The sequence below is a fragment of the Klebsiella sp. V115_8 genome (genome assembly GCF_029967715.1).
Taxonomy (GTDB): domain Bacteria; phylum Pseudomonadota; class Gammaproteobacteria; order Enterobacterales; family Enterobacteriaceae; genus Klebsiella; species Klebsiella quasipneumoniae.
In genome coordinates this window covers 1-55995 of sequence record NZ_JASCAR010000037.1, presented here as the reverse complement: position 1 = coordinate 55995, position 55995 = coordinate 1, and the positions used below count along the sequence as shown (strand labels likewise).

The window sequence follows — 55995 nt, the reverse complement described above, 5'->3', positions numbered from 1 at the left end:
ATATTTGTATATCTTCCTTGACGAAGCCCTCATTTTGTCACAAAACTACTGGGTCTTATCTGCTATAACGTCTGCCGAAAAAACTGCATTTACAGGGATCTCTTTATGCGTACTCGCGTGTTATTTAAAGTCGCCGCTCTGGCGGGGATGTTAGCGTTGACGGGCTGTGCGTCCAAACTGGCGCAGCCGAATCAGTATTCGGGCTTTTTAAAAGATTATTCCAACCTGAAAGAAGCCACCACGGCCTCCGGCAAGTCGGAGCTGCGCTGGATCGACCCAAACTACAATCCGGCTAACTACGATAATGTCGTCTACCATCCGGTAACGTACTATCCGGTACCGAAGCCGACGACCCAGGTCGGTGAAAAGGCGCTGCAGGATATTCTTAATTACACCAACAAACAGCTCAAACAGGCCATTTCCGAGCGTAAACCGCTGGCTACCACCGCCGGCAAGCGTAGCCTTATTTTCCGCGGGGCGATCACCGGGGTGGACTCCAGCAAAGAAGGGCTGCAGTTCTATGAAGTGGTTCCGGTCGCGATGATTGTTGCCGGTACTCAGGCCGCCACCGGCCATCGTACGATGGACACCGACCTCTATTTTGAAGCCGAACTGATTGACGCCAGCACCAACAAGCCGGTGATCAAAGTGGTTCGTAAAGGGGAAGGAAAAACTCTGGCCAATGAAAACACGCCGCTGACCATCGAAACCATGAAGCAGGTAATCGATGATATGGCGGTCGACGCCGTCAAATTCGACCCTTCCCAGCGGTAATCTCGCCAGCGCCGTCTGCCGACGGCGCTGTTTTATCTTCCGCCGTTTCAGGCCAGCTTTCGGCGCAGCAGCAGCTGTTCCGGTTTGGCAAACATCACCAGATTACCCAACAGGATCAGCGCCAGTCCGATAACGGCGTTGCTGTGCCATACATAGCCTTCATAGACGGTGGAGATGGACAGGGCGACCAGCGGAAACAGCAGTGTACTGTAGGCGGCTTTGCTGGCGCCGATGCGCCCCACAAGGGTGAAATAGGCGCCGAAGGCGACAACTGAGCCGAACAGCGCCAGGTAAAGCAGGGCGCCAAGATAGCTGACGGTCCACTCCGGCATAAAATTATCCCCGCGGAGGAGTGCGATGGCGCCCATCACCAGCGTGCCGTACAGCATCGCCCAGCTGTTGGTGGTCAGCGTCTCCAGCCCCCGCCGCTGGTGACGAATACTGAACATATTGCCCAGCGAAAAGCCGTAAGTGCCCAGCGCGCTCAGACCGATCCCCCACAGTAGCGAAGCGTTCAGCCCGTTGGCCAGCAGATCATCCCAGAACAGGGTGACGATACCGGCCAGACCGAGCGCGGCGGCAGCCCAGAAGCGTCCCGGCGGCTGCTGACGGAAGAAAAGAAAGCTGTTGATGGCGTTAAACAGCACCGCCATGGAAAAGATCACCGATTCCAGACCGGTGTTGATCCAGGCGGCGGCGGTATAAAAGCACCAGAAATTGAAGCAGAAGACGCAGCAGCCCTGCAGCAGGCAGCAGAGATGGTCCTTCGCGCCCAGCGGCCGCAGACGTCGCGTGACGAGCAGAATCGCCAGCATCGTGACGCTGGCCACGGCGAAACGCCAGAAAATCGATACCGGCGCCGCCACCGGCCCCTGCTGTAAAAAAATCGCAATCCACGTTGTTCCCCAGATAACGACAACGAGTGCATAAAGTAATGCGTTCACCCTGATTCTCCTCTGCCTGTTGAAGGGAGGAGTATGCCGCCTGCCGCAACCTGCGGCTTTCACCCGCTTGTTGTCGGCTTGCAAATTCTTGCGCTTATTTGTCTTTCGCCGGCGGTGAGGACTGGAAACCGCGTCGCAGTCTCCCTAGACTAGAGTTTTTCCAGACAGGACAGATGCGTGAAGGCGATGGGTTACGGGACGTTTGAAACATTACGGCGACAGAACGCGGTGCTGAAGGGCACCGTGGAGCTGAATTCCGGTATTCAACTGGCCGCCTGGTATAACAACTGCGATACCGTAACGGTACGCAGCGATCATCATACCTTAAGCCTGTACGTCGCCGATGGTTATGAAAGCTATCAAAAGACGCCGCACGGCTGGAAGAATGGCGGCGGCCCGGATCGCTTTTGCCTGATGCCGAAAGGCGATGAAAGCGTCTGGGATATCCGCGGCGATCTGTCGTTTGTCCATCTCTATTGTACCGATGCGCATCTGCGCCGCGTCGGGGAGGAGGTGTGGGATCGCAGCCCGGCGAACTTCACCCTGCAGGAGAAAACCTTTGCCAGCGATGACAAAATCACCACCGTGTATCGTCAGTTTTTGCTGGCTAATGACTGGCGACAGCCGGCGAACCAGCTGACCCTTAGCGCCGCCAGCAGTTTATTGCTCACCCATCTGATCCAGCACTATTCCACTGTGCAGTGGCGTTTGCCCTCGGTCACCGGGGGACTGGCGCCGGGGGTGAAGCGTCATGTGCTGGCTTGGATCGACGCTCACCTCGATCAGCCATTGACCCTGGCCGACCTGGCGCAGCAGGCGGGACTGAGTGAATTTCATTTTGCCCGTATGTTCCGCCAGTCGCTGAATATGGCTCCGCATCAATATGTGATGCAGCAGCGAATGGCGAAGGCGCAAAACCTGATCTGCCACAGCGCGCTGCCGCTCACCGAGATCGCTCTGGCCTGCGGTTTCAGCTCCGCCAGCCATTTCAGCCATCGGGTCAAAGCCGCCACCGGCCTGACGCCGTCCCAGCTACGGGCGGCGCAGCGCGGATAGCACGCCGTAGCTCACTCCGCCGAGCACCACGCCCCAGAATGCCGAGCCAATTCCCGCCAGCGTCACGCCGCTGGCGGTGATCAGAAAGGTCAGCACCGCCGCGTCGCGCTCACTGGCCTGATGTACCGCCTGAAACAGACTACCGCCGATGGTGCCGAGCAACGCCAGGCCGGCCAGCATCTGGATCCACGCTGTCGGCAGGGCCGACATCAGCGCGGTGATCGATCCCCCGAACAGACCGGCCAGCAGATAAAAACCGCCTGCGGCCATGGCAGCCAGCCAACGCTTCTGCGGATCCGGGTGCGCCTCCGGGCTCTGGCAGATGGCGGCGGTGATCGCCGCAATACAGATCGAGTAGACCCCAAACGGCGCCAGCAGCAGCGCCAGCCCCCCGCAGACAACGATCAGCGCGGAGACTGGTACGGCATAGCCTGATGCCTGCAGGGTAGCGAATCCGGGCGCGTTCTGTGAGGCCATGGTCACGAGGAATAAGGGCAGGCCGACGCTGAGCAGCAGCGCCGGGGTAAACTGCGGGGCGATCCATTCCGGCGCCACAAACGCCAGCGGCACAGCGGCGCTGGCCACCTCCCCGGAGGCCGCGGCAATCAGCGCCCCGGCAACCAGCGCGGCGACCACGGCGAAGCGGGGCCACAGCGCCTTACACAGAAGCCAGGCGGCGAGCATGCCGCCGCACAGCAGCAGATGATCCTGGAAGCCGGCGAAGGCCTGCAAACCGAAACGCAGCAGAATGCCGGCCAGCATCGCGGCGGCCAGCGAATGGGGAATGATTTTCATCAGCCGGGCAAACAGGCCGGTAACGCCGCAGAGGACGATCAGCGCATTGGCGAAGATAAATACCCCCACCGCCTCAGGGAGGGTCACCCCCTGCAGGCCGCTGACCAGCAGGGCGGCGCCCGGCGTTGACCAGGCGGTGAGCACCGGCACTTTTCGCCAGCCGCTCAGCGCGAGGGTGCTGACGCCCATGGCGAGGCCCAGGGCCGTCATCCAGCCGGCGATCTGCCCGGGCGTGGCGCCGGCGGCAGCGGCAGCCTGCCAGATGATGGCGGCAGAGCTGGCGTAGCCCACCAGCACGGCGACGAAGCCGGCGAACAGGCTGGGAAGCGGAACGGTAAACGAGCGCATAGTTTTCTCTTGTGCGTTATAACGTCCGATTACTCTATCATTGTGCGTTTTAGCGCACAAGGTTCCTGCGTGGTGAGGGCTGCGCACCGAGGCTCTTGTCGCAAACGGCCCGCGATGCCGCTAATCGCCCTGTTGAATCAGGCAAATGGAGGTATACTCTGGGCTGAAAAATCAGGAGGTAGGATGAATATTGCGCAACATCTGGCGGCCACCCTCAAAAATCTGCGTCAGCAGCGCGGCTGGAGCCTGTCGCGTCTGGCGGAAGAGACCGGGGTGTCGAAAGCCATGCTCGGGCAGATTGAGCGGAATGAATCGAGTCCGACGGTCGCGACGCTGTGGAAGATTGCCACCGGGCTGAACGTGCCGTTTTCGGCGTTTATCGTTCCGGATGACGGCGTGGCGCCCTCCGCGTTTGACCCGCAGCAGCAGGCGATGGTGGTGACCCCGGTCTTCCCGTGGGACCCGGAGTTGCGCTTTGATCATTTCTCGATAACCCTTGCTCCCGGGGCGCTGAGCGAATCGACGCCGCATGAGCAAGGGGTGATTGAGCATGTTGTCGTGATTAGCGGTACCCTGGATCTCTGCTTACAGGGGGAGTGGCACTCGCTGCAGGCGGGTGAGGGTCGGCGCTTCGCCGGCGATGCGGCGCATGCCTACCGGAACAGCGGCGCCCAGGCGGCTCATTTCCATTCGCTTATCCACTATCCAAAAGAAAAAACCGCGGGCGAACCCGCGGCCAGACAAGATGACTGATGATAACCACTCACAACGTGACGAGGAAAATCCGGAATACGTGATGACAGTACTCTGTACGGTGATTTGAGGGAAATATCTTTTCCTTCAATACTTTGCTGAAAACTGAAAATTCGTCGTCCCGCGACGGCGGAAAAGGTTTTCGTCTGCGCCCGGTTCTGACTACAATAGCCGCCATTTCGACCCCCTTATACTGGATAACAACACGCGTATGCGCCTGCACAATCATCGTCTTGAACTTCTTAGTCCTGCCCGCGACGCCGGTATCGCTCGCGAAGCGATCCTTCACGGCGCCGACGCCGTTTATATCGGTGGACCTGGCTTTGGCGCCCGCCACAACGCCAGCAACAGCCTGAGCGACATCGCCGGTCTGGTGCCTTTCGCCCATCGCTTTGGCGCCAAGGTCTTTGTGACGCTGAACACCATTCTGCATGACGATGAGCTGGAGCCGGCGCAGCGGCTGATTACCGATCTCTACGACGCGGGCGTCGATGCGCTGATTGTCCAGGATATGGGGATCATGGAGCTGGACCTGCCGCCGATCGAGCTGCACGCCAGCACCCAGTGCGACATCCGCAGCGTGGAGAAAGCAAAGTTTCTCTCAGACGCCGGTTTCAGCCAGATCGTGCTGGCGCGCGAGCTGAACCTCAGTCAAATCAAAGCCATCTACGATAATACTGACGCCACCATCGAATTCTTTATCCATGGCGCGCTGTGCGTGGCCTATTCCGGCCAGTGCTACATTTCCCATGCCCAGACCGGACGCAGCGCCAACCGCGGCGACTGCTCGCAGGCCTGCCGCCTGCCGTATACCCTGAAGGACGATCAGGGGCGAGTGGTGGCCTATGAAAAACATCTCCTGTCGATGAAAGACAACGACCAGACCGCCAACCTGGCGGCGCTGATCGATGCCGGGGTGCGCTCCTTCAAAATCGAAGGCCGTTACAAAGACATGAGCTACGTGAAAAACATCACCGCTCACTACCGCCAGATGCTGGACGCCATCATTGAAGACCGCGGCGATCTCGCGCGCGCCTCGGCAGGGCGCACCGAGCATTTCTTTATCCCGTCCACCGATAAAACCTTCCACCGCGGCAGCACCGATTACTTCGTTAATGCCCGTAAAGGCGATATCGGCGCCTTTGATTCGCCAAAATTTATCGGACTGCCAGTGGGCGAAGTGCTGAAGGTGGGTAAAGACCATCTCGACGTTGAGGTCAGCGAACCGTTAACCAACGGCGATGGCCTTAACGTGATGATTAAGCGTGAAGTGGTGGGCTTCCGCGCCAATACCGTGGAAAAAACCGGCGAAAATCGCTATCGGGTGTGGCCGAACGAGATGCCTGCGGATCTGCACAAAGTGCGCCCGCATCAGGCGCTCAACCGCAACCTTGATCACAACTGGCAGCAGGCGCTGCTGAAGACCTCCAGCGAACGCCGCATCGCCGTAGACGTCACCCTAAGCGGCTGGCAGGAGCAGCTGGTTCTCACCATGACCTGTGAAGATGGCGTCAGCGTGACCCACACCCTTGACGGGGAGTTCGCCGAAGCTAACCAGGCGGAGAAAGCGCTGGCTAACCTGCGTGACGGTGTCACAAAACTGGGGCAAACCATTTACTATGCGCGCGAGGTGCAGGTCAATCTGCCGCCGCTGTTTGTGCCCAACAGCCTGCTCAACCAGCTGCGGCGTGAAACGGCCGAAATGCTGGATGACGCGCGGCTCAACGCCTGGCAGCGCGGTACCCGTAAGCCGGTCTCTGTGCCGCCGCCGGTCTACCCGGAGACCCATCTCTCCTTCCTCGCCAACGTCTATAACCACAAGGCGCGGGCGTTCTACCAGCGCTATGGCGTGCAGCTAATTGACGCTGCCTATGAAGCGCACGAAGAGAAGGGCGATGTGCCGGTGATGATCACTAAACATTGCCTGCGCTTTGCCTTCAATCTCTGTCCGAAACAGGCGAAAGGCTCCATCAAGAGCTGGAAAGCCACGCCGATGCAGCTGATCCATGGCGATGAAGTGCTGACCCTGAAGTTTGACTGCCGTCCGTGCGAAATGCACGTGGTCGGCAAGATCAAAAACCATATCCTCAAAATGCCGCACCCGGGTAGCATCGTGGCCTCCGTCAGCCCGGACGAGCTGATGAAGACCCTGCCGAAGCGCAAAGGGGCCTGATCCGCGGCGACGCTACTGGCTGTGTGATGCCCGCGGTTTGCGGGCGTCCTGCCAGCGGTGATGCTCGCGCAGGTCGGCGGCGTTCTCTTCGCACCGGCTGCGAAGCTCATCGCTATCCGCCTCGTGCAGCAGCTGCTGCTCGAGGCTCTGTACCGGAAAGTAATCGTGCCCCTGACGGTGGGCTAGCAGATGCCCGGAAAAAAGCGCGCACAGCAACAGCAGGGCGCTCATGCTTCTCCTCAACATACCTTTTCTCTGTGAATCAATGGCGTGGGCTTACTATGCCAGGCGCTGTGCAGGTTTTTTTCCCGGTTTATCAAAGAAGGGCAAGGGTTTGTCAATGTCTGCTGAAAGAGGGTGAAAAAAGCCTGGCGTAGAAGGCCAGGCGTGAGGGATTACGCTTTTGGCGGCCGTGGTTTCCCGCTGTGCTCACCGCCTTTTGGCGGCTGCTTACCACCATGCTGCGGTTGTTTGCCGTCTCGTTGCGGCTGCTTGCCATCATGCCGAGGCTGCTTGCCGTTGTGTTGCGCTTGCTTACCGTCGTGCTGGCCGTTTTTCGCCGCCGATTTACCCTGATGCTGCGCGCTTTTTTCTGGCGGCGGCGGCGGGTTGTCGGCAGCGAAAGCCCATGACGATATTCCCAGCGTCATCGCGGCAGACAGTAAAGCTAACTTCTTCATAGCAATATCCTTTCTTCTGATGTGTCCGCGTATTTCAGCAGGTAAAAGTGAAGACAAGATGGAGAACTCCGGATCCCGATTTCTCTGCATCCTGGTTCAAACTTTAAGACCTGCGGCGGTCATCAGCAGGCGAAACAGCAGGCTGATGGCGGCCAGCGTCAGCACGCTGCCTCCCCACAGCGCGATCAGCCACAGCAGACGTTTCGACCAGATGGTTTTCATCAATGATAACCCTCCCCTGGCTGGACTTTGCCGCGGAACACGTAATAGCTCCAGCAGGTATAGCCAAGAATAACCGGAATAATCAGCAGCGCGCCCACCAGCATAAAGCCCTGGCTTTGCGGCGGGGCGGCGGCCTGCCACAAGGTAATCGATGGCGGAATAATATGCGGCCAGATGCTGATCCCCAGGCCGCTAAAGCCGAGAAACACCAGGCCCAGCGTTAGGGTGAAAGGCGAGACATGGCGGTCGTGCAGAGGCAGTGTGCGCCACAGCCAGGCGCTAATCAGGAGCACCAGCAGCGGCACCGGCAGCAGGAAATAGAGATTCGGCAGGCTGAACCAGCGGGCGGCGATCGCCGGGTGCGCCAGCGGCGTCCACAGGCTGATGACGGCAAACACCGCCAGCAGGGCAACCAGCAACTGTCGCGACGCGCTGCGCATCCGCTGCTGCAGCGCGCCTTCGCTCTTCATCACCAGCCAGGTAGCGCCGAGCAGCGCATAGGCCACGCACAGCCCGAGTCCGCAAAACAGGCTGAACGGGGTCAGCCAGTCAAACATGCCGCCGCTGAAGGCGCGACCGCTGACGGTAAATCCGTCGATCACCGCTCCGACCACCACGCCCTGGCTGAAGGTCGCCAGCAGGGAACCGCCAAAGAAGGCGCGGTCCCAGAATGGCCGGTGCGACGGCGTGGCCTGGAAGCGAAATTCAAAGGCCACGCCGCGGAAGATCAGGCCGATCAGCATCAGGGTCAGGGGGATCGACAGGGCGTCGATTATCACCGCGTAGGCGAGGGGAAAGGCGCCAAACAGACCGGCGCCGCCCAGCACCAGCCAGGTCTCATTGCCATCCCATACCGGGGCGACGCTGTTCACCATCACGTCGCGCTCTGTGCTGCCCCGGACCGTGCCGAACAGCATGCCAATGCCCAGATCAAAGCCGTCCATGACGATGTACATCAGCGTGGCAAAGACGATAATCACGAACCAGATCACCGATAATTCGATACCCATTAGCGGGACTCCTTCTGCAGATAACCTTCAGTAGCGGCGGACAGCGGGCGGGCTGGCGTACCGGTTGTCGCGGGTTGCACCTCCTGCGGCCCCTTGCGGATCAGGCGCAGCATGTAGCTGTAGCCGACCCCGAAGACGGCGCTGTAAACCACAATAAAGGTCAACAAACTGACCGACATATGCAGATCGCCGTGGGCGGAAACCGCCTCGGCGGTGCGCTGAACGCCATACACCACCCATGGCTGGCGGCCCACTTCGGTGGTCACCCAGCCGGCGAGAATCGCAATCAGTCCTGAGGGGCCCATCCACAGGGCAAAGCGCAGAAACGGCCGCGAGTGGTACAGCCGGTCGCCGCGGCGTAGCCACAGGGCCAGCGCCCCGAGCAGCAGCATCAGCATGCCGAGACCAGCCATCAGGCGAAATGACCAGAACACCACGGTGGAGTTTGGCCGATCCTCAGGGGCGAACTCCTTCAGCGCCGGCACCTGTTTATCCAGGCTGTGGGTGAGGATCAGACTGCCCAGCGCCGGGATCTCAAGCCCGTAGCGGGTGCGCTCCTGTTCCATATCTGGCCAGCCAAACAATAGTAACGGCGTCGGCTCGCCGGGCGGGTTTTCCCAGTGGCCCTCAATGGCGGCGATTTTTGCCGGCTGGTGTTTCAGGGTGTTCAGGCCATGCATATCGCCGATCAGCGCCTGGACCGGCGCGACCAGCAGCGTCATCCATAGCGCCATGGAGAACATCTTGCGGATCGCTGGCGACTGATTGCCGCGCAGCAGATGCCAGGCCGCCGAGGCGCCGACGAACAGCGCGCTGCTGAGAAATGCCGCCACCGTCATGTGCAGCAAGCGGTAGGGGAACGACGGGTTAAAGATCACCGCCAGCCAGTCGACGGGCACCACCTGGCCATCGACGATCTCAAACCCCTGCGGGGTCTGCATCCAGCTGTTGGAAGCGAGGATCCAGAAGGTCGAGATGATAGTCCCCAGCGCCACCATGCAGGTGGCGAAAAAGTGCAGCCCCGGCCCCACGCGGTTCCAGCCGAAGAGCATGACCCCGAGAAAACCGGCTTCCAGAAAGAACGCCGTCAGGACTTCATAGGTCAGCAGGGGGCCGGTGATGCTGCCCGCGAACTGCGAAAAACCGCTCCAGTTAGTGCCGAACTGATAGGCCATCACCAGCCCGGACACCACTCCCATACCGAAGTTGACGGCGAAGATCTTCGACCAGAAATGGTACAGCGAGCGCCAGGTGGGATTTTTGCTTTTCAGCCACAGGCCTTCGAGAACCGCCAGATAGCTTGCCAGGCCAATGGTGATGGCGGGAAAGATAATATGAAACGAGACCGTAAAGGCGAATTGAATTCGCGCCAGATGGAATGCATCAAGACCGAACATGCAGGACTCCACAACAAAATTGATTCAGCGCAATTTTAGGCAGGATGGCGGCAAGGGGGCAGAGGCAGTCGGTTCATTTTTTATCATAACAGTTGGCGGCTGTTATGATCTTTTTGCCTGTCTCCGGGGACCGCCAACATGGAAATCCCCGGGTGAAAAGCGTCATTTTTAACGCTGAAAGCAAAGCCAGATTGTTGGCCAGGAAAATATTAATAATCTATTTTCACTGTATTATCGTAGCCTTACGGATCAGCTTAGACCTGTAGCTGCGCGGGAAAGCGCGGTCGTTGAATTTTTGTGAGTAATATCCTCTGATTACGACAGATATAGCATTTTATTATCTGTTCTTTATTAATGAATTTAACGTCTGCACACGTTTGTTAGTATGAGAATCAGTAAAAAGTATGAGGCAGTTAATTATGAATTAAATAATTTTAAATTGTCGTGTTTAGCCGCGCTTTGTATTTTATTCTCAGGATATCAATAAAAGGGAATGGTCATGTCAGAAAAAGGATTACATAGCTTATGTATTACCATCGGTATCATGTTCATTTTTTGGTTATGCATCATATCGTTTTTTTGGACAATTTTCTCGTGAACCTTTCCAGCGGGCGTTCTGTGTGACCTGGTTGCGCTGTTTTACATAACAGTTACTTAAAAGTGTTAATTTATAACAACTGATATATGATAAAGGGAGGTTGCAGCAAGGAAAGGGTGACAATGAAAAAGTATCAACAGCTGGCGCAGCAGCTGACCGACCAGATCGCGCTTGGCGTCTGGTTGCCGGGCGATCGGCTCCCCTCGCTGCGCGAGCAGGTGGTCAGCAGCGGCATGAGCTTTATGACCGTCAGCCATGCCTATCAGCTACTGGAAAGCCAGGGGCGCATCGTCGCCCGACCGCAGTCGGGATATTACGTCGCCCCCCAGCCGGTGAAGCTTCGTCAGCCGGCGCCGCCTGCTCAGGTGACCCGCGATGAAGCGGTAGATATCAATACTTACATCTTTGAGGTGCTCCAGGCCAGCCGCCAGGCGTCAATGCTGCCCTTTGCCTCGGCCTTCCCGGACCCGCGTCTCTTTCCACTCCAGCAGCTTAACCGTTCGCTGGCGCAGGTGAGTAAAACCGCCACCGCCATGAGCGTGATTGAGAACCTGCCGCCGGGCAACGCGGAGCTACGGCACGCCATTGCCCGGCGCTATGCCCTGCAGGGGATGAACGTCTCGCCCGACGAGATCGTCATTACCGCCGGAGCGCTGGAGGCGCTAAACCTCAGCCTGCAGGCGGTGACCGAGCCCGGCGACTGGGTGGTGGTGGAAAATCCCTGTTTCTACGGAGCCCTGCAGGCGCTGGAGAGGCTGCGTCTGAAGGCGTTGTCGGTGGCCACCGACGTCAAAGAGGGCATTGACCTGACGGCGCTGGAGGCGGCCCTGCAAAACTATCCGGTCAAGGCCTGCTGGCTGATGACCAACGGCCAGAACCCGCTCGGCTTCACCCTCAGCGCCGAAAAAAAAGCAGCGCTGGTGGCGCTGCTGGCGCGCTATGACGTGATGCTGATTGAAGATGATGTTTACAGCGAGCTCTACTTTGGCCGCGAGAAGCCGTTGCCGGCGAAGTTCTGGGATCAACAGGATATGACGCTGCACTGCAGTTCGTTTTCAAAATGTCTGGTGCCCGGCTTTCGCATCGGCTGGGTGGCGGCCGGGAAACAGGCGCGGCGGATCCAGCAGCTGCAGCTGATGAGTACGCTCTCCACCAGCTCGCCGATGCAGTTAGCCCTGGTGGATTACCTGTCGACCAAACGCTATGACGCCCATCTGCGCCGTCTCCGTCGCCAGCTGGCGGAACGTAAACAGCAGGCCTGGCAGGCGCTGCTGCGCCATCTGCCGCCGGAGGTCACTATCCATCACAGCGACAGCGGCTATTTTCTGTGGATCGAACTACCGGAAGGGGCCGACGCCAGCGTGCTGAGCGCCAGGGCGCTGGCGTCGCACATCAGCATCGCCCCGGGAAAAATGTTCTCCACCTCCGCCAGCTGGACCTCGTTTTTCCGCTTTAATACCGCCTGGGGCTGGGGAGAACGCGAAGAGCAGGGGGTGAAGCGCCTGGGCGAGCTAATTCGTGAGCAGCTTTCCTGATCGCTTTGGCTATTATTCGCCGCGATAAACAATCGCTAAAAATAAACGAAGATGGATTTTTATCGAGGCCGGTCATTATTTTACCGGCACTCACCATAGGAAATACGCATACCCCTCCTTTTTCTCTAACTCGTTGTCTATAATCCATAAAGTCAGTCTTGTGTTGGCGATTTTTGCGTAATGCGTCCCGGGTCACAACCTGAATAAATTCCCCCGAGGGCGTTAATCCGCTGACTACCCTTATTTCAGGAGATATTTTTACGGCACGGCTGCCGCTAATTTCCTTGTGACAGGAGTAACACCTGATGAGCAAAAAATTGGCCCGTTGCAGCCTTTATGTGCTGGGGATGGCCTGCCTGACCGTCCAGGCGGCTGAGCCACTCACCTCGCTGGATAAACCGGAAGGGCGGCTGGATATTATTGCCTGGCCGGGGTATATCGAACGCGGTCAGACCGACAAGCAGTACGACTGGGTCAGCCAGTTTGAAAAGGAGACCGGCTGTCAGGTTAATGTGAAAACTGCCGCCACCTCTGACGAAATGGTTAGCCTGATGGCCAAGGGCGGCTACGATCTGGTGACTGCCTCGGGCGATGCTTCGCTGCGTCTGATCATGGGCAAACGCGTTCAACCGATTAACACAGCGCTGATTGCCGGGTGGCACACTCTCGACCCGCGCATTGCGCAAGGGGCATGGTTTAACGTCGGGGGCAAAGTTTACGGCACGCCGTATCAGTGGGGACCGAATCTGCTGATGTACAACACCCGCGTATTCCCGACGCCGCCGGACAGCTGGAGCGTGGTCTTCGTGAAGCAGGATCTTCCGGATGGCAAAACCAATCAGGGGCGGGTGCAGGCCTATGATGGCCCGATCTATATCGCCGACGCCGCGCTGTTTGTCAAAGCCACCCAACCGCAGCTGGGGATCGAAGATCCCTATCAACTGACCGAAACCCAGTACAACGCGGTGCTGAAGGTGCTGCGTGACCAGCAACCGCTGATCCACCGCTACTGGCATGACGCCACCGTGCAGATGAACGACTTCAAAAACGAAGGGGTGGCCGCCTCCAGCTCGTGGCCCTATCAGGCCAACGGCCTGAAGGCGGAAGGCCAGCCTATCGCTACCGTATTTCCGAAGGAGGGGGTGACCGGCTGGGCGGATACCACCATGTTGCACAGCGAGGCGAAGCACCCGGTCTGCGCTTATAAATGGATGAACTGGTCGCTCACGCCGAAGGTGCAGGGCGATGTAGCGGCCTGGTTCGGCTCGCTGCCGGTGGTGCCTGAGGGCTGTAAAGCCAGCGCGCTGCTCGGAGAGAAGGGCTGTGAGACCAACGGCTATGACCAGTTTGCCCGCATCCACTTCTGGAAAACGCCGGTTGCCGAGGGGGGGAAATACGTTCCCTACAGCCGCTGGACGCAGGACTACATTGCGATAATGGGCGGCCGCTAAGGATCGGAGGCAAACAATGACGTACGCGGTCGAGTTTCAGAATGTATCGCGCCTGTATGGCGATGTGCGGGCGGTGGACGGGGTCAGCATTGGTATCCGCGACGGCGAGTTTTTCTCCATGCTGGGACCTTCGGGCTCGGGGAAAACTACCTGCCTGCGGCTGATTGCCGGTTTTGAGCAGCTCTCCGGCGGCACCATCCGGATCTTCGGTCAGCCGGCCAGCGAGCTGCCGCCCTGGCAGCGGGACGTCAATACCGTGTTCCAGGACTATGCGCTGTTTCCCCATATGTCGATCCTCGACAATGTCGCTTACGGCCTGATGGTCAAAGGCGTGGCGAAGAAAGCGCGCCATGCCCGCGCCCAGGAGGCGCTGGAGAAGGTGGCCCTCGGTTTTGCGCACCATCGCAAGCCCTCCCAGCTCTCTGGCGGTCAGCGGCAGCGGGTCGCCATCGCCCGGGCGCTGGTGAACCAGCCGCGGGTGCTGCTGCTCGACGAGCCGCTGGGCGCCCTGGATTTAAAGCTGCGCGAGCAGATGCAGGTGGAGCTGAAAAAGCTGCAGCAGTCGCTGGGGATCACCTTCATCTTCGTCACCCACGACCAGAGCGAAGCGCTGTCGATGTCCGATCGCGTGGCGGTGTTTAACAACGGGCGCATTGAGCAGGTGGATGCCCCGCAGGATCTTTATCTGCATCCGAAGACTGCCTTTGTCGCCGGTTTTGTCGGCACCGCCAACGTCTTTGAGGCCGAGCCGGCCCGGCGGCTATGCGGCCTGGCGGGCTGCTGGTCGCTGCGCCCGGAACATGTTCGCCTGCAGGGCGGCGGCGAAGTGCAGGTGCAGGGCGTGGTGCAGGCGGTACAGTATCAGGGGGCGGCAACGCGGATCGAGCTCCGGCTGGCGGATGGCGACAAGCTGCTGGTCAGCCAGGCCAATATCGACGGCGCGGCGGCGGCGAGCGTTCCGCGAACCGGGCAAACGGTGCAGGCGTCATGGTCGCGCGCGGCGATGACTCCGCTGGAAAGCGGAGGCTGAGATGACCATGGCGATTGTTCCTGCGCAGGCCGGACGCGTATCGGGGATCTTCTGGCGCCGGCCGGCGCTGGGCCTGTTTTTGCTGCTGCTTGGGCCGTTGATGTGGTTTGGCATCGTCTATCTGGGATCGCTGCTGACCCTGCTGTGGCAGAGTATCTATACTTTTGACGACTTCACCATGTCGGTGACCAGCGACTTCACGCTGGCCAATCTGCAGGCGCTGTTCAACCCTGCCAACTACGACATTATCGTTCGCACCCTGGTCATGGCGCTGTGCGTGACGCTGGCCAGTGCTCTGCTGGCGCTGCCGATGGCCTGGTATATGGCGCGCTACACCAGCGGCAAAATGAAGGCCTTCTTTTATATCGCGGTCATGTTGCCGATGTGGGCCAGCTATATCGTCAAAGCCTACGCGTGGGTGCTGCTGTTAGCCAAAGATGGCGTGGCGCAGTGGTTTCTCGGCCATCTCGGGCTGGAAGGGGCGCTGAACGCTCTGCTGACCGTCCCGGCGGTGGGCGGCAACACCTTATCCACCTCCGGACTCGGACGCTTCCTGGTCTTTGTCTACATCTGGCTGCCTTTTATGATCCTGCCGGTGCAGGCGGCGCTGGAGCGTATCCCTGGCTCTTTGCTGCAGGCCTCGGCCGATCTTGGCGCCGCCCCGCGGCAGACCTTCCGCTACGTGGTCCTGCCGCTGGCTATTCCCGGGATTGCCGCCGGGTCGATCTTCACCTTTTCGCTCACGCTGGGCGATTTTATCGTGCCGCAGCTGGTCGGCCCGCCGGGGTACTTTATCGGCAATATGGTTTACTCGCAGCAGGGGGCGATCGGCAATATGCCGATGGCGGCGGCGTTTACCCTCGTGCCGATCGTGCTGATTGCCCTTTATCTGGCGTTCGTGAAACGTCTGGGAGCCTTCGATGCACTCTGAACGCGCACCCTGGTATCTGAAACTGGCGACATGGGGCGGGGTGGTCTTTCTCCACTTTCCGCTGCTGATCATCGCCATCTATGCTTTTAATACGGAAGATGCCGCCTTCAGTTTTCCGCCGCAGGGGCTGACGCTGCGCTGGTTCAGCGAGGCGGCAGGGCGCAGCGATATTCTGGAGGCAGTGACGTTGTCACTTAAAATTGCCGCCCTGTCGACGGCCATCGCCTTAGTGCTTGGCACGCTTGCTGCAGGAGCCCTGTGGCGGAGCACCTTTTTTGGTAAGAACGCGGTGTCGCTACTGCTGCTGCTGCCCATCGCCCTGCCGGGGATTATTACCGGCCTGGCGCTCCTGACCGCCTTTAAAGCGGTCGGCCTTGAGCCTGGTCTGCTGACCATCGTGGTGGGGCACGCGACCTTCTGCGTGGTGGTGGTGTTTAACAACGTCATCGCCCGCTTCCGCCGGACCTCCTGGAGCCTGGTGGAGGCCTCGATGGATTTGGGGGCGACCAGCTGGCAGACCTTTCGCTACGTGGTGCTGCCCAATCTGGGATCGGCGCTGCTGGCGGGCGGGATGCTGGCATTCGCCCTGTCATTTGATGAAATCATCGTCACGACTTTTACCGCGGGGCATGAGCGAACTTTGCCGCTGTGGTTACTGAATCAGCTGGGGCGGCCGCGAGATGTGCCCGTCACCAACGTTGTCGCGCTGTTGGTGATGCTGGTAACAACGATACCAATCTTAGGGGCCTGGTGGCTCACCCGCGACGGCGAGAACGTCGCCGGAAACGGGAAATAAAACCATGAAACAGGATAATGCTATGCAACACAACCTCTTGATAAACGGTAAGTTAGTGGTAGGTGAAGGCGAGAAGGTGCCGGTATACAACCCTGCGACCGGCGATGTGATCCTGGAGATTGCCGAAGCGACAGCGGCCCAGGTGGATGCCGCCGTTGAGGCGGCGGATCGGGCGTTCGACGCCTGGAGCCAGACGACGCCGAAAACGCGCGCGGAATGTCTGCTGAAGCTGGCGGATGCCATCGCGGCGCAGGCGGAGACCCTGGCGCAGCTGGAGTCGCTGAACTGCGGCAAGCCGCTGCACTGCGTGCTTAACGATGAGATGCCGGCCATTGCGGACGTTTTCCGCTTTTTCGCCGGCGCCGCCCGCTGCCTGCCGGGAATGGCGGCCGGAGAGTATCTGGAAGGGCATACCTCGATGATCCGTCGCGACCCGGTGGGCGTGGTGGCCTCCATCGCGCCGTGGAACTATCCCCTGATGATGGCGGCCTGGAAGCTGGGCCCGGCGCTGGCGGCAGGTAACTGCGTGGTGATAAAACCCTCCGAGATCACCCCGCTGACGGCGCTGAAGCTGGCAGAGCTGGCAAAAGATATTTTCCCGGAAGGGGTGGTCAACGTACTGTTCGGCCGTGGCAAAACGGTGGGCGATCCGCTGACCGCCCACGCGAAAGTGCGAATGGTTTCCCTGACCGGGTCGATTGCCACCGGCGCGCATATCATCGGCCATACTGCCTCGTCGATTAAACGTACCCATATGGAGCTGGGCGGTAAGGCGCCGGTCATCGTCTTTGACGACGCGGATATCGATGCGGTGGTGGATGGCGTTCGGACCTTCGGGTTTTACAACGCCGGCCAGGACTGTACGGCCGCCTGCCGGATCTACGCCCAACAGGGTATTTATGAGCAGCTGGTGGAGAAGCTCGGGGCGGCGGTGGCCAGCCTGAAAATGGGGGCGCCGGAGGATGCCGCCACCGAGCTGGGACCGCTGAGCTCGCTGGCCCATCTTGAGCGCGTTAGCGCCGCGGTGGAAGCCGCAAAGGCGCTACCGCATATTAAAGTGGTGACCGGCGGCAATCGGGCGGACGGCGCGGGCTATTATTTCCAGCCGACGCTGCTCGCCGGCGCCCGGCAGGAAGACGCCATCGTGCAGCGCGAAGTGTTTGGCCCGGTGGTCAGCGTGACGCCTTTCAGCGATGAAGCGCAGGCCCTGAGCTGGGCAAATGACTCCCAGTATGGTCTGGCCTCTTCGGTGTGGACGAAAGATGTTGGCCGCGCCCACCGGCTCAGCGCCAGGCTGCAGTACGGCTGCACCTGGGTCAATACCCACTTTATGCTGGTGAGTGAAATGCCGCATGGCGGTCAGAAGCTGTCGGGCTATGGGAAAGACATGTCGATGTATGGCCTTGAGGATTACACCGTGGTCCGCCATGTGATGGTTAAACATGGCTAACGGATTGACCCATAAGCGGCAACGAATGATTACGCAATGGGTGTGTTAGTTCGCTAATAGTCACGATGGCAAAAATGGTTAAAACTCGCGGCGGGGAATGTGAGATTATTCTGATACCCCTTCAAGAGCTAAGCCATCGTGAGTGCCGGAGATAAGCGCCGGATGGGGTTCGCCAGTCACCCTGGGCGCGTCGCGCCCGGTGGGTGAGGCGGCAACGTCGCGGTTTGCGACCCAATACCGGCCCCTGCCTGATGGCAGGGGCTTTTTTTATGTCTGCACTAAGCCAGGAAGAGGAGTATGCCAGTGATGCTGGCGCAGGAAGGAAATCGCGTTAACCGTGTTCAGCGCTTGGTTTTTTTGCTCGGCAAGCTGGCGCTGCGACGGTCCCGTATATAGGAAATAAGATTATACACCGCCGCGACCAGCAGGATCAGCGCGATGACCAGGGTGATGATTCCGGACATATCCACCTCGAAATAGAAAAGCGCACAGCGCTAAAAACATTACCAATAGTTATGAATGTAAGTATTCTCTGAAGAGAAGGCAAATGATATTTGTTGTCATTTAGCGCTATTGGGGCCCTCGCCAGCGAGGCCTGACATGAAAAGGTTAAGTTACAACGGCTTGTAGCCGCCTTTTATCTTATTAAGATCCAGCGCCTGCGCGGTATATCGCATTTTCGGCCAACGCGCGATAATCTTTTGGTTTGCGATTGGTGAAATATTATCTTTATCAGACGAATCAGATTGCGCTGAACAGAAACTATTTCACGACGATAAATAAGGCTTTTATATTTACGGTTAACGGGTAATATTTATTCGCAATATTTAATAACCGGCGCGTCAATCCGCCATACGCGCCAGCGCGGTGGCGCATGCTCCCGGGTTTGACTTTCCGCCGCCGCTCATGCGATCATTTCACGCATATTCGGTTTTAACGTTGATGTCGCTGTGAAAATTTTTGCTTTTATTCTGCTGGCTGTCGGCACCGTGGCGCTGAGCTATGGTAACGCGCCGGCAAAACGTATTCAGGGCTGTGAGAGCGCGGGAGTGGGGCAGGCCGTTTGCGCCGCCGCCGAATGGGATAGTGAGAAAGTGAATGTTTTGCCTCATTATAACCCTGCGCTAAACAAGGTTATTTTCGCAGGCCACTCAGCCCGTATTGTTTATGACCCTAATATAGGCGCGAGCCTCCGCACGTAAAAAAGCAGCCCAGAGGGCTGCTTTTTTAGGTTTCGTTGCTGAGTAAAATGATTAAAACCAGCCAAATCTCACCGACAGCAGGCTGATAAGCGCGAACGCGGCGCAGACATTAATCATAACGACGGTCTTGCTGGAGACATCCATAACGCCACCTTAATGAGTAAGTCCCTAAAGGTATAGTACGGCGGGCGCGGTTGCGCTATCGGATTAAGACGAATCGGGCTTTGTTCTGAATATTCAGCCCGATTCTGAATTTGTTATACAGGTATCTCTGAATCACGACGTCATGGCAGATAATTATCCCACCATGGAACGCTCCTCAGGGAAGGAAAACGAAGAATGACGTTATATCAAAAAATGTTGGTGTTTTACGCCATTATGGGCGTGATCTGCGCCGTAATTAGCTGGTTTTTAACCAAAGAGAGCCGGGTGATCCGCCTGCTGGCGGCCCTGTTGATCGGCGCCACCTGGCCGTTCAGCTTCCCGATGGCGCTACTCGTCTCGCTGTTTTAACGCTCCGGCGGCGGACGACAGAAAAGGGTGGCGGCAAGGATAAGGTTACTGTATAAAAACACAGTAACCTTATCATGGAGGCAAACAGGTGAACGGTTTCTTTTCGTCCGTCGCAGGCGCCACATTGCGCTGGCTCGATCTTCCGGGAGAGGGGCTTCCGCTGGTGTTTATCCACGGCCTCGGCTGCGCGTCATCTTACGACTACCCCCGCGTCGCCAGCGCCCCCGCGCTCAACGGGCGGCGTAAAATACTTATCGATCTACCGGGCTTCGGCTACAGCGATAAACTGCACGACTTTAGTTACAACATACATAGACAAGCGCAAGGAGTGGAGCAAGTCCTCGACCACCTGCGCCTGCAGCGCTTCGCGCTGTACGGGCATAGCATGGGGGGAAGCATCGCCATCGAAGCGGCAGGGTTGCTGGCGGAGCGGGTGACGACGCTGCTGGTTTCTGAACCCAACCTGGTCGCCGGAGGCGGCGAGTACAGCAGGCGCATAGCGGCGCAGTCAGAGGCGGCCTTTATCGCCGAAGGTTACGCCAGGATGCTGGCGGAAGAGCGCTCGCCCTGGGCCGGCTGTTTGCAAAACAGCGCCCCCTGGGCCGTCTGGCGAGCCGCCAGCAGCCTGATACACGGCAGCGACACCCCCTGGTTTACCCAGCTCTGCCAGCTGCGCTGTCAGAAGATGCTGATCGTCGGCGAGCAGTCGCTCCCTTATGCGGATATCGAACGGGTAGAGGCGCAAGGGATCCCGGTCGGGATTGTGCCCCACGCGGGGCACTCCATGGCGTGGGAAAACCCGGAAGGGCTGGCGCAGCTCATCGCCAGCCACGGCTAAGGGGAAGTCAGCGTCAGAATGGCAGTTCGCGAGGCTGGGTCTGGAGCGTTATCCAGCGCAGCTCGGTAAATTCCGCAATCCCGGCCCGGCCGCCGAACCGGCCATAGCCGGAGGCTTTACAGCCGCCAAACGGCATTTGCGCTTCATCATGAACGGTTGGGCCATTGATATGGCAAATGCCGGTTTGCAGACGTTGCGCCAGGTTCCACGCTCTGGCGCTGTCGCGGCTGTAGACCGCAGCGGAAAGGCCATAGTCGCTGTCGTTGGCTACCGCCAGCGCCTCTTCATCGTTATTAACGCGAATAATCGCTTTTACCGGGCCGAAGGACTCTTCGTTCCACAGCCGCATCTCGCGGGTGACGCCGTCCAGCAAGGTAGGCGCCATGTGGGTATCGCTGGCTTTGCCGCCGGTCAGCAGGCGGGCGCCTCTGGCTATGGCATCGTCGATTAACGCGTTGCAGCGGGTGACGGTGTTCATGTCGACCACCGGGCCGGTCAGGCTGGCGGGGAGAGAAGCGGCGCGCCTGGTCAGCAGAGGGATAAAGCGCTCCGCCACGGCGTTGTCGACAATAATGCGCTCGGTGGACATGCAGATCTGTCCGGCGTTGGCGAAGGCGCCAAAAATGGCGCCCGCCGCCGCCTGCTCAATGTCGGCATCGTCGAGGACCAGCAGCGGCGCTTTGCCACCGAGCTCCAGCACCGCCGGTTTCAGATACTGCCCGCAGGTGCGGGCGATAATCCGCCCCACCGGCGTGGAGCCGGTAAAGTTGACGCGCCGCACCGCCGGATGGGCGATCAGCGACTCCACCAGCGCCGGCGCGTCTTGAGGCGCGCAGGTGAGATAGTTCACCACGCCCGGCGGGAAGCCCGCCGCGTCGAGGGCGTCGATAATCAATCCTTGTGTAGCCGGAGAGAGCTCAGCGCCCTTGAGGATCACCGTGTTGCCGCAGGCCAGCGGCGTCGCCAGCGCCCGGGTGGCAAGGATCAGCGGCGCGTTCCACGGCGCCATGCCCAGCACCACGCCGGCACCCTGGCGGACCCCCATCGCCAGATTGCCCGGCACGTTGGATGGAATGATCTGCCCTTCGATCTGGGTGGTCAGCGCCGCCGCTTCGCGCAGGATATCGGCCGCCAGATGGACGTTAAATCCCGCCCAGTGGGCGGTGGCGCCGGTCTCCGCCGCCATGGCGGCGATAAATTTAGCTTCCCGCAGCAGCATATGCTCCGCCGCGTCGAGCAGTAAGCGTCGCCGTTCCGCCGGGGATGTATCGCGCCACTGCGGGAAGGCGCTGGCCGCGGCCTCGACGCAGCGTTTACCGTCGGCGAGGCTGGCGGCAGCGGCAACCGAGGCGACGTCATCGTGGGCAGGGTGGCGCCGGGTAAAGGTCCGACGGTCTTCGGCATCGTGCCACTGGCCGGCAATGTACAGATTGCAGGTGATTGTCATGGAGGTAACCTCTTATTCTGCGGTTCCTCCAGTGTACCGGTCGCGGCTGGCGGCGAGCGTGAGCGGGGCGGTTATCGCACATTTTTTTGCCGGAATTGTGCGTAGCTCACAACATCCCAACCGTACCTGGCGCAAAAAGCAGCGCGACGCCGATTAAACCAGCAAATTCAGCGCGATTGGCATAAGGTGATAGCCATTGATTATTTGCCGGGGGCCAGGGGCTGTGCTGTTATTACGGTTCTTATAATCAATAATCAGGACTTATAACCATGTCTACAGGGAAAACCACGCTGGCGCTGCTGCTGAGCGCGCTGCTGCCGGCCAGCGCCGCATGGGCCGCGGGCAATGACACGCTGGTCTATTGCTCAGAGGCCTCCCCGGAGTCCTTCAACCCGCAGATCGCCAGCTCCGGCCCGTCGTTCGTCGCCAGCTCGCAGGTGCTGTATAACCGCCTGGTCACCTTTGACCCGGTGAAGAACACGCCGATCCCGTCGCTGGCCACCGAGTGGCACGTCTCTGAAGATGGCAAAACCTGGACCTTCACGCTGCGTCAGGGGGTGAAGTTCAACAGCAATAAATTCTTCAAACCGACCCGCGATTTTAACGCCGACGACGTCCTGTTTTCGGTACTGCGCCAGATGGATCCTCAGCATCCTTATCACAAGGTGTCGCAGGGGAACTATGAGTACTTCCACGACGTGGGCCTCGATAAGCTGATTAAGTCGGTGAAAAAGGTCGATGACTATCACGTCCAGTTTGTGCTCAATCAGCCGAACGCGGCGTTTCTTGCCGACTGGGGAATGGACTTCGCCTCTATTCTGTCGGCGGAATATGGCGAGGCGATGCTGAAGAAAGGAACGCCAGAAAACGTCGATAACTGGCCTGTCGGCACCGGACCCTATGCTCTGCAGCAGTATAAAGTGGATTCGCAAATCCGCTATATCGCCAATCCCCACTACTGGGAAGGCGAGGTGCCGACGAAGCACCTGATCTTCTCCATCACGCCGAACGTCGAGACCCGACTGGCTAAACTGCAGACTAACGAGTGCCAGATTATTCCGGCGCCTTCGCCGGTACAGTTCCCGGTGATCAAGGGCAATAACGATCTGACGCTGCACGCCGTCGAGGCGCTGAACGTCGGCTATCTGGCATTCAACACCGAGAAAAAACCGTTTGATAATGTGCTGGTGCGCCAGGCGTTAAACTACGCCACCGACAAACAGGCCATCGTCAGGGCGGTGTTCCTCGATTCCGGTACGGTGGCGAAGTCGCCGATCCCGTCCACCATGCTCGGGTATAAAAAAGACCTCCCGGACTACGACTACGATCCGCAGAAAGCGAAGGCGCTGCTCAAACAGGCGGGTCTGGAGCAAGGGGCGGAAGTGACCCTGTGGTCGATGCCGGTTCAGCGGCCCTACAACCCGAACTCAAAACGCATTGCTGAAATGATCCAAAACGACTGGGCGAAAGTCGGGGTGAAAGCGAAGATCGTCAGCTATGAGTGGGGCGAATACCTGGCCGGCATGCGTAAAGGCGAACACGACAGCGCGCTGTACGGCTGGATGTCAGACAATGGCGACCCGGACAACTTTGCCGGCACGCTGCTCAGCTGTGATAATATCCAGACCGGCTCTAATGCCGCCCGCTGGTGCGATAAGTCGTATGACGCGCTGGTGAAGAAAGCTCTGCTGGTGAGCGATCCGCAGGCGCGCGCCAAACTCTACGAACAGGCGCAAGAGATCTTTTACCAGCAGGCGCCGTGGATCACCCTGGCGACCGGCAAGACCTTCTATGCCACCCGCAGCAACGTCAGCGGCTACACTGTGAGCATGATGGGGAGCGATTTTTCCAAAGCGAAGCTGAATTAAGTGAAAGGAGAACAGAATGGCACATCTGGATGAGGTCATCGTTAAAGTCGATGACATCCTTGCCGAGGGCGTTATCGCGCATATGAATGAGCTGCTGATCGCCCTGAGCGATGACGCGCAGCTCAGTCGTGAGGAACGCTATACTCAGCAGCAGCGCCTGCGCACCGCCATCGCTCACCATGGGCGACAGCATCAGGAAGAGCAGGACGCGCGCCGCGAGCAGTTGACCAAAGGCGGCGCGATCCTCTGAACAGTCGCTCAGAACTGGCGTCTGGCCACCAGCCAGGCGCCCACCACCAGCATCACCGCGCCGCATAATGGCCCGATTAGCGCCCGCAGCGGTACGCCGTGGGCGCGAATTAAATCCATGATCAACCCGCCGACCAGCTGGCTGGCCACCAGTACCGCGATGGTGGTGGCTGCGCCCACGGTCTGATAGCCGCTGATGCTGGCGAAGACGAAAAAGGATCCCAGCATGCCGGGGATCAGCGTCCACCACTTCACGTTCAGGGCCAGCTCATGAAAGCCGGCGACGCCCTGGCGCAGCAGCAACAAGGTCACGAAAATAACGATACCTACCAGCGAATTGAGCAGCATGGCGATGAGGATCGTCGACACCGACTGGGTGATGCGCACCATCAGGGTGTTCTGCACCACCAGGCCTACGCCGGCGGCCACCAGAAAGGCGAGGGTAAGCGACCCATTCATGCCTGGCCGTCCGGGTCCTGGCGCGCATCAAGCTGCAGCTGCATAAAGGTCAGATCCAGCCAGCGACCAAATTTGGTTCCCACCTGCGGCATCTGCCCGGTGGTGATAAAGCCCAGCGTTTCATGCAGGTGCAGCGAGGCGTGGTTCTGCGACTCGATCCCGGCGACCATCACATGTTTATTCAGCCGACGCGCTTCGGCGATCAAGGCGACCAGAAGTTTGCGGCCCAGGCCTTTCCCCTGGTGCTCGGTGTGAACGTACACCGAATGCTCCACGGTGTGGCGAAAGCCGTCAAACGCGCGCCAGTCGCCAAAGGAGGAATAACCGGTGATGACGCCGTTTTCCTCACTCACCAGCACCGGAAAGCCTGCCAGCTGGCGGGCTTCAAACCATGCGATGCGGTTGTCGGTATCCACGGTTTTGTCATTCCAGATAGCGGCGGTATGCACGACGGCGTGGTTATAGATCTCGGCGATCGCCGCGCAATCGTCTTTAATGGCAGGGCGGATGGACATAGCAAACCTCAGTTTTTCGTACACTATAGTAGTACGATATTATTACAATAATGAACGCCACGCTGTCATCCGTTTTCAGCAAATTTTTTCCTGATGGGCCAGGGGTTATGCGGCCCGACGGGCGGTTGTGTAATGCCTGCGCGCACACTATAGTGTTACGTTATGAATACTATAGAAGACAACCTCAATCAGCGTATCAGCGCGCGCATCCGCATCGAGCGCGAATCCCGTGGCTGGTCGCTGAACGACCTGGCCGAACGGGCGGGCGCCTCGCGGGCGATGATCCATAAAATCGAGCGCGGCGAAAGCAGCCCGACGGCGTCGATGCTGGGCCGCCTTTCCGGCGCCTTCGGCATCAGTATGTCGACCCTGATCGCCAGGGCGGAAATGCAGGAAGGCAAGCTGCTGCGTTTTGCCAGCCAGCCGGTATGGCACGACCCGCAAAGCCACTATCTCCGCCGCCACGTTTCGCCGCGCAGCGATCTGCCCATTGACCTGGTGCAGATCGAGCTGCCGCCCGGCAGCGATGTGCCGATGCCGGCTTCGTCCTATGCGCTGGCACGCCAGCTGATCTGGCTGCAGCGGGGCGAGCTGGTGTTCCTGGAAGGGAATACCCGCCACGAGATGCAGACCGGGGACTGTCTGGAGCTCGGCCCACCGAACGACTGCCGCTTTATCAATGAATCCGCAGAGACCTGCGTCTATCTGGTGGTGCGCCTTAATCAATCGCCATCCGGCTCTTAATGATAAAGCGCATTGCGCATAAAGCAGCTAGCCTCAGTACTGTCTGCTAACAAGAGGAGTTTGCTATGTCAGAACAACCGCAACGCCATCGCCGCTGGGTACTGGCTTCCCGTCCCCATGGTGAACCGACGGCAGAGCATTTCCGCCTGGAAGAGCGTGAGGTGCCGACGCCGGGGCCGGGTCAGGTTCTGCTGCGTACCGTTTATTTATCGCTGGATCCCTATATGCGCGGGCGGATGAGCGACGCGCCGTCCTATTCACCGCCGGTGGCCATCGGCGCGGTGATGGTGGGCGGGACCGTGAGTCGCGTCGTGACCTCGCAGCATGATGATTTTCAACCCGGCGACTGGGTGCTGGGCTACAGCGGCTGGCAGGATTATGAGCTTTCCGACGGCAGCGGGCTGGTGAAGCTGGGGGACAACCCGCAGCACCCGTCCTGGTCGCTGGGGGTGCTGGGGATGCCGGGCTTCACCGCCTACATGGGATTACTGGACATTGGCCAGCCGAAGCCGGGTGACACGCTGGTGGTCGCTGCGGCCACCGGGCCGGTGGGCGCTACGGTCGGACAGATCGGCAAAATTAAGGGCTGCCGTACCGTCGGCGTCGCCGGCGGCGCGGAGAAATGTCGCTATGCGGTTGACACCTTAGGCTTTGATGTCTGCCTTGACCATCGCGCGGCGGACTTTGCCGAACAGCTGGCCCAGGCCTGCCCGCAGGGCATTGACGTTTACTACGAAAACGTCGGCGGCAAGGTTTTTGACGCGGTGCTGCCGCTGCTCAACACCGCGGCGCGGGTTCCGGTCTGCGGGCTGGTGAGCGGCTATAACGCCACCGGTTTGCCGGACGGGCCGGACCGTCTGCCGCTGCTGATGGCGACCATCCTCAAGAAACGCATTCGGATGCAGGGCTTTATTATCGGCCAGGATTATGGGCATCGGATCGCGGAATTCCAGCAGCAGATGGGGCGCTGGGTGCAGGAGGGTAAAATTAAATATCGCGAACAGCTGATCGACGGTCTGGAGCAGGCGCCGCAGGCGCTGATCGGCCTGTTGAAAGGTGAAAACTTTGGTAAGGTGGTGATCCGCGTGTCGGCGGATGACTAATACGCCGGGTATAGCCTGAACGCGCCTCTCTCCCGGCCTGGAAGAGAGGCGCTGCATGAATATCAGGCGTAAAAGGCTAACCGCTGGGCGAGCAGATCGACAAAGGCTTCGCGGTCCACATCCAGCATCAGGGTGGTATTGGGCCGATTGCCGGTCAGATGGTAGTAATCGACCACCGTCATCCCCTGGGTATATTTTCCTTCCGTTTCCACGCCGACCCAGCGTTCGATAGTGGTGAAGATCTCCGGCTTGAGGAGCCAGGCGATGGTGCAAGGATCGTGCAGCGGCGCGCCGTCGAAGCCCCACTTTTCATCCTTGTGGTAGGCCATAAAGAAGTCGAGCAGCTCGGCGACAATGGTCGACACCGGATTGCCAATCTGGCGGAATCGCTCAATATCCGCAGGAAGGATCTGCGCCCGGTGGGTGACATCCAGGCCTGCCATCACCACCGGGATCCCCGACTGAAAGACCATCTCCGCCGCCTGCGGATCGACGTAGATATTAAACTCCGCCGCCGGCTGCCAGTTGCCCAGCCCCATAGCGCCCCCCATGATCACGATGCGGGCGATCTTCGCGTGCAGCTCAGGATGGCTGGCGAGCAGCAACGCCACGTTCGTCTGCGGCCCGGTGGCCACCAGCGTCACCGGCTCCTGACTTTCGCGCAGCACCCTGGCCATCAGCTCGACGGCGGTGCAGTTTTGCGGCGCAAAGGCCGGCTCCGGCAGGTTCGGGCCATCCAGTCCGCTTTCCCCGTGCACATTATCGGCAATGATCAGATCGCGCATTAACGGCTTCCACGCGCCGCCGGCGACCGGAATATCCGCGCGGTTCAGCAGGGTCAGCATACGCAGCACGTTGCGCAGGGTCTTCTCCGGGGTCTGGTTGCCTGCGGAGGCGGTGACGGCTTTCACCTCCAGCTCCGGCGAGGCGAGGGCGAGGACCAGGGCGATCGCGTCATCATGTCCCGGATCGCAATCAATCATTATCGGCAGTGCCATAGCAGCTCCTTGTTGGCGTTGTTCTGTGACCAGACTAACGCTGCGGCGCGAGGCAGACGAGAAAGCGTGCAGAATAGTGTGATGGCTAGCACGGTTGCAGGGGCAATCGCGCGGTGAGTCGCGGCGGTCCTGCATCATCATGCCTCGCCTTGCGGTGGCGCAAGCTAGCGTCCGGCGCGGCGCGATAGAATAAAAATCGCTAATCCTTACGGATATTAATGGTTTGCTTTTCGGTGAGCGGATTCTTATCCTTAAGAAAACTCAAGAGGTTATGACGATGAAAGATGTAGTAGATAAATGCAGCACCAAAGGCTGCGCCATTGATGTCGGGACAATTATTGATAACGAGGACTGCGTCTACCGGGCTGAGAAATTATTCCCGAGCCGCGAGGAAGCGGAGTCAACCGTAGCCGCCGTTCGCGAGCGTGCCGCCGCGGCGGCGCCGGCCAGTGAACCACCGCAGGTTGACTACACGCTCGCCGCCGCCGGCGACGAGGTGAAACTCGATCTGTCCATCGCCTTCTCCTGCCAGGCGGAAAAGATCATTTTCGAATTGTCCCTGAGAAACCTGCTTTAATCAGCGCCCCGGGCGCCAGCGCCTGAGGGTAACGCCTTCGCCCGCCGGTCCGCGGGCGAAGCCGGGCGTTACTCGAAGCGCCAGGCGAGGTTCAGCCCGATACCGTAGTTGCGTCCGGGCGCGGGCTCGTAGTAGCGTCCGTTGGACTCGTTAACGATGACGGACCCGACGTATTCGCGGTCGAACAGGTTGTCGACCCGGCCGAACAGATCCATATCCATCCTGCCATAGCTCCACTTATAGCCGGTCGTCAGGCCGACCACCGTCCAGGAAGGGGCTTTGGCGGTGTTTTCGTCATTCGCCATGATGTCGCTCATGTAGCGAATATCGCTCCCGGCGTACCAGCCCTGCTCCGGCTGATAGCCGAAGGAGGCGTAACCCATATTGCGCGCGATCCCCGGAATACGGTTGCCGTTGCAGCTGGCGTCGCCGCAGACGTTAGTGCGATAGGTCGCATCAAGCCAGGTCCAGGCCGCCTTCAGGCGCCAGCTCTCGCCAAACTGCTGATCCAGTCCCAGCTCCATCCCCTGACGACGGGTCTTGCCGGCGTTTTTATAGCTGGTGCGCCCGCCGCTGCTGCTGTCGACCACGATCTCATTATCGGTATCGGTCTGGAACAGGGCGGCGGTGAGCAACCCATTGCCGATCCGCGTCTTGCTGCCGATCTCCACCGTGTCGTTGGTGGAGGGCTTCAGGCCGAAGTTGAGACCGCTCTGGTTATCGGCGCGGTATGACAGCTCGTTAATGGTCGGCGTCTCGAAGCCGCGGCCAGCGGAGAGGTAGACGTTCCAGGCGTCGGTCAGGGCATACTTCAGCGAGCCTGCGGGCAGCCATTTGTGATAGCTGGCATCGCCGCTGTCGTCGCCATTGCCTGGGGTGATGTAGTAATCATTCGAGTCGAACCATACCGAGCTGTAGCGCACCCCGGCATCGAGCGAAAGTTTGTCGGTGAGCTGCCACTGGGTTTGCAGGTAAGGGTCGACGTTCCACATCAGGTTACGTTCGTTACGGCGTAGCGCGCCCTGTTCGCCATACTGCGGCGCGCCGTTGACCATCACAAAGTTTTCATAGCCCTTGCGGCGCTCGCTCATGTTCTCGTAGTCAAGACCGGCGGTCAGGGTGACCGGCACCAGCAGCTCGCCGCGATGGGTCAGCCGGGTATCGATCCCCTGGTAGTGGCGGGTGAGGTCGATCACCCCGCCGGCATGGCTCGGCTTCAGCTGCGGCGCGCGCGGGATCGACTGGTACTGGGTGGTTTCGCGTTCCCCGGCGTACATCATGACGCTGAGATCGTCCTGGTCGCTCAGCTGACGCTCGTAGCGCAGGCCAGCCTGGGTCTGCCGGGTATCCTTGCGGGTATTATACTGGTCGCCGCGCGGCGACTGGCGCGGGTTATCGCGCCATTCATCGGCGGTTAAGCCGCCGGCGTCATTGGCTTTGATATCAACACTATTCAGCAGCAGCGTCAGCTTACTGACGTCGTTGATGCGCACCCCCAGCCGGGCGTTGGCCAGATTTTTGCGCGCGCCGCTGTGATCGCGATAGCCATGGGTGGTGAAGCGGTTAGTCGACACCGTGTAATCCACATCGCCTGCGTGGCTGCCGTCGCCAACGGCGCCGGTGGCTTTCATCCCGTAGTGCCAGGTGCCGAAGCTGCCATAGTAACTGCTGGCTTCCACGGTGGGCGGCTGGGTGCCGGTCTGGCTGGTGACATTGATCACCCCGCCGGACGAGTTACCGTAGAGGGCAGAGAAGGGGCCGCGCAGCACCTCGAGGGTGTCGACGCTACCGATATCGATATTGGAGGTCTGCCCCTGGCCGTCGGGCATGGTCGCCGGGATGCCGTCCACATAGATGCGCAGCCCGCGCACGCCGTAGGTAGAGCGGGAGCCAAAGCCGCGAATCGACAGCTGCAGATCCTGGGCATAGTTTTGTCGGTTCTGCACCTGCAGGCCCGGCACGGCGCCCAGCGATTCAGAGAGGTTGACGCGCGGCGCGGCCTGGCGCATCTCATCGCCATTGACCACGCTGACGGCGGCGGGGGTATCCAGTTCAGAAACAGTGGTTGGCGCAGCGGTCACCACCATGGTTTGTTCATCGGCGGCCTGGGCGGCGGCGATGAGCGGCAGCAGCAGGGCCGGCAGGGCCGCGTGTCGCACGGACAGGATTTTCATCGATAGTACTCGGGAGACGAACCAAATGGAACATATGTATATATGTTACCCCGTTTGTAAAATATTTGAAAATTATTAACTGCCGTTGGTTAACGGATAGTGCTCCAGGCTGACGAATTTACCGGGCAACAACAATTAGCGCTCCACTTTGAGATGATTAATGATTACTATTCGCATTCAAAATAAGGCAGAGCCATGACTTTGCCGCCGGAAGCGATGTCGGGTCAGCACATACAGGTTCATCAAAGGGAGTCGTCATGTCATTACGTCAGTTTGCCGCGCCGCGTCTGCGCCATTCACTGTTATTCACTTCTCTGCTGCTGGCAGGCAGCTTTAGCGCCCACGCCGCGGAAGAGATGCTGCGCAAGGCCGTCGGGAAAGGGGCCTACGAAATGGCCTACAGCCAGCAGGAGAACGCGCTGTGGGTCGCCACTTCGCAAAGTCGTTCGCTGGACAAAGGGGGGATTGTTTATCGTCTTGACCCCACCACCCTCGACGTGACGCAGATTATTCACAACGATCTGAAGCCGTTTGGCGCCGCTATCAACCATGCCACCGGTACGCTGTGGTTTGGTAATACCGTCGACAGCACCGTCACCGCCATTGACGCCAAAACCGGCGCCGTGAAGGGGCGACTGGTGCTGGACGAGCGTCAGCGCAGTGAAACCGTGCGCCCGCTGCAGCCGCGCGAGCTGGCGGTCAATGAGCAGACCAACACTATCTACATTACCGGTCTGGGCAAAGAGAGCGTGATTTGGGTGGTGGATGGCGCTACCCTGAAGCTGAAAACGACGATTACCGGCACCGGGGCGATGGCCACCGGCCTGGCGATCGATCCGCAGGCGAAACGCCTTTATACCACCAATGCCGACGGCGAACTGCTGACCATCGACAGCGAGAGCAACACCATTGTGTCGCGCAAAAAATTGCTGGATGACGGCAAGGCGCATTTCTACCTTAACCTGAGCCTCGATACCGCCGGTCACCGCGCCTTTATTACCGACAGCAAGCAGCCGGAAGTGCTGGTGGTCGATACCCGCGACGGCAAAGTGCTGGAGAAAATCACCGCGCCGGAATCGCTGGCGGTGCTGTTTAACCCCACCCGCAACGAAGCCTATGTGACGCACCGTAAGGCGGGGGAAGTGAGCGTTATCGACGGCAAGAGCTATAAGGTGGTGAAGACCTTTAAAACGCCGACCCATCCCAACAGCCTGGCGCTCTCTGATGACGGCAAAACGCTGTACGTCAGCGTGAAACAAGCATCCAGCCGTGAGAAAGAGGCCACGGCGCCGGACGACGTGATCCGCATCGCCCTGTAAGGTCCCGGGCGCGACGACCATCGTCACCGGTGGTTGCGCCCGGCATCTCACCCTCTGTTACAAACGCGTATTGGCCTGATAAACCTGAAGGTTATACACTTATCGCTTTCCCGCCTCGCGCGGGCAGTGGTAATCAGTGGAGATAAAATGAAAAAACCATTCATGGTGATTTGCGCCGGCGCGATGCTGGCGCTGCTGGCAGGCTGTTCGTCCAACTACGTTATGACCACCAAAAGCGGTCAGACGATCGTCACCCACGGCAAGCCGCAGCTGGATAAAGAAACGGGGATGACCAGCTATATCGATGAGTCTGGTAATAAGCGGGAAATTAACAGCAGCGACGTGTCGCAGCTGGTTGAGGATAACTAAGTCCTGACCTCCCGGTTTGCCCGCGATGGACAAACCGGGAGTCCTGCCATTTACTGCTTGAGCGTCGGCGCTGTGCTGTGAATCGCATGCACGCGCTTACGCACGCCAAACCAGCCCGCCACCAGCAGCACCGCCAGCAACGGGATGGAGCCAATGGTATAGGTGCCGTTCGGATAATCGAAGGCCATCAGCACCAGCACGCTAAACAGGAACAGCAGCGTCAGCCAGGAGGTGAACGGCGCCCCAGGCATTCTGAAGCTCACCTGAGCCGCTTTCCCTTCCTTAATCGCTTTGCGCAGACGCATCTGACACACCACGATGAAGCCCCAGGACGCAATGATCCCCAGCGAAGCGATGTTGAGGACGATCTCAAACACCTGCGACGGCACCAGATAGTTGAGGAACACCCCGACCACGTACACCGCCAGCGTCGCCAGGATCCCGGCGTAAGGGACGTGGTGACGGCTCATCTTCGACATGAACTTCGGCGCGGAGCCCCCCATCGACATGGAGCGCAGAATACGCCCGGTGCTGTAGAGGCCGGAGTTGAGGCTGGAGAGGGCGGCGGTTAACACCACGATGTTCATCACGCTGCCGATATACGGTACGCCCAGTTTTGAGAAGAAGGTAACGAACGGGCTCTGTCCCGCCTGGTAGGCGTTCCACGGCAGCAGCAGCACCAGCAGCACCACCGATCCGACGTAGAACAGGCCGATACGCCAGATCACGCTGTTGATGGCCTTCGGCACCATCGTCTCCGGATCCTTACACTCACCGGCCGCGGTGCCCACCAGTTCAATGGAGGCGAAGGCGAAGACCACGCCCTGCACCAGCACCAGCGCCGGCAGAAGGCCGTGCGGGAAGAAGCCGCCGTTATCGGTGATCAGGTGGAAGCCGGTGGCATTACCGTCCAGCGGTTTACCGGAGCCGAGGAAAATGGTGCCAACCACGAGAAACGCGACGATCGCCAGCACTTTGACCAGCGCGAACCAGAACTCCATCTCGGCGAACCACCTCACGCCGATCATGTTCATGGTGCCGACGATGGCCAGCGCGCCGAGGGCGAAGACCCACTGCGGCACATCGCCAAACGCGCCCCAGTAGTGCATATACAGCGCCACGGCGGTGATATCGACGATCCCGGTCATTGCCCAGTTAACGAAGTACATCCAGCCGGCCACGTAGGCGGCCTTTTCGCCGAGGAATTCCCTGGCATAGGAGACGAAGCTGCCGCTCGAGGGGCGGTGGAGAACCAGTTCGCCGAGGGCGCGAAGAATAAAGAAAGAGAAGATGCCGCAGACCAGATAGACCAGTGCGAGCGCTGGCCCTGCCATTTGTAAACGTGCCCCGGCGCCGAGGAACAAACCGGTACCGATGGCGCCGCCGATGGCGATCATCTGTACCTGACGGTTGCCCATCGCTTTGTGATAACCCGCTTCATGTGAGTTGAGCCAGTGGCGTTTTGCAGCATGGTGCTCCGCTGCAGTGTCGTGTTTCGTATTCATTGATGTATCAGTTTCCTGTCAATGCCCATGTTTGCAGCCGGCGTGGAGGACGGCTGGCACATTATGCTGGCTTTCTCATCATTCTGACGTAGGAGATAAGCTCAGACATGGCGCTGAATCCTACACGTAACCTAATAGTTACGCACCTAAAACATTTACCGATAGCATTTGACAGATTTATCAATGAGATCAGCGTCGCAGAGTTTCCCGCAACAGAATGAAAGCGCTGGTATGCTGGCGTCGACTGGGGTAAGCGCGAGCTTGTCAGGGGACGGCGGAGGCGCAGTTCGCTGCTTTTGCATCCGTTGGCCACGGGCGATGGCCACCTGCTCGCCGGGTCGCAGCCGGGCGTTTAACCGGTCATCCACGACCATTTTTTAGCCATTATCATCAGTGATTTTGATGTTAATATCCGGTTATTCCAGCATAAATGGCTTCCGCGTTGGTCACGGCGCCACGCAGGCGGAGGAAGCGTGATGCCTGCAGGGGAGCAGAATGAACAGAGCGGTTAACCCTTATTGTTTAATTCATTCTGCCGGGGCAGGTATTGTAAGATGGAAAACCATACCCGTAGCGCCAGGCGACCCCACACAATGACACCCTTGCACTTTCATAAATATCACGGACTGGGTAATGATTACCTGGTATGCCATCGCGCCGTTGCCGACCAGCTGAGCAACGAGCATATTCGAATTCTGTGCCATCGCCACTATGGCGTCGGTTCTGATGGTCTCCTGATCGACAGCGGCGATCGAACCCACCCCACGCTGCGTATTATCAATCCGGACGGCTCCGAGGCGGAGAAAAGCGGGAATGGGCTACGGATCTATGCGCGCTATCTGTTTGATATCGGTCGTGTCGGGCATGAGCCCTTTTTAGTGCACACGGCGGGCGGAGACGTCTATTGCACCGTGGAGAGCGATTTTCATCAGATTAGCGTCGACATGGGGCGGGCGAATTTCAATCCGGCGGCGTTACCCGCCCTGGTGAATTTGCCCGAGGCGGTGAATTATCCCTTGCCGCTGGCGGATGAAACCCTGTCCGTCGTGCTGGTCTCTATGGGCAATCCCCACTGCGTTGTCCTCGTGGATAAGCTCGACCTGGAACAGGTCCATCGCTTAGGACCGCAAATTGAACATCATCCTTTGTTCCCCAAACGCTGCAATGTGCAGTTCGTGGAAGTTGTCGATCGCCATACGCTGAAGATTGGTATCTGGGAGCGGGGCGCCGGGTTTACGATGGCCTCCGGGAGCAGCAGCTGCGCGGCGGCCAGCGCCATGCGCCGGTTAGGGAAGGTGGACGATCGGGTGGAGGTCAACATGCCAGGCGGCCAGCTGCGCATCACCTTCGGCGCGGATTTTCAGGTCTGTATGCGAGGCCCGGTGTATAAGATCGCCAGCCTGACGCTGGATAAAGACTGCTTTGTCGGCGGCGGCGCTATCTCCACTGGCGCGGGATGACAGGTGGGGCGATCAGCCGGAAATTTTTTGCCTTTTGCTTGCTGTCGTAAGCGGCTGTACATACTGCCTTTTCCCATCCGGGCAAAGGCGACAAACAACGGAAATGGCTACCAGGGAGAAACAGAGATGAACATCAACGTGGTCGGCACCAGCGGCTCAGGCAAATCCACCCTGGCTCGTCGCCTGGCGCACAGGCTGGGGCTGCCGTGCATCGAACTGGATCGCCTGTACTGGCGGCCGAACTGGCAGGGCGCGCCGGATGAGGCGTTTTTCGCCGCCATTGCCGCCGCGACGGCCACCCCGGGCTGGGTATTGGATGGCAACTACAATCGCAGCCGCGGTGTCAAATGGCGCGAGGTGGATCTGGTGATCTGGCTGGATTATGGCCTCTGGCGCACGCTGCGCCAGGCGGTGTGGCGGGCCGCGAGCCGGGCGTGGCGACGTCAGGAGCTGTGGCCGGGCACCGGCAACCGCGAGAGTTTCCGCCGTTCGTTCTGCAGCCGGGAATCCATCATCCTCTGGACGCTGAAAACCTGGCGGCAGAATCGCCGACGCTATCTGGCCGATATGCAGGATCCGCAATATCGTCATATTCGCTTCGTCCGGCTACGCAGTCCTCGGCAGGCCGAGGCGCTGCTCCGCGAGCTGGAAGCGCAGCGGTCAGGCGGGCATATCTAATTTTCAGCAGTACACATGTGAATTAATTGTTTCTCAATAGTTAGCAGAGATTTTAATAATGCAGGCACGTACTTTCATATGAGCCTGCGAAATGTCTTATCGAATCAGTATCCTGGATAAAAGTCCGCTTGCCGCCGGGGAAACCGCCGCGCAGGCGCTGGCGCGTACATTAACGCTGGCGCAACACGCCGAAGCCTGGGGCTATCACCGCTTCTGGGTCGCCGAACACCACAATACCGATCAGCTGGCGAGCCCCTCGCCGGAGCTGGTTATCGCCTGGCTGGTGGGCCACACCCGGCGGATCCGCCTCGGGTCCGGCGGCGTCATGCTCCAGCACTATAGCCCCTATAAGGTCGCGGAAAACTTCAACCTGCTGGCCGCCCTCGCGCCGGGCCGCATCGATCTCGGGGTCGGCAAGGCGCCTGGCGGCCTGCCGCTCTCCACCCGCGCCCTGCAGCAGGGCCTGCATCAGGAAGAGAAAGGCGCCTTTGCCGACCAGCTGGCGCAGCTGGATAACTGGCTGTCGCTGACTGAGCCCGGAGGGGAAGAGAGCCTGCGCGCCACGCCGATCCCGCCGCGCCGGGCAGACGGTTTTCTGCTCGGCGCCAGCCTGGAGAGTGCTGAACTGGCGGCCCGCCTTGACTGGAACTTTGTCTTTGCCGCCCATCTCAATGGCGACAGCGCGCTGCGCCGCACGGTGCTCAACCGCTGGCGCGAGCTGAGCCCGCGCGAGGCGATTGTCGCCGTGCAGGTGGTGGTCGCCGACGATCCCGCTACCGCCGCCGCGCTGGCGCAGCAGGTGGAGGCGTGGGGCGTTGAGCTGGAGAACGGCCAGCGGGTGACCGTCGGCAGTGAGGCGCAGGCCGTTGCCTTTGCCCGCCAGGCCGGTAGCCGTCCCACCCGTATCGCCCGCCGCGAATCTTCGCTGATATCGGGCAACCCCGAAGAGGTGAAAGCCCGGCTGGACGCGCTGCAGGCGGAAGATCAGCTGGATGAACTCATCATTGATACCCCCATTAGCGACGGGCCTGCGCGCCTGCGCTCCCTGCGCCTGCTGGCGCAGGCTCACTACGGCAAGGCGGTGCTGAATGTCCTTTGAACAACAACTGATTAGCTGGCGGCGCGAGCTGCACCAGAACCCGGAGCTCTCCCTGCAGGAGGTGGCCACCACTGCGCGGATCCGCGACTGGCTGCAAAGCGGTGGGGTGACCCTGCTGCCCTACGATCTGAAAACCGGGCTGGTGGCCGAAGTCGGCAGCGGCGACAAGGTGATTGCCCTGCGGGCGGATATCGACGCGTTGCCCATCGAGGAGGCGACCGGTCTGCCTTACCGCTCGCAGAATCAAGGGGTGATGCATGCCTGCGGGCACGATATTCACACCAGCGTAATGCTGGGAGCGGCGCTGCTGCTGAAGGATCGGGAAGCGGAACTCCCGGGGCGGGTGCGGATCCTGTTCCAGCCGGCGGAAGAAAATTTTGGCGGGGCGAAAACCCTGATCCGCGCCGGGGCGCTGGAGGAGGTGTCGGCGATCTTTGGCATGCACAATGAGCCCGGCCTGGCGGTGGGTGAATTTGCCACCCGCGGCGGCGCGTTCTACGCCAACGTCGACCGCTTCGTCTTCAAAGTGACCGGTAAGGGGGCGCATGCCGCCCGCCCCCACGAAGGCAAGGATGCGATCCTGCTGGCCAGCCAGCTGGTGACGGTGCTGCAGAGCGTGGCCAGCCGGGAAGTGAACACCCTCGACTCGGTGGTGCTCAGCGTGACGCGGATCCAGGGAGGCAATACCTGGAACGTGCTGCCGGAGAGCGTCGAGCTGGAGGGGACGCTGCGCACCCACAGCAGTGAAGTGCAGCAGCGGGTCAAGGCCCGGGTCAGCGAGATTGCGGCCGGTTTCGCCAGCGCCTTTGGCGCGCAGATTGACGTCTTCTGGTATGCCGGCCCGACGGCGCTGGTCAATGACGCCCGCTGGGCCGACTTCGCCAGCGAGGTCGCGGCCCAGGCCGGGTACCGCACCCACCACGCCGATCTGCATCTCGGTGGTGAAGATTTTGCGGTCTATCTTCAGCATATTCCCGGGGCGTTCGTCAGTATCGGCAGCGCCAGCGAATATGGTCTGCACCATCCGGCATTTAATCCGGACGAACGGCTTATTGCACCCGCAGCGCACTATTTCGCCCGTCTGGCGGAGCAGGCATTACAACACATTTAATGGATGACAGGGGAAGGGGTAGCTATGTCTGAAAATCGACAATTGCGTCTGGGGACGATATTACATGGCGCTTCGGGAAATATGTCCGCCTGGCGTCATCCGGCGGCGCAAGCGGACGCCAGTATTAATTTTGATTTTGTTACAGAGACGGCGTTAAAAGCGGAAGCGGGAAAACTGGATTTTATTTTTGTCGCCGACGGTTTATATATTAATGAAAAATCGATTCCCCATTTTTTAAATCGCTTCGAACCTTTAACGGTGCTTTCCGCGCTGGCCGCGGTCACCCGGCGGCTGGGGCTGGTGGGGACCTTATCCACTTCGTACAGCGAGCCGTTTACCACCGCCCGCCAGTTCGCCAGCCTCGACCATTTAAGCCAGGGGCGGGCGGGCTGGAACGTGGTCACTTCGCCGCTGGAAGGATCAGCGAAAAACTTCTCCCGGGCCCAGCATCCGGATCATGCGCTGCGCTATCGCATTGCCGATGAATATCTGCAGGTGGTGAAAGGCTTGTGGGATTCGTGGGAAGAAGATGCCTTTGTGCGCAATAAAGCGACCGGTCAGTTCTTTGACAAAAATAAGCTGCATACGCTCGATCATCACGGCGATTTCTTTAAAGTGGCCGGACCGCTGAATATTGCCCGCACGCCGCAGGGACGACCGATTATTTTCCAGGCTGGCGCGTCGGACGACGGCAAAAAATTAGCCGCACGCCACGCCGATGCCATTTTTACCCATCAGGAATCGCTGGCCGAGGCGCAGGCATTTTATCAGGACGTGAAAAGCCAGCTGGCGGCCTGGCAGCGCACCCCGGATCAGCTGCATATTTTCCAGGGCGTCAGCGTCATTGTCGGCGATGACGCCGAAGACGCGGAGCGCCAGTACCAGACCACCGCGGCGCTGGTCTCCATCGAGGATGCGCTGAACTATCTGGGGCGGTATTTCGAACACCATGATTTTTCGCAATATCCGCTTGATGAACCGTTCCCGGATATTGGCGACCTCGGGCAAAACAGCTTCCGCAGTACCACCGACGAGATTAAACGTCACGCCCGCGAGCGCGGATTAACCCTGCGCCAGGTGGCCCTGGAGGCAGCGAGCCCGCGTCCGCGCTTTACCGGCACCGCCAGCGATGTCGCCGACGGGCTGCAACTGTGGTTCGAACAGCGCGCGGCGGACGGCTTCATTATTCAGGGCGGCACGCCGGAAACCTTTCCGCGCTTTGTGGATGAGGTGGTGCCTCTGTTACAGGCGCGCGGCCTGTTCCGTCGCGACTATCCGGGCGCCACCCTGCGGGAAAGTCTGGGACTGGCGCTACCCGCTAATCAATTCCAAAAATAAGAAAAGAGAATCACGCTATGCAGAAAACAACACTCTTGCTGGCCGTCGCGTTGGCATTTAGCGCCTCGTCGTGGGCACAGGACGTCAAGATCAATGGCACCGGGGTAAGCCTTGAGGCCAACAAAACGCCCATTCACACAGCGAAAAACCCGCAGGCCATTGCCCTGTTGCCGAAAGATCTGCATCTGGCGGTGCCGGGGAAATTTACCGTCGCGGTGGCGGCCCTGAACTCACCGCCGCTGACGGTCTTCGCCGATGACAACAAAACCCTGCTCGGCAGCGAGGCGGATATCGCCCGGCTGGTGGCGGAGAGTCTCGGGCTGGAGGTGAACGTGGTTCCCACCTCCTGGGAAGACTGGCCGCTAGGGGTCACCTCCGGCAAATATGATGCCGCGATCAGCAATATTACCGTCACCAAAGCGCGGAAAGAGAAGTTCGATTTCGCCACCTACCGCAAAGACTCGCTGGGCTTCTACGTCAAAAGCAGCAGTCCGCTGAGCAAGATTGACAAGGCGGAAGACATCGCCGGGCTGAAGATTATCGTCGGCTCCGGTACCAACCAGGAGGCGATCCTGCTGGCGTGGAACGCGGAGAACGTCAAAAAAGGGCTGAAGCCGTTTACCCCGGTCTACACCAAGGATGATGCCGCCCAGACTCTGGCGCTGCAGACCGGACGAGCCGATGCCTTTTTCGGCCCCAATGTGATTGGCGCGTGGAAGGCGGCGCTGACCGGCAAAACCAAACTGGTGGGCAGCGTTGACGGCGGCTGGCCGAAAGCGGCGCATATCGCGGTGACGCTGAAAAAAGACAGCGGGCTGGTGAATGCCGTCCAGGCGGCGCTGAACGGCGCTATCGCCAGCGGGGACTATGCCAACGTGCTTAACCGCTGGGGAGAGGGAGTGGAAAGCATTCCGCAATCGGAGATCAACCCGCCCGGACTGGGCGACTGACAGGAGGCGCGATGAGCGAAGCATTCCGCGATATTTCTCCGGACGCACCGGAGCTGCAGCCGATTATTAGCGGGCTGTTTGCCGAATACGCCGCCCGCTACGGTGACTATTTTTCCCGCGATGCGGAAGTGGAGTTGAGCGAGTGGTATTTGCCGCCGCAGGGGCTGTTTATCGTCCTTGAGCGTGAGGGCGAAATTATCGCCACCGGCGCTTATAAGCCGAAGGATCGCCACACCGCAGAGATCAAACGTATCTGGACGCACCGCCGTCTGCGCCAGCAGGGGCTGGCGGCGAAAGTGGTTCAGGAGCTGGAGCGGCGGGCGGTGCTGGCCGGGTACAGCCATATCTACCTGACCACCGGTTTCCGTCAGCCGGAGGCGGTCAAGCTCTATCTCAGCCAGGGGTATGAGGCGCAGTTCGACCTTGCGCGAGACCCCGAAGAGTACAGTCAGCCGCCCTACGATGGCCGACTGCGGTTCACTAAAGCGCTGGCGGTGAGCGCCTTCAGCCACAGCGCCTGAGGAGGCATGATGCATTCATCTGAAACGATCAAAGTGGTGCCGGCGCGCTATCCGCTGCGGGTAGTCGGGGCCCTGGTGGCCCTGCTGGTGCTGGCGGTAGTGATCCAGTCGGTGGCCTTTAACCCGCGCTGGGAGTGGGGCGTCTTCGCCCGCTGGTTCTTCGACCCGGTGATCCTTGAAGGGCTGGGGCAAACCCTGCTTCTGACCCTGCTCGGCACGGTGCTGAGCGTGATCTTCGGCGGCCTGCTGGCGCTGGCCCGCTTGTCCTCATCATGGCTGCTCAGCAGCCTCGCCTGGGGCTATATCTGGCTGTTTCGCTCGCTGCCGCTGATTGTCGTGCTGATCATTCTCTACAACTTCTCCTATCTCTACGACACCCTGTCGCTGGGGATCCCGTTTACCGACGTCACCTGGGCCAGCTACCAGACGATAAACGTGCTGGGGCAATTCTCCACGGCGGTGGTGGGCCTGACCCTGGTGCAGAGCGCCTATACCGCGGAGATTATTCGCGGCGGCTTCCTCGGCGTTGACCACGGGCAGTATGAAGCCGCCGCCGCGCTGGGGCTACCCGCCTGGCGACGCACGCTGCGCATTATTCTGCCGCAGGCGCTGCGCACCATCCTGCCATCCGGCTTCAATGAGATCATCAGTCTGGCGAAAGGAACGGCGATGGTGTACGTCCTGGCGATGCCGGAGCTGTTCTACACCATCCAGATGATCTACAACCGTACCCAGGAGGTGATCCCGCTGTTGATGGTCGGCGCCGCCTGGTATCTGGTGATCACCAGCGTCCTCTCCGCCATTCAGTACCTGGTGGAACGTGGCCTGGCGCGCAGTGAGCGCCGCTCGGCGGTGAACAGCGCCCGCGGCAGCCGTCTGAATCAACCCGCACGTCAACCACAGCCCCAGGAGGCCGTCCATGCCCAGCTCTCGTAATGGCCATATCTCTATCACCGGGGTCAGCAAATACTATGGCCGCCACAAGGCGCTGGACGATGTGTCGCTGGAGATACCTCCGGGCACGGTGACGGTGATCCTCGGCCCTTCCGGTTCGGGCAAGTCCACGCTTCTGCGCACCATTAATCACCTTGAGCGCGTCGATGAGGGGTTTATTCAGATTGATGGCGACTATATTGGCTATCGCCGCAAAGGCGACAAGCTGTATGAGATGAAAGAGAAGGAGATCCTCCGTCAGCGGATCAACGTCGGCTACGTGTTCCAGAACTTTAACCTGTTTCCACACCTGACGGTGCTGGAGAACCTGATAGAGGCGCCGATCGCCCACAGGCAGGTCACGCGCAAAGAAGCCATTGCCCGTGCCTGGGAGCTGCTGGACGTCGTCGGACTGCGCAATAAAGCCGACGCCTGGTCGCGACATCTCTCCGGCGGCCAGCAGCAGCGTATCGCCATAGCCCGGGCGCTGGCGCTGGACCCGCGGGTGATCCTGTTTGATGAGCCCACCTCGGCGCTGGATCCGGAGCTGGTGGGCGAGGTGCTGGATGTGATCAAGAAGCTGGCGCGCTCTGGCACCACGCTGGTGGTGGTCACCCACGAGGTTGGCTTTGCCCGCGAGGTGGCCGACCAGGTGGTGTTTATGGTCGACGGCAGGATCGTCGAGCAGGGCAGCAGCGACGAGGTGCTCAACCATCCGCAGCATCCGCGTACCCGGCAGTTTTTATCCAGGGTGCTGCCGTCATGAACAGAGCGATAGCGACCCTTGTATTTAGTGCCCTGGCGCTGGACGCTCACGCGGCGCTGGATCTGCGCGCCAATGAGCAGCCATTGCCGGTCACCCGCGACCCGCAGGCGATAGCGAAAATTCCGCCGGGCTACCGCTTCGTGGAGCCGGGAACGCTGACGGTGGCGATCTCGGCGCTCAATTCGCCACCGCTGGCGCTGCTGGCCAGCGACAACCGCACGCGGATCGGCAGCGACCCGGATATAGCCCGCCTGCTGGCCGGGAGCCTTGGCCTGAAGCTCAGGCTGGTGCCCACTGCGTGGGAGGACTGGCCGCTGGGCACCGCCGCCGGCCGCTATGACGTGGCGCTGATTAATATCGCGGTAACCGAGAAGCGCAAAGAGAAGTTCGATTTCGCCACCTATCGGGTGGACTCTCTGGCCTTCTCGGTGAAATCCACCAGCGACATCGCCGCGGTGCATGGACCCGCGGACCTTGCCGGGCGCAAAGTGATCGTTGGGTCCGGCACCAATCAGGAGCGGATCCTGCTGGGCTGGAATGAGGACAACCGGGCCGCCGGGCGGCCGCCGGCCCAGCCGGTCTACCTGACCGATGATGCCTCCGGCAACCTCTATATCCAGTCCGGGCGGGCGGATATTTTTTTCGGTCCGCAGTCGGTGGCCGCCTATAAAGCGGCCCTTAACGGCCAGACCCGGGTGGTAGGCCTGGGGCCGAAAAAAGCGTGGGTGGCGACGACCACTAAAAAAGGCAACGGACTGGTCTTTGCCCTGCAGGCCGCCCTCGACGGGGCGATCGCCCGCGGTGAATATCAACAGGTGCTGGCGCGCTGGGGAGAGCAGGGCGAAGCGGTGGCGCAGTCGGTGGTCAACCCGCCGGGGATCACCTACTAACCGCCAGGGCCAGGGTATGCCGGGTGGGTGAGCGGCAATTTTCTGCCTACACTTAGGCTTTACCCTGGAGGCAGACCATGATTACCGTATATGGCGTGCCGGGATGGGGCTCGACGATAAGCGAGCTGATGCTCTCCCTGGCCGATATTCCCTACGAGGTGGTTGACGTCGAGGGCTTTGACCAGCCCGGCCCGGCGCGCGAGCGCCTGCGGCAGATTAACCCGCTGTGCCAGGTGCCCACCCTGACGCTGGCCGACGGCAGCATCATGACCGAAACCGCCGCCATCGCGCTGATGATCCTCGACCAGCGCCCCGATCTGGCCCCCGCGCCGGGGACGCCGCAGCGTCAGCAGTTTCAGCGTCTGCTGATCTGGCTGGTGGCGAATGTCTATCCCACCTTTACCTATGCCGACTACCCGGAACGCTGGGCGCCCGCCGCGGCGGAGCAGCTGGTGGAAAATTGTCGCCAGTACCGGAACAACCTCTATCTCTGGTTCGAACAGCAGCTGGTCGCCGGGCCCTGGGCGCTGGGCGCGTCGGTTACCCTCCTGGACTGCTATATCGCGGCGATGTATAGCTGGGGGCCCAGGCAGGCGTGGTTTAACGCCCATACGCCCAAATTTGCCGCCGTCGCCCTGGCGGTCTATCAGCGACCGGAGCTGGCCGCGGCGCTACGACGTAACAAGCTGATTTAACGCACGCGATGTCAACCGCAACCGCCATTCTGTGGTAGCGTTATGGCCTTCACCACAAGGAGTCTTTGCTATGCCGCATGTTGATATTAAATGCTTTCCCCGTGAACTGACTGACGAACAAAAAACCGCGCTGGCCGCCGACATTACCGAGGTGCTGATCCGCCATCTGAACAGTAAAGAGGGCGCGGTCAGCGTCGCGCTCACTCAGGTTGAGCCGGACGCGTGGCAGGCGGTGTGGGACAGCGAGATCGCCCCGCAGATGGCGCAATTGATTAAGAAGCCGGGTTATAGCATGTAACCCGGCGCCCCGGAGGCGATGCTGCGCATCTGTCCAACGGACAAGGTGCTTTGCGCCGCCTCCGGCAGGGGCTTCTCCGGCTACGCACTGAGAGAAACATCATGTTCATCTATCCTAAGCGCCAGAGAGCCAACTGAGGTGTATATGAAAGACGAATTGTTTGCCGATCTGCTGGCGAGTGCAGAAGAAATGGTCAGGATCGAGAAAGGTCAACAAATGCCGAAGGAGCAGCACGTTCATACCTTCAGCGAAATTGACGTGAAAGCGATACGTGAAGCCACAGGTTTAAAACAGCAGGACTTTGCAGCGGCCGTTGGCGTTAAGTAACAACGTGTATTTAAATCAACCCGTCCAGGCGTTTGCCCCGGACGGGCTACTTTATTAAAACCAAATCTCTGTCTGCACGCCAAAGTTCCAGTTTCCTCCGGCGGTAAAGCCTTTACTGCCGAAATCATCGTTGATCGCATAGCGATCCAGGTCTTTATCCCAGTTCATCCACGTGACAAAGAAACGGATCTCCGGCCTCGCTTTGATATCAAACACATCGCCAACTTTGAACGTCGGGGCGAAGGTCAGCTTGTAAAAATCGCCGCTCACCGCCTGGTATTGATACACGTTGTCATTATAGCGATAGGTTCGGCCGTTGGGATTCAGGTCCATATATTGCCAGGACGCCTCGTATAGCAGGGCGAAGTTGCGGGTGATCTCTTGGGAAACCCGCAGGTTAAAGGTTGCCCAATCGTAGCGGTCGCCATCGCGGTAGCGATCTTCGCTATGCTGGGCGATAACCGATGGTGCAAGCTGCCAGTTTTTCCCCAACGGCAAAATGCCGTAGGACGCAAAACGCAGGGACTTAGCGTTCTCGGTAAGATCGCCATCGCTACCGGGCTGGCGCGCCTCGGCGCCCAGCCCGCCGCCATACTGCAGGGCGCTCTCAGATACGCCCGGCGCGAGGCCATAGAATTGCTGTTTGTCGTGATATGCCAGCATCGCGTAGTAGCCGTTTTTCGCCGTATTATCGCTGCGCAGAGCGTAACTGCCGGTGGTCGAGGTATTATCTTTCAGATCATCATTGCCCTGGGCGGTCATCGCCGTGGTCATCAGCTGCCAGTTGTTCCAGAAGTGGTTGGCGGTGAACATCAGGTTCTGTATATCGTTATCCTGGTAGTTATCGCTACCCAGATCGCCGAAGTTACGCGCATAGACCGAGTAATCGCCGCGCAGCGTATCCCCCCACTTCACGTCATTGATCCCGCCGCCGGTACCGCCGAGGAACATAATATCGCTATCGGTAAAGTGGATATCGAAATTATCGCGGTCGAAACGCTTGCCCGCCCAGATGGACGCGCTCCTGAACGGCCCGGAAAAATCGGCGAAATTGCCCATCTCGACGTACAGCTGACGCACGTTCAGGTGGTGGCTGTCGTTATCCTGTACCCATGGATCCGGGTTGGTTGCCCCGTCGGCAAGCATGGTTTTAAAGTGCGCCCATGACCCGTCGCTGAAGGTCATTTTTTTGCCGAAGCTGAGCTCTACGTAGTTATCTTTCTCGTTGCCGAGACGGCCAACGTGGGCATCGCCGTTGAGCGAACTGGCCGGGGAGATTCCCGGCCCGCCGCGCGCGCCTTTACCATGACTGTCAACCAGCATCCCGGAGCGCGCGTAGGCGTTGAACTCGAAGCCATCGCTGAGGCTGCTTTTCGCCAGCTGTTTGTCGGCAGCCTGCTGCTTTTGCTCGGTCGCTGCGGTGCGCTGACTGAGGGTCTGCACCTGCTTTTCCGCTGCCGCCGCGCGTTGTTCCGCGGCGCTGGTGCGCAGCTCCGCCTGCTGCGCCCGACGTTTGGCCTCTCCGGCCTCCTGCTCCGCATGATTAAGCCGGGCCTCCAGCTGCGCCAGCCGTTGTTCGACGGTGAGCGGGGCCGCACTCGCGTCGTAAGCCGAAAAAAGGGCGCAGCAAACCGCTGCGCTAATCAAAGAGATACGCATATCAATCCTTATTTTTTTCAGAGGTATTAGGGGGTGCTGCGCCTTACAGGGCGTGGTTTTCTCCAGCAACGGGCGATGGGTTCGACGGCGCACGGCGTCCAGCGTCAAGGTCGGCGCGGATCTGCTCGTACTGGTCGTCGAGTCGGTAGAAGCGACCCATCCACAGCATTGAGGCGACAATCAGCAGCGCCGGGATATAGAGGTAGCAGGCTTTTATCGCCAGCATCGCGCCGTCGCTTTGCGTCTGATTAGCGATATAACCGCCGGATGAGAGCAGGACCCCGGTAATGGCTCCCGCGCCCGCCATCGCCACCTTGCCAAGAAAGCCGTTGATGGAGGTTAAAATGCCGGCGGTATTGATGCCGGTTTTCCATACTCCGTAATCCACCGGATCGGCTTGCATAGAGAAGTAAATTGCCGTGCGCTGTCCGGCGCCAAGCGAGAGTACGACCGCTCCGGCAACCAGACCCCAGCTGTTAACGCCTGCCGCCATCATCATGACCATGCCGACCAGGTTGATCGCGCTGGCGACCAGATAGACGTGGCGCTTTTTCATCCGGCTGGCGAGCAGCGGAACGGTGAGGGTACCCAGCAGAGGAACGAAGGTGGAGATCCCGGCGACGATCGCCGTGAGATCGTTATTACCGACGTAATAATGAAAGAAGTAGACCAGCGCCCCGGTCTGGAAGAAAAACGCGCCCCACATCAGGAAAATATTGATGGCGAAGACGAACCATGGTTGGTTGGCGCGCAGGCTGACCCAGGCGCGTTTTAAGGTCATGCGCTCCTGAGTAATGCTGATATTTTCCTTAACGTTCCGGAAGCTCACCAGCAGAAAAAAGGTGGCAATAACGCCGAAAACCACCGCAGTATAGAAGAAGCCGTGCTCCTGATTGCCTTTCCCCAGCGCGCCAACCAGCGGCAGCGTGGCGACCGCGACAATAGTCGCGCCGAGCGAGCCGAGCAGAATACGTACCGCCGACAGCGTCGTGCGCTCCCGCGAGTCGTTCGTCAGAAACGGCAGCATGGCGCAGAATGGAATATTAACGAGGGTATAGAGAAACGACAGGCACAGATAGGTGACAAAAGCGTAGATCAGCTTACCGGTGGTGCCGAAATCAGGCACGTAGAAGGCCAGAATACACAGCAGTCCGAAGGGGATCGCGCCAATCAGCAGATACGGACGGCAGCGCCCCCAGCGGGTGGCGGTATTGTCGATAACCAGCCCCATTAGCACGTCGGCAACGCCGTCCACCAGGCGCGTCACGAGGAACATCAGGCCTACGTAATAAGCGGGCAGGCCCATCACGTCGGTGTAAAAGAACATCAGATAAAGAGAGATCATCTGCCACACAAGGTTGCAGGAGAGGTCGGCGATGCCATAGCCAAGGCGCTGCCGCCAAAGGGTAAAGGTTGTTTCTGCCATAAAAGTACACTCGCTTATCGTTGTTGTTAAAGTCCGTACTGGCGAATAAACCAGGCCGGGGTGCAGCTCCACGCATGGCAATAACTGTTTATCAGCTTGCTGCCATAAGGGGAAAAATCAGGATGCGCCGGGTCGAAGATTTCCCAGAAGGTATCGGCACCGTAGTCGACCATTGCTCCCCAGTAGGCTTTGATCTGCGCAATAGCGTCGTCGCGCAGCCCGCACTGCAGAAGGGCGGCAATATAGTGGTGACGCAGGTATGGCGTGTTCATGGCGATCGCGGGGGGATTTTGCTCCAGATTATGCATGATCTCCCGGCGCTGCTGAGGAGTACCGACTTCCGCCAGTACCAGCCAGATTTGCGATGCCCATGAGACCTGCCGCTGCTCGCCGCTGATGTAGAAGCCTTGCTGCTCGTCCCATAAGACATCGAGGGCCGCAGCTTTAAGCTGCTGTAAACGCTGGCGATAGCGGACGGCCAGCTCAGGTTCGAAACGCTCCGCCAGCCAGACGGCGCGCTGCAGGCAGTAAATCAGCACGCCCTGCGCTGAGGCCTGTTTATTCAGCGATGCCTGCCAGTCGATAAACACCCACCAGTCGTCGCTATCGCGCACAACCCCGGAGGCGTCGCAGCGTTTCAGCGCCAGTTCAATCTGACGACGGGCCGTGGGCCACAGCTCGCGGGCCGTAGCTATATCCTCCGCGCTTTGCAGATAGTTGTAGAGAACGTCAACAAAAAACAGAGAATAATCAAAAAGAAAGGTATCGTCAGCAATGACATCCGGCTGCACGAACACGTTGGCCGATACCATACCGTCCTCACGAGTATGCCCGGCGAAAAGGTACAGGCAGCGGCGTACTAAATCGTGATGGGCGAAGGTCACATCGTTCACCAGAGCCTGCAAACGTAAATCGCCGAGCCACAGGCGGCGGTCGCGTTTGGGGCCATCCTCAAACACCTCCTGCATGCAGTTTTGCAGAGTCAGAACGGCAACGCTGTCGATGGCCTTGAGCTGCGGGTCGGCGATTGTCGCTGCCGGGCATGCGCCGCTGGCGGAGGTAACGGCATTCACCTGAATCTGGTTGAACTGCAGACGAAACTTGCGCGACACGGCTTTGACCTCCACCTTCAGATAGCGGAAGCAGTAGCGGCGCGGCAGATCAACGTCGGCGGGCAGGACATCAAGCCACAGATCCTGCTGCTGCAGCCAGCTGCTGCTTAGCCAGCCCTGGTAATCGCTGAACGGCTCACATACTTCGCTCAGCGTTTCGCCGAAGGTGAACTGCAGATGGGCCGGAGCGTCCGGCGGGCTCCCGACGCTCTGACAGAGAAAATGCAGGTAGCCAACAAAGTGGCTGCCAAAATCAATAATGACGCTATCGCCGCTGCTCAGCTCGCGCTGATAAAACGCGGCCAGGGAACTTACCGGCTCAGCGCGCCAGCCAAACAGCGCCGTGGCGTCGGCGTGGGCTTCCACCACGGCGATCGGCGGGTACGCCTGCCGGCGTAGCGCGGGCCGGAGCGTCTCGGCGGTGCGTAGAAAATCCGGGTGGCGGGTCATCGAGACCTGAGAATTATGCTGAATTGCCTGTGACATACTGCGTCCTCTGTATTTATTTGTCCGCAGCATAAGATGCCGGCCACGGGGGCAACCACTCTGGCAATGCCAATGCATTTGCCAGATTGGCACTGATAATGAGATGGGCGAGTTGCCGATCACAATTCCAAACATCTTGCTCGTGGCGGTCGGGAAAATGCATTATCTTGCCTCTGCGCCGTAAGCCGTTTTGGACTTTACAGATGATGATGTTGACCGTTGAGTATTATTTCACCCATCCGCAGGATAAGCTGGGCATGTATGCCAGCGATCCGGAAGATAATAGCCATGAACATAGTCATGAATTTGCTGAGCTGGTGATCGTTGAGGAAGGGCACGGTTTACACGTTATTAATGGCAGGCCACTATATATTCAACAGGGCGACGTTTTTTACGTTCAGCCTGGCGACGTTCATTATTATGATGAGCTGGGAACGCTTAAGTTAATTAATGTGCTGATTAATCCGTTGGTAGGCTTTCATTATTTACAGCCTCTCGATACCTTATTACAGACTTTCTCTGCGCAGAATGCGTCCTGCTACGGTTGGCTGGCGCCGGACACCCGCCATATCTGCAAGGAACTGGTGGATAAGATATTTTCTGCCGAGCTGCGGCAGGAGCAAAATATTGCTCTGCGCGAAGCCGCGTTTTTCCAGCTGGTGACGACGATTCTGCATGCCGAAACCGAAGCCGAATATAGCACCACCAAATATAAGCTGCATAAATTGCTGACCTGGTTACAGGAGCACTGCTTTGAAGAGCATAACTGGCAGCAACTGGCGGAGAAATTCCATCTCACTACGCGTACCGCTTTTCGCCATATTAAAGAGGCGACGGGATTGACGCCGGATAATTATTTAAAGCGTCTGCGATTAGTTTCGGCGCGCGTAAAATTACGCGAGACCGATATGACGATTACCGAAGTGGCCTATCTATGCGGCTTTGCCAACAGTAATCACTTTACCACTTTATATAAAAAGGTTTTTGGCCTGACGCCCAGCGAAGACCGGCGGCGTTTGCAGCGCTAGTTCTCTCCCCGGAGGCGATGCTGCGCATCTGTCCGGGCTACGCGTCCTCAGCGGTCTGCGATCCGGTAGACCGGGCAAGGCGCTGCGCGCCGCCCCCGGGAGAGACGCGCAGGGTGGTGAAGGATTGCCCCGGAGGCGAGGAGAGCTACTCTTCCGGAGTATTGGCCCGCACGTGGCGGCCGCTGGCGACAAAATTGCCGGTTCCCAGATGATGCAGGGTATTGATCTTATCGTCATCGAACTGCCAGCGTCCGGTGACAAACGCGCGCTCATCGGCGGCGGCGGAAACCACTTCGCCAAACAGCGTATCGTACTGCTCCTGGGCCGCCGTCGCCGGCAGCAGGCGGCACTCCATCCATGCCAGACACTTCTCCTCGATCAGCGGCAGTCCCAGTTCCGGGCCGCTCACCACTGGAATTCCGTAAGCATTGAATTTGTCTTCATCGCGGCCGCTGACGCTGCCGACCGCGTAGGTCCAGCTGGCGGCGGCCACGCCGGGAACCACGATGCCGAAGGTGCCGTTGCGCTCGATGATTTCCCGCGTCCAGGTGCTTTTATCCACCACGATAGCCACCCGCGGCGGGGCGAATTCCACCGGCATCGACCAGGCGGCGGCCATGACGTTGCGCCGGTCGGAGGCAGCGTCGTAGCTGGTGATCAAAATGGTCGGGCCGTGGTTGAGCAGGCGGCTGGCATACTGCAGTTCCACGTGGCGAAAGCGGCTCATAGGCGTTCCTTGAGTAATGGGTCGGTTGGCAGGTAACACGTTAAGCCGCAATGAAAATGTAATCAATACGTCATCTCGTCTGACTATAGTCGCCAGCACAAAGTCCCAAAGAGGATCACAATATGTTGGCTCCCCTGATGTTATCCCAGGTGAGCGCGCCCCGTCGGATGTCGACCGCCGGGCAGGGGTTGCTTTCCCGCAAGGGAGGGCGACAATGCGCGCGCTGACCCCTATCACTCTGCAGGCGGTCTCATTCGCCTTCGCAGAGACCCCCATTCTCGATGGCTTCTCGCTGCATATCGAACCCGGCAGCATTGTGGCGCTGCTGGGCCCGTCCGGCTGCGGCAAAAGCACCTTGCTGCGCCTGCTGGCCGGGCTGAGCGTGCCGGCCAGCGGTGAAATCCGCTTTGGCGATCGGCTGGTCGCCCGCGCAGGATGGGGATTGCCCCCGGAACAGCGCGATATCGGCATGGTTTTCCAGGATTACGCCCTCTGGCCGCATATGAGCGTGGCGCAGAACGTCGCCTTTCCGCTGCGCATGCGCGGCGTTGCCCGCGCCGAACGCGATCGACGGGTGAGCGAGGCGCTGGCGCGGGTGGGCCTCGACGGCTTTGCGGAACGTAAACCTTCAGGCCTTTCCGGCGGCCAGCAGCAGCGGGTGGCGCTGGCGCGGGCGATCGTCGCCGCGCCGCGGGTGCTGCTGTTTGATGAGCCGCTCTCCAACCTGGACAGCGAACTGCGCGAATCGCTGTGTGGCGAAATGAGCCGTCTGCTGCGACAGCTCGGCACCACCGCCGTGTATGTCACCCACGACCGCCGTGAAGCCGACCTGTTAGCCGACCGGATCGTCCATTTATCCGCGGGCCGCGTGGCCGCTGTCCGCGCCGTTACGCCAACCTCAGGGGAAGTTGCATGAACACCGTTATGACCGTTAAGAAAGGAGTGGTACTCGCGATGGCTCTCTCCGCCATGATGCTCTCCAGCGCCCATGCGCTGACCGTTTACACCGCCGGCCCCGGCTCGCTGGCGAAAAACCTGGCCAGTGGTTTTGAACAACAGACCGGGGTGAAGGTGACCGTTTTCCAGGCCACCACCGGCAAAGTGATGGCCCGTCTGGAGGCCGAGCAGGCCAACCCGCAGGCGGATGTGCTGATCTCCGCTTCATGGGATACCGCGGAGGATCTGCACAACCGGGGCTGGTTGCTGCCTTTTCACAGTGCTAACGCCGACAAGGTACCGGCTAATCTGAAATCGGCGGACTATATCGCCCAGGGAGTCTCGGCGCTTGGCATCGTCTGGAACAGCAAAAGCGGCACTCCGGAGCCGAAAGAGTGGCGCGACCTCACCCAGCCGGCGTTTAAAGACAAGGTGACCACGCCCGACCCGTCGCTCTCCGGCGCGTCGCTGGATCTGTTGATTGGCCTGCAAAACAGCATGGGCGACCAGGCCTGGCAGCTGTTTGACGATCTGAAAAAGAACGGCATGGTGGTCAGCGGCCCCAACGCCCAGGCGGTGACGCCGGTGATGCAGGGGGCGAAAGCGGCGGTGTTCGGCGCGGTGGATTATGTCTCCTACGGCAATATTCAGCAGGGCGAGTCGCTGAAGGTGATTTTCCCGGCCAGCGGGACGGTGATCGCCCCGCGCCCGATGATGATCCTCAAAACCAGCCAGCATGCCGACGAGGCCAAAGCCTTTATCGATTACGTGCTGTCGCCGGAAGGTCAGGCGCGGGTCGCCGACGCCTGGCTGATGCCCGCTCGCCGCGATGAGGCCGCCAAACGCCCGCTGCTGGACGCGCTGAAGGTCTTGCCCACCAGCGGCGAGGGGAGTAGCGAGCGTAGCGCCGTCCTCAGCCGCTTCAGTCAGCTGTATGCCCACTAATTGACACGGTTCTCCGGCGCTGGCCGCCGGAGAACGCTTCGTTTCAGGAACCGCTGTGAAACAAAAATTCCTTTCCGGCGTGACGCTTGCCGCCCTGACGCTGCTGGTCGCGTTACCGCTGTTGTTTATTCTGCTGCAGGCGATTTTCCCCCATTTTAGCGCCGGTTCGCTCCATGACGCCTTTGGCGGCGTCTGGCCGCTGCTGGCCGACCCCCAGCTGCCGTCGATGCTCGGCGGTACGCTGTGGATTGCCGGCGGCGTGGCGCTGGCCAGCGTGATGATCGGCCTGCCGCTCGGTATTCTGCGCGGTATGTTTTCGTTGCCGTTACCCCGGCTGTGGGACCTGCTGTTTTTGATCCCCTTTCTGACGCCGCCCTATATCTCGGCGCTCTCGTGGATGCTGGCTCTGCAAAGCCAGGGCTATCTGCAGCAACTGACCGGCTGGCAGCTAAACGATCTGCTGTTCAGCCGCAGCGGGATCGTGCTGGTGATGACCTTTAACATTTTTCCGGTGGTTTACTTTGCCGTCTCCCGCAGCCTGCTGGCGAGCGGGCAACGGCTGGCGATGGTCGCCCGGGTCCATGGCGCCAGCGCCTGGCGCGCCTTCTGGCACGTGACGCTGCCGATGCTCTCCCCGGCGCTGGCGTCGGGGATGCTGCTGGCGTTTACTCTCGCCATCGAGGAGTTTGGCGTCCCGGCGGCGCTGGGCAGTCGGGCGGGAGTAGTGATGCTGACGGTGGGCATTGAGAAAAAGCTGGCTGACTGGCCGGTGGATCTCACCGGCGCTGCGCTGCTGTCGCTGCTGCTGATGGCGGTGGCGTTGTTCGCCTGGTGGCTGCAAACGCGGCTGGTGGGTGAGAAGGAGGTCACCAGCGTCACCGGTAAACCGGGAGAAAACCGCGGAGCGTCGCTGGGCTGGATGACGCTGCCCGCGCTGCTGGTGATGGCGGCCGTCGGCGGCCTGGCGGTCGGGGTCCCCGCCGTCTCGATGATGCTCACCAGCCTGATGGGCACCCTCTCGGGCGGGGTGAGCCTGGAGAATGTCACGCTGCGTCACTTCGCGGCGCTGTTCGACCAGCAGGGCGATGCCCTGTCGGCCCTCGGCGTCAGCCTGTCGCTGGCGTTAGGTTCGGCGCTGATCGTCGGCGCGCTGGGGCTGCTGGCCGCCTGGCTGGTAATGGTGCAGAAGATCAAAGGGCGCGGGGTGGTGGATGCGCTGTCGCTAATGCCGGCGGCGCTGCCCGGCGTGGTGGTGGGGGTGGGATTGATCCTGCTGTGGAATCAGCCCTTCTGGCCGCGTTCGCCCTACAACACGCTGTGGATGCTGCTGCTCTCCTATTGCTGCCTGCTGCTGCCCTGGCCGGTGCGCTATGTCGGCAGCGCGCTGCGCCAGCTGGGCCCGAACCTTGAGCCCGCCGCCCGGGTGCACGGCGCGTCGCCGCTGCGGGCGCTGCGGTTGATTGTCCTGCCGCTGGTCTTTCCGGCGCTGCTGGCGGCGATGCTGATGGTGTTCGCGGTGGCGTCCCGGGAGCTGGTGACCTCGCTGCTGCTGTCGCCCGCCGGCACGCAGACCGTGGCGGTGTTTATCTGGCGCCAGTTTGAACAGGGATCCGTTGGTCAGGGCATGGCGATGGCCAGCCTGACGCTGTTGACCGGTCTGGTCCTGATGCTGACGGCGCTGGCGCTGATGCAGCGCAGTACGCGCGGTTAACGGCAAGCGCACAAAAAAGAGGGTCGGCGCGGAAAAATAGGCTATAAATGTCGGACACCTACAGCTGGAGACCCTGATGAGTCCCTTTTTACGCGCCTATTTTTCCCGTCTGGGCTGGACGGGCGAGCCTGATGTTTCTATTGATACCTTGCGCCAACTGCATCTGCAGCATAACAGCGCCATCCCCTTTGAAAACCTCGACGTCCTGCTGCCGCGCGAGATCCATCTTGACGACCTGGCGCTGGAAGAGAAGCTGATCGCCGGCCGCCGCGGAGGGTATTGTTTTGAACAAAATGGCCTGCTGGAGCGCGCGCTGCGCGAAATAGGCTTTAACGTTCGCAGCCTGCTTGGCCGGGTGGTGCTGGCCAATCCGCCGCAGATGCCGCCGCGCACTCACCGTTTATTGCTGGTGGAAGTGGCGGGCGAGCGCTGGGTAGCCGACGTTGGCTTCGGCGGCCAGACGCTGACCGCGCCGATCAAGCTGCTGGCCGATATCCCGCAGCAGACGCCGCACGGCAGCTATCGTCTGGTGCATGAAGGGGATGAGTGGACGCTGCAGTTCAACCATCACGAACACTGGCAGTCGATGTACCATTTCGATTTAGGCCGCCAGTATGCGTCTGATTATGTGATGGGTAACTTCTGGTCGGCGCACTGGCCGCAGTCCCACTTCCGTCACCACCTGCTGATGTGCCGTCATCTGCCTGACGGCGGCAAAATGACCCTCACCAATTTCCACTTTACCCACTGGGAGAATAACCACGTGGTGGAGAAGGTCGATTTTGCCGATGTCTCCGCGCTGTACGAAGGGCTGCAAACCCGCTTCGGGTTGGGCGTGGACGATCCTAAACATGGCTTTAGTGAAGCGGCGCTGGCGGCGGTAATGGCGGCATTCGATACCCATCCGGAAGCCGGGAAGTAAATCTCCTCATGCCCGGCGGCGCTGCGCTTGCGCGGGCCTACGGGGGGGAGCCTGTGAGAGGGCCCTGTAGGCCGGGCAAGGCGACAGCCGCCACCCGGCGAAATTACAGGTACCGTGCCTGATATCTTGCCCGGCGGCGCTGCGCTTGCGCGGG

55 protein-coding genes and 2 pseudogenes are annotated in these 55995 nt (G+C 59.9%); 37 read left to right on the top strand and 20 right to left on the bottom strand.

Annotation, left to right across the window (positions count from 1 at the left end):
• The first annotated feature begins 105 nt into the window (after positions 1-105).
• Positions 106-774, top strand: coding sequence for a DUF3313 domain-containing protein (locus tag QLG03_RS17175; RefSeq protein WP_004202796.1), 669 nt, complete (start codon positions 106-108; stop codon positions 772-774).
• A 47-nt stretch (positions 775-821) separates the two neighbouring features.
• Here the strand turns inward: QLG03_RS17175 and QLG03_RS17170 are convergent, their stop codons facing one another.
• Positions 822-1718, bottom strand: coding sequence for a DMT family transporter (locus QLG03_RS17170; RefSeq protein ID WP_023289904.1), 897 nt, complete (start codon positions 1716-1718; stop codon positions 822-824).
• Between the two features lie 186 nt (positions 1719-1904).
• On the opposite strand from QLG03_RS17170, the gene QLG03_RS17165 reads away from it, so the two are divergent.
• Positions 1905-2774, top strand: coding sequence for an AraC family transcriptional regulator (locus QLG03_RS17165; RefSeq protein WP_032453100.1), 870 nt, complete (start codon positions 1905-1907; stop codon positions 2772-2774).
• Here QLG03_RS17165 and QLG03_RS17160 read toward each other — a convergent pair.
• Entirely contained in the window at positions 2751-3917 is a 1167-nt protein-coding gene (locus QLG03_RS17160; RefSeq protein ID WP_255987718.1) for a benzoate/H(+) symporter BenE family transporter, read from the bottom strand. The genes QLG03_RS17165 and QLG03_RS17160 overlap by 24 nt on opposite strands.
• Before the next feature lie 183 nt (positions 3918-4100).
• On the opposite strand from QLG03_RS17160, the gene QLG03_RS17155 reads away from it, so the two are divergent.
• Positions 4101-4670 carry an XRE family transcriptional regulator gene (locus tag QLG03_RS17155; RefSeq protein WP_110238460.1) on the top strand — a complete coding sequence of 190 codons (570 nt, stop codon included), beginning with the start codon at positions 4101-4103 and terminating at the stop codon, positions 4668-4670.
• Between the two features lie 10 nt (positions 4671-4680).
• On the opposite strand, the gene QLG03_RS17150 is transcribed toward QLG03_RS17155, so the two are convergent.
• Positions 4681-4848 (bottom strand): hypothetical protein, encoded by a 168-nt coding sequence (locus tag QLG03_RS17150; protein ID WP_032429169.1) that lies wholly within the window; start codon positions 4846-4848, stop codon positions 4681-4683.
• A 33-nt stretch (positions 4849-4881) separates the two neighbouring features.
• On the opposite strand from QLG03_RS17150, the gene QLG03_RS17145 reads away from it, so the two are divergent.
• A complete protein-coding gene (locus tag QLG03_RS17145; protein WP_032453092.1) occupies positions 4882-6843 on the top strand; it encodes a U32 family peptidase in 1962 nt (653 codons plus the stop codon).
• Between the two features lie 12 nt (positions 6844-6855).
• Here the strand turns inward: QLG03_RS17145 and QLG03_RS17140 are convergent, their stop codons facing one another.
• From QLG03_RS17140 to QLG03_RS17120, 5 genes are all read right to left on the bottom strand, one after another.
• Positions 6856-7089 carry a DUF2554 family protein gene (locus QLG03_RS17140; protein WP_032428865.1) on the bottom strand — a complete coding sequence of 78 codons (234 nt, stop codon included), beginning with the start codon at positions 7087-7089 and terminating at the stop codon, positions 6856-6858.
• Between the two features lie 149 nt (positions 7090-7238).
• Positions 7239-7523 carry a hypothetical protein gene (locus QLG03_RS17135; RefSeq protein ID WP_117136105.1) on the bottom strand — a complete coding sequence of 95 codons (285 nt, stop codon included), beginning with the start codon at positions 7521-7523 and terminating at the stop codon, positions 7239-7241.
• Positions 7524-7619: 96 nt separating this feature from the next.
• Positions 7620-7745 carry a DUF2474 domain-containing protein gene (locus tag QLG03_RS17130; RefSeq protein WP_117136107.1) on the bottom strand — a complete coding sequence of 42 codons (126 nt, stop codon included), beginning with the start codon at positions 7743-7745 and terminating at the stop codon, positions 7620-7622.
• Positions 7745-8755, bottom strand: coding sequence for a cytochrome d ubiquinol oxidase subunit II (gene cydB, locus QLG03_RS17125; protein ID WP_023289897.1), 1011 nt, complete (start codon positions 8753-8755; stop codon positions 7745-7747). Before cydB ends, QLG03_RS17130 begins: the two co-directional genes overlap by 1 nt.
• Positions 8755-10152, bottom strand: coding sequence for a cytochrome ubiquinol oxidase subunit I (locus tag QLG03_RS17120; RefSeq protein ID WP_004202782.1), 1398 nt, complete (start codon positions 10150-10152; stop codon positions 8755-8757). Before QLG03_RS17120 ends, cydB begins: the two co-directional genes overlap by 1 nt.
• Before the next feature lie 720 nt (positions 10153-10872).
• On the opposite strand from QLG03_RS17120, the gene QLG03_RS17115 reads away from it, so the two are divergent.
• The 6 genes from QLG03_RS17115 (at position 10873) to patD (ending at position 17943) form a co-directional block, all read left to right on the top strand.
• Positions 10873-12285 carry a PLP-dependent aminotransferase family protein gene (locus QLG03_RS17115; RefSeq protein ID WP_032453089.1) on the top strand — a complete coding sequence of 471 codons (1413 nt, stop codon included), beginning with the start codon at positions 10873-10875 and terminating at the stop codon, positions 12283-12285.
• 305 nt (positions 12286-12590) lie between these two features.
• Positions 12591-13736 carry a putative ABC transporter substrate-binding protein YdcS gene (ydcS, locus tag QLG03_RS17110; protein WP_110243329.1) on the top strand — a complete coding sequence of 382 codons (1146 nt, stop codon included), beginning with the start codon at positions 12591-12593 and terminating at the stop codon, positions 13734-13736.
• A 16-nt stretch (positions 13737-13752) separates the two neighbouring features.
• Positions 13753-14766 carry an ABC transporter ATP-binding protein gene (locus QLG03_RS17105; protein ID WP_255987710.1) on the top strand — a complete coding sequence of 338 codons (1014 nt, stop codon included), beginning with the start codon at positions 13753-13755 and terminating at the stop codon, positions 14764-14766.
• Between the two features lies 1 nt (position 14767).
• The gene (locus QLG03_RS17100; protein WP_004202776.1) at positions 14768-15697 is read left to right on the top strand and encodes an ABC transporter permease; all 930 of its coding nucleotides are present in this window, start codon (positions 14768-14770) and stop codon (positions 15695-15697) included.
• On the top strand, positions 15687-16493 hold the full coding sequence (locus QLG03_RS17095) for an ABC transporter permease (RefSeq protein WP_180265645.1): 807 nt from the start codon (positions 15687-15689) through the stop codon (positions 16491-16493). The genes QLG03_RS17100 and QLG03_RS17095 overlap by 11 nt, the downstream gene beginning before the upstream one ends.
• Positions 16494-16515: 22 nt before the next feature.
• Entirely contained in the window at positions 16516-17943 is a 1428-nt protein-coding gene (gene patD, locus QLG03_RS17090) for an aminobutyraldehyde dehydrogenase (protein ID WP_241514929.1), read from the top strand.
• A gap of 341 nt (positions 17944-18284) precedes the next feature.
• Here the strand turns inward: patD and QLG03_RS17085 are convergent, their stop codons facing one another.
• Positions 18285-18407, bottom strand: coding sequence for a small membrane protein (locus tag QLG03_RS17085; protein WP_004175940.1), 123 nt, complete (start codon positions 18405-18407; stop codon positions 18285-18287).
• 486 nt (positions 18408-18893) lie between these two features.
• Here QLG03_RS17085 and QLG03_RS17080 point away from each other — a divergent pair, with 486 nt between their 5' ends.
• Positions 18894-19145, top strand: coding sequence for a hypothetical protein (locus QLG03_RS17080; RefSeq protein WP_032453085.1), 252 nt, complete (start codon positions 18894-18896; stop codon positions 19143-19145).
• 51 nt (positions 19146-19196) lie between these two features.
• Here the strand turns inward: QLG03_RS17080 and yncL are convergent, their stop codons facing one another.
• Positions 19197-19289: a stress response membrane protein YncL gene (yncL, locus tag QLG03_RS17075; protein ID WP_002906891.1), complete on the bottom strand. Its 93-nt coding sequence runs from the start codon at positions 19287-19289 to the stop codon at positions 19197-19199.
• A 195-nt stretch (positions 19290-19484) separates the two neighbouring features.
• On the opposite strand from yncL, the gene QLG03_RS17070 reads away from it, so the two are divergent.
• Both QLG03_RS17070 and QLG03_RS17065 read left to right on the top strand, forming a co-directional pair.
• Positions 19485-19658: a GhoT/OrtT family toxin gene (locus tag QLG03_RS17070; RefSeq protein WP_008804686.1), complete on the top strand. Its 174-nt coding sequence runs from the start codon at positions 19485-19487 to the stop codon at positions 19656-19658.
• Positions 19659-19746: 88 nt separating this feature from the next.
• Positions 19747-20496 carry an alpha/beta hydrolase gene (locus QLG03_RS17065; RefSeq protein ID WP_255987701.1) on the top strand — a complete coding sequence of 250 codons (750 nt, stop codon included), beginning with the start codon at positions 19747-19749 and terminating at the stop codon, positions 20494-20496.
• A gap of 13 nt (positions 20497-20509) precedes the next feature.
• Here QLG03_RS17065 and QLG03_RS17060 read toward each other — a convergent pair whose 3' ends face one another.
• A complete protein-coding gene (locus tag QLG03_RS17060; protein WP_255987699.1) occupies positions 20510-21943 on the bottom strand; it encodes an aldehyde dehydrogenase in 1434 nt (477 codons plus the stop codon).
• Between the two features lie 269 nt (positions 21944-22212).
• On the opposite strand from QLG03_RS17060, the gene QLG03_RS17055 reads away from it, so the two are divergent.
• Entirely contained in the window at positions 22213-23811 is a 1599-nt protein-coding gene (locus tag QLG03_RS17055; protein WP_023289890.1) for an ABC transporter substrate-binding protein, read from the top strand.
• 16 nt (positions 23812-23827) lie between these two features.
• Positions 23828-24061: a YdcY family protein gene (locus tag QLG03_RS17050; protein ID WP_023289889.1), complete on the top strand. Its 234-nt coding sequence runs from the start codon at positions 23828-23830 to the stop codon at positions 24059-24061.
• Positions 24062-24069: 8 nt separating this feature from the next.
• On the opposite strand, the gene QLG03_RS17045 is transcribed toward QLG03_RS17050, so the two are convergent.
• Positions 24070-24519, bottom strand: coding sequence for a DMT family transporter (locus QLG03_RS17045; RefSeq protein WP_023289888.1), 450 nt, complete (start codon positions 24517-24519; stop codon positions 24070-24072).
• The gene (locus QLG03_RS17040; RefSeq protein WP_101989528.1) at positions 24516-25034 is read right to left on the bottom strand and encodes a GNAT family N-acetyltransferase; all 519 of its coding nucleotides are present in this window, start codon (positions 25032-25034) and stop codon (positions 24516-24518) included. Before QLG03_RS17040 ends, QLG03_RS17045 begins: the two co-directional genes overlap by 4 nt.
• Before the next feature lie 162 nt (positions 25035-25196).
• Here QLG03_RS17040 and QLG03_RS17035 point away from each other — a divergent pair, with 162 nt between their 5' ends.
• Together QLG03_RS17035 and QLG03_RS17030 are read left to right on the top strand one after the other, a co-directional pair.
• Positions 25197-25778 (top strand): XRE family transcriptional regulator, encoded by a 582-nt coding sequence (locus tag QLG03_RS17035; protein ID WP_023289886.1) that lies wholly within the window; start codon positions 25197-25199, stop codon positions 25776-25778.
• A 65-nt stretch (positions 25779-25843) separates the two neighbouring features.
• Positions 25844-26881 (top strand): NADP-dependent oxidoreductase, encoded by a 1038-nt coding sequence (locus tag QLG03_RS17030; RefSeq protein ID WP_044523497.1) that lies wholly within the window; start codon positions 25844-25846, stop codon positions 26879-26881.
• Positions 26882-26943: 62 nt separating this feature from the next.
• Here the strand turns inward: QLG03_RS17030 and rihA are convergent, their stop codons facing one another.
• Entirely contained in the window at positions 26944-27879 is a 936-nt protein-coding gene (rihA, locus tag QLG03_RS17025) for a pyrimidine-specific ribonucleoside hydrolase RihA (protein ID WP_255987693.1), read from the bottom strand.
• A gap of 277 nt (positions 27880-28156) precedes the next feature.
• On the opposite strand from rihA, the gene QLG03_RS17020 reads away from it, so the two are divergent.
• A complete protein-coding gene (locus QLG03_RS17020) occupies positions 28157-28456 on the top strand; it encodes a DUF406 domain-containing protein (protein WP_020481014.1) in 300 nt (99 codons plus the stop codon).
• A gap of 68 nt (positions 28457-28524) precedes the next feature.
• On the opposite strand, the gene pqqU is transcribed toward QLG03_RS17020, so the two are convergent.
• Positions 28525-30630 carry a TonB-dependent receptor PqqU gene (gene pqqU, locus QLG03_RS17015; RefSeq protein ID WP_023289883.1) on the bottom strand — a complete coding sequence of 702 codons (2106 nt, stop codon included), beginning with the start codon at positions 30628-30630 and terminating at the stop codon, positions 28525-28527.
• Positions 30631-30887: 257 nt separating this feature from the next.
• Between pqqU and QLG03_RS17010 the strand changes: the two genes are divergently transcribed.
• Together QLG03_RS17010 and QLG03_RS17005 are read left to right on the top strand one after the other, a co-directional pair.
• Entirely contained in the window at positions 30888-31949 is a 1062-nt protein-coding gene (locus QLG03_RS17010; RefSeq protein ID WP_032453078.1) for a YncE family protein, read from the top strand.
• A gap of 147 nt (positions 31950-32096) precedes the next feature.
• A complete protein-coding gene (locus QLG03_RS17005) occupies positions 32097-32318 on the top strand; it encodes a YgdI/YgdR family lipoprotein (protein WP_002906779.1) in 222 nt (73 codons plus the stop codon).
• Positions 32319-32368: 50 nt separating this feature from the next.
• Here the strand turns inward: QLG03_RS17005 and ansP are convergent, their stop codons facing one another.
• Positions 32369-33823, bottom strand: coding sequence for an L-asparagine permease (ansP, locus tag QLG03_RS17000; protein ID WP_255987690.1), 1455 nt, complete (start codon positions 33821-33823; stop codon positions 32369-32371).
• 593 nt (positions 33824-34416) lie between these two features.
• Here ansP and dapF point away from each other — a divergent pair.
• The 12 genes and pseudogenes from dapF to QLG03_RS16940 form a co-directional block, all read left to right on the top strand.
• Positions 34417-35283, top strand: coding sequence for a diaminopimelate epimerase (gene dapF, locus QLG03_RS16995; protein WP_117136121.1), 867 nt, complete (start codon positions 34417-34419; stop codon positions 35281-35283).
• 126 nt (positions 35284-35409) lie between these two features.
• Positions 35410-35961, top strand: coding sequence for a (d)CMP kinase (locus tag QLG03_RS16990; protein WP_044523492.1), 552 nt, complete (start codon positions 35410-35412; stop codon positions 35959-35961).
• 91 nt (positions 35962-36052) lie between these two features.
• Entirely contained in the window at positions 36053-37060 is a 1008-nt protein-coding gene (locus QLG03_RS16985; RefSeq protein ID WP_255987686.1) for an MsnO8 family LLM class oxidoreductase, read from the top strand.
• Positions 37050-38171 carry a M20 peptidase aminoacylase family protein gene (locus QLG03_RS16980; protein ID WP_117136123.1) on the top strand — a complete coding sequence of 374 codons (1122 nt, stop codon included), beginning with the start codon at positions 37050-37052 and terminating at the stop codon, positions 38169-38171. The genes QLG03_RS16985 and QLG03_RS16980 overlap by 11 nt, the downstream gene beginning before the upstream one ends.
• A 24-nt stretch (positions 38172-38195) precedes the next feature.
• Positions 38196-40459, top strand: a pseudogene (locus QLG03_RS16975) (NtaA/DmoA family FMN-dependent monooxygenase).
• A gap of 11 nt (positions 40460-40470) precedes the next feature.
• Positions 40471-40980 carry a GNAT family N-acetyltransferase gene (locus QLG03_RS16970; RefSeq protein ID WP_004202731.1) on the top strand — a complete coding sequence of 170 codons (510 nt, stop codon included), beginning with the start codon at positions 40471-40473 and terminating at the stop codon, positions 40978-40980.
• 9 nt (positions 40981-40989) lie between these two features.
• A complete protein-coding gene (locus QLG03_RS16965) occupies positions 40990-41916 on the top strand; it encodes an amino acid ABC transporter permease (RefSeq protein ID WP_087827038.1) in 927 nt (308 codons plus the stop codon).
• Entirely contained in the window at positions 41900-42679 is a 780-nt protein-coding gene (locus QLG03_RS16960) for an amino acid ABC transporter ATP-binding protein (protein ID WP_032453069.1), read from the top strand. The genes QLG03_RS16965 and QLG03_RS16960 overlap by 17 nt, the downstream gene beginning before the upstream one ends.
• A gap of 38 nt (positions 42680-42717) precedes the next feature.
• Positions 42718-43569 carry a transporter substrate-binding domain-containing protein gene (locus tag QLG03_RS16955; protein ID WP_167878180.1) on the top strand — a complete coding sequence of 284 codons (852 nt, stop codon included), beginning with the start codon at positions 42718-42720 and terminating at the stop codon, positions 43567-43569.
• 77 nt (positions 43570-43646) lie between these two features.
• On the top strand, positions 43647-44264 hold the full coding sequence (locus QLG03_RS16950; RefSeq protein WP_087776974.1) for a glutathione S-transferase family protein: 618 nt from the start codon (positions 43647-43649) through the stop codon (positions 44262-44264).
• 70 nt (positions 44265-44334) lie between these two features.
• Entirely contained in the window at positions 44335-44562 is a 228-nt protein-coding gene (gene pptA, locus QLG03_RS16945) for a tautomerase PptA (RefSeq protein ID WP_004891592.1), read from the top strand.
• A 144-nt stretch (positions 44563-44706) separates the two neighbouring features.
• Positions 44707-44883: pseudogene (locus QLG03_RS16940) on the top strand (transcriptional regulator); the annotation flags it as partial.
• A 60-nt stretch (positions 44884-44943) separates the two neighbouring features.
• On the opposite strand, the gene QLG03_RS16935 reads toward QLG03_RS16940, so the two are convergent.
• The 3 genes from QLG03_RS16935 to QLG03_RS16925 are packed head-to-tail and all read right to left on the bottom strand — an operon-like array spanning position 44944 to position 49572.
• Entirely contained in the window at positions 44944-46548 is a 1605-nt protein-coding gene (locus tag QLG03_RS16935) for a carbohydrate porin (RefSeq protein ID WP_255987681.1), read from the bottom strand.
• A 43-nt stretch (positions 46549-46591) separates the two neighbouring features.
• The gene (locus QLG03_RS16930) at positions 46592-47974 is read right to left on the bottom strand and encodes a glycoside-pentoside-hexuronide (GPH):cation symporter (protein WP_044523481.1); all 1383 of its coding nucleotides are present in this window, start codon (positions 47972-47974) and stop codon (positions 46592-46594) included.
• 26 nt (positions 47975-48000) lie between these two features.
• The gene (locus QLG03_RS16925) at positions 48001-49572 is read right to left on the bottom strand and encodes a sugar hydrolase (RefSeq protein ID WP_255987678.1); all 1572 of its coding nucleotides are present in this window, start codon (positions 49570-49572) and stop codon (positions 48001-48003) included.
• Between the two features lie 203 nt (positions 49573-49775).
• On the opposite strand from QLG03_RS16925, the gene QLG03_RS16920 reads away from it, so the two are divergent.
• The gene (locus tag QLG03_RS16920; protein ID WP_044523479.1) at positions 49776-50600 is read left to right on the top strand and encodes a helix-turn-helix domain-containing protein; all 825 of its coding nucleotides are present in this window, start codon (positions 49776-49778) and stop codon (positions 50598-50600) included.
• Between the two features lie 145 nt (positions 50601-50745).
• Here the strand turns inward: QLG03_RS16920 and QLG03_RS16915 are convergent, their stop codons facing one another.
• Complete coding sequence (locus tag QLG03_RS16915) at positions 50746-51327, bottom strand: flavin reductase family protein (RefSeq protein WP_048297612.1); 582 nt, start codon at positions 51325-51327, stop codon at positions 50746-50748.
• Between the two features lie 214 nt (positions 51328-51541).
• Between QLG03_RS16915 and QLG03_RS16910 the strand changes: the two genes are divergently transcribed.
• The 4 genes from QLG03_RS16910 (at position 51542) to nhoA (ending at position 55841) form a co-directional block, all read left to right on the top strand.
• Complete coding sequence (locus QLG03_RS16910) at positions 51542-52243, top strand: ABC transporter ATP-binding protein (RefSeq protein ID WP_048297611.1); 702 nt, start codon at positions 51542-51544, stop codon at positions 52241-52243.
• Positions 52240-53208 carry an ABC transporter substrate-binding protein gene (locus QLG03_RS16905; protein ID WP_255987675.1) on the top strand — a complete coding sequence of 323 codons (969 nt, stop codon included), beginning with the start codon at positions 52240-52242 and terminating at the stop codon, positions 53206-53208. Before QLG03_RS16910 ends, QLG03_RS16905 begins: the two co-directional genes overlap by 4 nt.
• 55 nt (positions 53209-53263) lie before the next feature.
• Positions 53264-54919 (top strand): iron ABC transporter permease, encoded by a 1656-nt coding sequence (locus QLG03_RS16900; protein WP_232711858.1) that lies wholly within the window; start codon positions 53264-53266, stop codon positions 54917-54919.
• Positions 54920-54995: 76 nt separating this feature from the next.
• On the top strand, positions 54996-55841 hold the full coding sequence (gene nhoA / locus QLG03_RS16895; protein WP_017900510.1) for an N-hydroxyarylamine O-acetyltransferase: 846 nt from the start codon (positions 54996-54998) through the stop codon (positions 55839-55841).
• The last annotated feature ends 154 nt before the right edge of the window (positions 55842-55995 follow it).

Excerpts from the sequence above, each read along its gene's own strand:
- QLG03_RS17035 (WP_023289886.1), top strand. The coding sequence starts at position 25,197 with ATGAATACTATAGAAGACAACCTCAATCAGCGTATCAGCGCGCGCATC.
- QLG03_RS16990 (WP_044523492.1), top strand. The coding sequence starts at position 35,410 with ATGAACATCAACGTGGTCGGCACCAGCGGCTCAGGCAAATCCACCCTG.
- QLG03_RS16965 (WP_087827038.1), top strand. The coding sequence starts at position 40,990 with ATGCATTCATCTGAAACGATCAAAGTGGTGCCGGCGCGCTATCCGCTG.
- QLG03_RS17005 (WP_002906779.1), top strand. The coding sequence starts at position 32,097 with ATGAAAAAACCATTCATGGTGATTTGCGCCGGCGCGATGCTGGCGCTG.
- ansP (WP_255987690.1), bottom strand. The coding sequence starts at position 33,823 with ATGAATACGAAACACGACACTGCAGCGGAGCACCATGCTGCAAAACGC.
- nhoA (WP_017900510.1), top strand. The coding sequence starts at position 54,996 with ATGAGTCCCTTTTTACGCGCCTATTTTTCCCGTCTGGGCTGGACGGGC.
- QLG03_RS17045 (WP_023289888.1), bottom strand. The coding sequence starts at position 24,519 with ATGAATGGGTCGCTTACCCTCGCCTTTCTGGTGGCCGCCGGCGTAGGC.
- QLG03_RS17155 (WP_110238460.1), top strand. The coding sequence starts at position 4,101 with ATGAATATTGCGCAACATCTGGCGGCCACCCTCAAAAATCTGCGTCAG.
- pqqU (WP_023289883.1), bottom strand. The coding sequence starts at position 30,630 with ATGAAAATCCTGTCCGTGCGACACGCGGCCCTGCCGGCCCTGCTGCTG.
- QLG03_RS17020 (WP_020481014.1), top strand. The coding sequence starts at position 28,157 with ATGAAAGATGTAGTAGATAAATGCAGCACCAAAGGCTGCGCCATTGAT.
- QLG03_RS16960 (WP_032453069.1), top strand. The coding sequence starts at position 41,900 with ATGCCCAGCTCTCGTAATGGCCATATCTCTATCACCGGGGTCAGCAAA.
- QLG03_RS17130 (WP_117136107.1), bottom strand. The coding sequence starts at position 7,745 with ATGAAAACCATCTGGTCGAAACGTCTGCTGTGGCTGATCGCGCTGTGG.
- QLG03_RS17055 (WP_023289890.1), top strand. The coding sequence starts at position 22,213 with ATGTCTACAGGGAAAACCACGCTGGCGCTGCTGCTGAGCGCGCTGCTG.
- yncL (WP_002906891.1), bottom strand. The coding sequence starts at position 19,289 with ATGGATGTCTCCAGCAAGACCGTCGTTATGATTAATGTCTGCGCCGCG.
- QLG03_RS17150 (WP_032429169.1), bottom strand. The coding sequence starts at position 4,848 with ATGGCGGCTATTGTAGTCAGAACCGGGCGCAGACGAAAACCTTTTCCG.
- QLG03_RS16970 (WP_004202731.1), top strand. The coding sequence starts at position 40,471 with ATGAGCGAAGCATTCCGCGATATTTCTCCGGACGCACCGGAGCTGCAG.
- rihA (WP_255987693.1), bottom strand. The coding sequence starts at position 27,879 with ATGGCACTGCCGATAATGATTGATTGCGATCCGGGACATGATGACGCG.
- QLG03_RS17070 (WP_008804686.1), top strand. The coding sequence starts at position 19,485 with ATGACGTTATATCAAAAAATGTTGGTGTTTTACGCCATTATGGGCGTG.
- QLG03_RS17085 (WP_004175940.1), bottom strand. The coding sequence starts at position 18,407 with ATGTCCGGAATCATCACCCTGGTCATCGCGCTGATCCTGCTGGTCGCG.
- QLG03_RS17010 (WP_032453078.1), top strand. The coding sequence starts at position 30,888 with ATGTCATTACGTCAGTTTGCCGCGCCGCGTCTGCGCCATTCACTGTTA.
- QLG03_RS17060 (WP_255987699.1), bottom strand. The coding sequence starts at position 21,943 with ATGACAATCACCTGCAATCTGTACATTGCCGGCCAGTGGCACGATGCC.
- patD (WP_241514929.1), top strand. The coding sequence starts at position 16,516 with ATGCAACACAACCTCTTGATAAACGGTAAGTTAGTGGTAGGTGAAGGC.
- QLG03_RS16905 (WP_255987675.1), top strand. The coding sequence starts at position 52,240 with ATGAACACCGTTATGACCGTTAAGAAAGGAGTGGTACTCGCGATGGCT.
- QLG03_RS17135 (WP_117136105.1), bottom strand. The coding sequence starts at position 7,523 with ATGAAGAAGTTAGCTTTACTGTCTGCCGCGATGACGCTGGGAATATCG.
- QLG03_RS17105 (WP_255987710.1), top strand. The coding sequence starts at position 13,753 with ATGACGTACGCGGTCGAGTTTCAGAATGTATCGCGCCTGTATGGCGAT.
- QLG03_RS16915 (WP_048297612.1), bottom strand. The coding sequence starts at position 51,327 with ATGAGCCGCTTTCGCCACGTGGAACTGCAGTATGCCAGCCGCCTGCTC.
- QLG03_RS16925 (WP_255987678.1), bottom strand. The coding sequence starts at position 49,572 with ATGTCACAGGCAATTCAGCATAATTCTCAGGTCTCGATGACCCGCCAC.
- pptA (WP_004891592.1), top strand. The coding sequence starts at position 44,335 with ATGCCGCATGTTGATATTAAATGCTTTCCCCGTGAACTGACTGACGAA.
- QLG03_RS16980 (WP_117136123.1), top strand. The coding sequence starts at position 37,050 with ATGTCCTTTGAACAACAACTGATTAGCTGGCGGCGCGAGCTGCACCAG.
- QLG03_RS17165 (WP_032453100.1), top strand. The coding sequence starts at position 1,905 with ATGGGTTACGGGACGTTTGAAACATTACGGCGACAGAACGCGGTGCTG.
- QLG03_RS17175 (WP_004202796.1), top strand. The coding sequence starts at position 106 with ATGCGTACTCGCGTGTTATTTAAAGTCGCCGCTCTGGCGGGGATGTTA.
- QLG03_RS16910 (WP_048297611.1), top strand. The coding sequence starts at position 51,542 with ATGCGCGCGCTGACCCCTATCACTCTGCAGGCGGTCTCATTCGCCTTC.
- ydcS (WP_110243329.1), top strand. The coding sequence starts at position 12,591 with ATGAGCAAAAAATTGGCCCGTTGCAGCCTTTATGTGCTGGGGATGGCC.
- QLG03_RS17160 (WP_255987718.1), bottom strand. The coding sequence starts at position 3,917 with ATGCGCTCGTTTACCGTTCCGCTTCCCAGCCTGTTCGCCGGCTTCGTC.
- QLG03_RS17095 (WP_180265645.1), top strand. The coding sequence starts at position 15,687 with ATGCACTCTGAACGCGCACCCTGGTATCTGAAACTGGCGACATGGGGC.
- QLG03_RS17140 (WP_032428865.1), bottom strand. The coding sequence starts at position 7,089 with ATGTTGAGGAGAAGCATGAGCGCCCTGCTGTTGCTGTGCGCGCTTTTT.
- QLG03_RS16930 (WP_044523481.1), bottom strand. The coding sequence starts at position 47,974 with ATGGCAGAAACAACCTTTACCCTTTGGCGGCAGCGCCTTGGCTATGGC.
- QLG03_RS16950 (WP_087776974.1), top strand. The coding sequence starts at position 43,647 with ATGATTACCGTATATGGCGTGCCGGGATGGGGCTCGACGATAAGCGAG.
- QLG03_RS16920 (WP_044523479.1), top strand. The coding sequence starts at position 49,776 with ATGATGATGTTGACCGTTGAGTATTATTTCACCCATCCGCAGGATAAG.
- QLG03_RS17145 (WP_032453092.1), top strand. The coding sequence starts at position 4,882 with ATGCGCCTGCACAATCATCGTCTTGAACTTCTTAGTCCTGCCCGCGAC.
- QLG03_RS16935 (WP_255987681.1), bottom strand. The coding sequence starts at position 46,548 with ATGCGTATCTCTTTGATTAGCGCAGCGGTTTGCTGCGCCCTTTTTTCG.
- QLG03_RS17120 (WP_004202782.1), bottom strand. The coding sequence starts at position 10,152 with ATGTTCGGTCTTGATGCATTCCATCTGGCGCGAATTCAATTCGCCTTT.
- cydB (WP_023289897.1), bottom strand. The coding sequence starts at position 8,755 with ATGGGTATCGAATTATCGGTGATCTGGTTCGTGATTATCGTCTTTGCC.
- QLG03_RS16985 (WP_255987686.1), top strand. The coding sequence starts at position 36,053 with ATGTCTTATCGAATCAGTATCCTGGATAAAAGTCCGCTTGCCGCCGGG.
- dapF (WP_117136121.1), top strand. The coding sequence starts at position 34,417 with ATGACACCCTTGCACTTTCATAAATATCACGGACTGGGTAATGATTAC.
- QLG03_RS17115 (WP_032453089.1), top strand. The coding sequence starts at position 10,873 with ATGAAAAAGTATCAACAGCTGGCGCAGCAGCTGACCGACCAGATCGCG.
- QLG03_RS17100 (WP_004202776.1), top strand. The coding sequence starts at position 14,768 with ATGACCATGGCGATTGTTCCTGCGCAGGCCGGACGCGTATCGGGGATC.
- QLG03_RS17040 (WP_101989528.1), bottom strand. The coding sequence starts at position 25,034 with ATGTCCATCCGCCCTGCCATTAAAGACGATTGCGCGGCGATCGCCGAG.
- QLG03_RS17050 (WP_023289889.1), top strand. The coding sequence starts at position 23,828 with ATGGCACATCTGGATGAGGTCATCGTTAAAGTCGATGACATCCTTGCC.
- QLG03_RS17030 (WP_044523497.1), top strand. The coding sequence starts at position 25,844 with ATGTCAGAACAACCGCAACGCCATCGCCGCTGGGTACTGGCTTCCCGT.